The sequence below is a fragment of the Flavobacterium bizetiae genome (assembly GCF_902804475.1).
GTDB classification, from domain to species: Bacteria; Bacteroidota; Bacteroidia; order Flavobacteriales; family Flavobacteriaceae; genus Flavobacterium; species Flavobacterium bizetiae.
Genome location: NZ_CADCSU010000174.1, coordinates 1 through 54,655 on the forward strand (window position 1 = coordinate 1; position 54,655 = coordinate 54,655).

Genomic DNA, 54,655 nt, shown 5'->3' on the forward strand with positions numbered 1-54,655 from the left:
ATAAGATGATCTCAATTAGAATTAAAAAAAACAAATAGTATCTACGTATGAAACAATTAGCCCTGGTTGTAATTGCATTTATAACATTTTCATGCTCGCAAGCTCAGAAAACAAGTTTTTCTAAAGAAGCTTTGTCTGAAAAATTATTAGCAACTGATGAAAGTCAAGTTACTTTCAAAAACATTTTAAAAAAATACAAAGGTAAAACTTTGGTTATCGAGGTTTGGGCTTCATGGTGTGGTGATTGTGTAAAAGCTATGCCACAATTAAAAGAACTTCAGGCAAATAATCCTGATGTCTCGTACTTATTTATCTCTGCTGATAAAACAGCTGATAAATGGAAAGCAGGAATTGAAAAACACGAACTTAAAGGTGATCATTTTATGATGAATGATGGTATGAAAGGCCTTTTTGGAAAAGCAATTGATTTAGACTGGATTCCGAGATATATCATCGTTGACAAAACAGGAAAAATTGTATTGTATCGTGCGATTGAAAAGGATTTTGATAAAATCAATGAAACTTTAAAAAGCCTGAAATAAAATTCAGCAATGGCAAATGACAATGACAAATTCAAGATCAATGTCAAATTAAACAAGAACAAAAAACAAAAAAAAGAATAAAATAAAACACTACCAAAATGAGAAAAAAGATTGTTGCAGGAAACTGGAAAATGCATAAAAACGCAGCGCAAACTGAAGAATTATTAAGCGAATTAATTACTAAAATACCAGCTCAAACTACTGCTCAGGTAATTGTAGCTCCAACATTTGTAAACTTACAAGCGGCTGTTGCTAAAGTTAAAAACACCACTATTGGTGTTGCTGCTCAAAACGTTCACCAAGCTGAAGGCGGAGCTTTTACAGGAGAAATTTCTGCTGATATGTTAACTAGTATTGGTGTAAACACCGTAATTCTTGGTCACTCTGAGCGTAGAGCCATTTTTCACGAAACTGACGCTTTAATCGCTAATAAAGTGGATACTGCTTTAAAACATGACCTTACAGTAATTTTCTGTTTTGGAGAAGAATTAAAAGACCGTCAATCAGGAAATCACTTTAATATTGTAGAGAACCAATTGCGTGACGGATTATTTCAAATTGCAAAAGAATCATGGTCTAAAGTTGTTTTAGCTTACGAACCTGTTTGGGCTATCGGAACTGGAGAAACTGCTTCACCAGAACAAGCTCAGGAAATGCACGAATTTATCAGAGAAGTTGTTCGTAAAGCTTACGGAGCTGAAATCGCTGACGAAGTTTCTATTTTATACGGTGGTTCTGTAAAACCAGACAACGCTAAAGAAATCTTCTCTAAACCAGACGTAGACGGTGGTTTAATTGGAGGTGCAGCTTTAAAAGCTGATGACTTTTTAGCTATTGTAACTGCTATCTAATTTTAGATTTTAGATTTACTATAAAAAAACGTTCGCTATCGCGAACGTTTTTTATGCTTTAATTTTGCGCAAAGTCAAGCTTAAATTTTCTTATATAACTTATATGGTGAAAAAAGAAAAGTCTAGTTTATAAATGATTCCAATAAAGGGCAATTGTATTTTTTAAACGTTGGTGTCGTTTTATAAATTGAATAGAAATTCACCAACTCCTTCCCTACTTTAAACGGATTTTTTGCTTCTTCTTCGGCAGAAATTATATTCGCGTAATGGCCGTAATAATTACATTCAAAAATCATTAAACTGGCCATCGCTTTCTCATTATTGTTTTTAGACATTTTCAGGGCTTTTTCGTAATACATTTTAGCCATGGTTAAGCCATAATAATTCCCTTTTTGATATGTTTTCTCGAGTTCAGAATTATCTCCGTAAACATAGTCTATATAAGATTCTCCGGACGTCCAGTCGTATGCGACCATCATCCAGGAATTACCCAGATACGAAACATTAAAATAAGCATGTGCCAATTGCAGATTACTTGCCGCTGTATTTTGTTTTTTTAACTGAATTAGCTTGGCAATAAAATCAGCTTTGTTGAAGCGATAATCGAATTTTCGTTCTTTGTCTTTTTGAATGATTTTAGGTGTAAAAGGGTTTTCGTTTAGATAATCTTTATACTCATAATTCTTGTCCCAAAAATCTTTTGGCATAGACGAAAAGGTTTCATAAGCCAATTCTAAATTATTGTTTCTAAAAGCAATCGTCCCCTTCAGGTCTTTGTAATAATTAATATCTGGAGCAATTGTTCCGGAACAAATGTATTTTTCAAAAGGTGTTTTGTTTTCTTTTTGCTGTAAAGCAATCAATTTATCAATATCTTGTGTAGTCGCAGTTCTGTCAAAATAACCTATATAACTGTACAAATAGGCATTATCATAAGATGAATATACGCCTTCGCTTTTGCTGTCTGATTTCATCATTAATAATCCTGCTGTAACACGATCGTCTTTTTTAGCAAAATCTGCACTGGCAATGCGGTATAAACTATAAAGATTTTTAAATAAGCCATAATCTGTTTCTACTAAATTTTCTACGGAATCAAAATAGTTGAAAAGCTGGTTTTGAACTTTCTCACTTTTCAAATCGTCTTGTTTTAAAGAAACTAAAGCCAATTGAATATTCTTCTGCATTTGTATAGATGCATTGGCTTTGTCTGAGATCATATTGGTATATTTTTTACCCAAATCAATATCATCATCAATAAAACAAAGTTGTGCAATAGCCGCTGTGATATAATCTTTTTGCTCGCCTGTAGTTTGCTCGCGAATAGAAATTAAGAAATATTCTAAAGCTCGCAAATGCATGATGTCTTTAGTATAGTTTTCTTCTTTTGCTTTAGCGTAATTTCCATACCAGTCCGTTCCTTCAAATACCACCGAAGGGCTTCCGTCATTGGTATATTGTGGCGTAAAAATCCAGTCTTCGAGTTTGTTGATTTCTCTTCCAATCAAAAAACTAAAATTAATACTGTTCGGGCTAAGTTTATAAACCTCTTCAATCGTTTTTAAATCCGGCGCAGGATTACGAAAACTTTCAATAGAAAGTATTACACTTCGTTCTTCGTCGTTTTGAGCCAGAGCAAGGGTTTCCTGAGTTAATTTCCAGTTATAATGTTGTAAAACCGCGAATGATTTTTCTTCGCAAGTGGCAAAAACTTTACTCAACAAATAATTTTGTAAAGGAAAATTGTCGATGCACAAAGCTTTATAATACAAAGCCCAAGGTTCTAAAATGGTGTTTTTATTCTCAGCAAAATAAGTGTCGTACAAGCGAATCACTTCATTTTTATCCTGAGCGTAAAAACTATATCTTAAAATTAAAAAAGCATAACGCTGTTTTAAAAAAGCATCTTTGGCTGATTTTATTTTCTTTTCAAAATCTCCTGTTTCTGCTAATTTATGATCTTTGCTGTTATAACCTATCTGATTCCAGGATTCCCATTTTACATCAGTATTACTATTGTATTCTAACTTTTTGGCAAACAGAATATAGCTTAAGAATGCTTTGTTTTTTGATAATAATAAGGCTTCGATAAAAGTTTTTTTTTCGAATGCTTTTTTTAAGGTTTTGTTTTCATAAGCTGTTTCAAATACTTCTCCGTCGGTCTCGTACAAAATGGTATGAACATCTTTCGGATCAACTGTATTTCCCAACTTTTTCTTCCATTCTAAACAATTCAATTCCTGATCGACACCAGAAACAGTATTGGTAGAATAGTAATAATCTGCCGAATAATAGAACGGCGTAAGTTTAAAGAATCCTTCTCTTTGTGCTTTAAACAAAGCCAATCGACTCGTTTCCGGCGAAACACTCCAACCACAGGCAAAAGAAGCCTGAAAGCTTAAAACTAAAAGTAAACTACTAAAAACGCGCATAATAACCGGATATATTTTGGGTTCCATAATCATTAATATATTTTTTATCGAAAGAGAAAAACGTCACTTTGGTCTGATTATCAATTTTGATTTTGCTCGTAACAATCGAAATCATTTTTTCGAGTTCGGCTTCAGAAATTTTTTCAATCCTGATTTCATCTCCGTTTCGTAAATACGTTTGCCCTATTAAAACATCATCTTGTAGTATATATTTGCTATCTGATGTTTTCTTAAGTTTAACACTATCATTTTTTAACTGATCGTAATCTGATAAAATTCCTTTAAACTGATTCCCTCTAAAAACCACTGCCCAACTGTAAAGCGGCAAAGCAATATCTAATTTTAATTTATACTTGTCGTGCGTAATATACTGCGCCAATTCTTCGCTGGTTCCTATTGAGTTTTTGGTATTAAAATCATCTGGTTTTGCCAAATTATAACACATCAATAAACCTTTATCAACGGGTGGAGTTCCTGCTTTTTCGGCATATTTATATTGCCAGAGTCTGATGGTTGAAGCTATTTGTGATGTTGGAAATCCTTTCTTGATTTGTTTTAGCAAATAAAAATAGTTCTCTTTTGATTTTTCTGTCCAATCGCAATCGATTAGAATTTCTTTAAAATCAACTTTTAACTTCGCCAGTTCAATCGATTTTATCGAATCATAATTCAGGCGTTTAAAGTTTTCCTGTTTGTAATAATCCTTTGGATATACAATTCCGTTAACGATTTTATCTGCTTTTGTTTCATTTAGCCTAACACCAATTTGCTGTACGCGTTTCGCAATTCTCGACGCCAGACTATCCAATTGTTTTGTATCTGATTGCAGAACCACTTCATTGGTAATAAAAATACTTGGTGTGATTTCGGGATTGCTTTCATTTAAACTAAAATCGTTAATCGTCGCAACCGGCAAAGGTTCTTTGGCATACGGATTCCAGTCGATGTCAAAAAAGCGAATATACATATGCTGCACTTTTAAATCCCTGATCAAAGAATCCTCTTCTTTCTGAAAATACAAGCTGGTTTTCCAATAGCAAAACGATCTTACTACGTCATGTTCTTTTTCACAAGTTGCTCCGTTAAGTACCACAAAGAGCAAAATAAAAATGATATTCTTCATATTCAAAAAATCCTTACAAATTCTAATCAAAATTAACATTAATAATTATTAGAATATGATTTATTTATGAACAACTTTTGCTTTGTATTCTTACCTTTGCAAAAAATTTATTTATGTCGAACATATATTTAGGATACCATTTTACAATTGAACCAAAAGAACCGGGTTCAGAAATTTTAATTGCTGAATTAGGCGAAAAAGCGTTTGAGACTTTTACTGAAACTGAAACTGGAATTTCGGCTTATGTAAAGAAAGATTTATGGGATGAGAATATTCTGGACGACATTTATATTTTAGAATCTGAAGAATTTAAAATCGAATATACGGTTGAAGAAATCGATCAGGTAAACTGGAACGAAGAGTGGGAAAAGAATTTTGAAGCGATTGATGTTGACGGAAAATGCCATGTTCGTGCTCCTTTTCATGAAAAAACCAATGCCGAATTTGATATCGTAATCGAGCCAAAAATGAGTTTTGGTACAGGTCATCACGAAACAACTCACATGATGATTCAGCATTTATTAGAAATGGATGTTAAGGGTCTTAAAACTCTTGATATGGGTTGCGGAACTGCGATTTTGGCAATTTTAGCTGAAATGAAAGGCGCAGAACCAATTGATGCGATCGATATTGATAATTGGTGTTATTTGAATTCTATCGAAAATGCTGAACGCAATAATTGTAAACATATTACCGTTTACGAAGGCGATGCAGCTTTATTAGCAGGAAAAAGTTACGACCTGATTATTGCAAACATCAACAGAAATATTTTGTTGAACGATATGCAAAGTTATGTGGATTGCTTAAACAAAGACGGTATTATATTGTTTAGTGGTTTCTATGAAGAAGACATCCCGTTTATTGATGCTTCATGCACAGAAAAAGGATTAACATATGTTAAAAAGTTTCAAAGAAATAACTGGGTTTCATTAAAATACGTAAATTAGATAGTTGATTATCTAAAATTTAAGTCGCCCACAGATTAAACTGATCAAAACGATTTACACCGATTTAGCTTTCTTTAAAAGCTGTTGAATTGTAAATCTTTGGCAAATAAAATTAGTAATTACAAAAAGTACAAAAACCTAAAAACATGAGTACTAAAGAAAAAGTAAGAGAAAGAGTTCGCGAAAAGGAAGCGACGGTTTTCAATAACGAAATCATTGTTTATAACGACGATGTAAACACTTTTGATCACGTAATTGATACTTTAATGCGTGTTTGCAGTCACACGCCTGAACAAGCAGAACAATGTTCCTTAATTGTACATTACAACGGAAAATGCACTGTAAAAACAGGGCCACTGGATAAATTAAAACCTCAATGTACTCAACTTCTGGAAGCTGGACTAAGCGCCGAAATTGTTTAATTTACCAATAATTTAAAAACGCATTCTATTTTGTTTTACACTAAAACTGAATAGAATGCGTTTTTATTTTAGCCTAACTCAGCTCATTTTTAACCTAATTTACCAAAATTAAAATCATGAAATACTTCAAGTTTCTTCTGTTTTTATTGCCCTTGGTTTCTTTAAGCCAGAAAAAATTCGATAATCTGCGCGAGCAATTGGTAAAAAGTAAAACATTGGGTTATGAATATGTATATGCCTACGAAAATAATTATGCCGTATTCAGAACCTTTAAAGGAAAAATGGGACTTATTGATACAACAGGAAATGTAGTTATCAAACCAACTTATGAATATATTTATAATAAGGAAGAACTTAAAAATTTGTATGAAGTTGGAAATACAGTCAATAAAAAATTCAAACGTGGCTATATTGACAGGAAAGGAAATATTAGAATTCCGCTAGAATATGACGACATTTTTCACCTTGACAAAAACCTCATCAGGGTTTCAAAAAATAACAAAACAGGTGTTGTAGACACTTTAAACAAAATAATTTTACCTTTAAAGTTCGATTTTATAATGGATCACGGTGCTATTATTTACGCGCAAAGCAATAACATTGTTGACATATTTGACTTCTCAGGAAAGCAATTGACCAATTACAAAGCAAAAGACATTGACTATTTTACAGATGACAGAAGCATTGTAACTCTGCAGAACAATGATACTTTTATAATCAACAATGAAGGGAAGTCCATTTTAGATCCTATTAAAAATCATCGCTTTGAAAAAGTTATCGACTCAGATTCTTATATTATTCTAAATACAATTTCTAATAAAAAAGGACTGATTAATTCTAAAGGTGAGTATACAATAGAATGTAAATATGATGATATTACAAATCATAAATCATTTTTTATTGTTAAGGACAAAAACAAGTTTGGGTTAGTAACAAAAAATGATGCTATACTAAAAACTGTGATCTATGACGGAATTTATCCTGTAAATTATAAAGAAGACAATCTCTTTCAAAATCAATTATTGGCAAAGAAAGACAATCTTGAAGGTATTATAAATCCTTTTTTAGAAAACGACATTATTCCTATTCGATACAAAGATGTTGATGATTTTTCAGATTACTATATCGTAACTACTGTAGAAAACAAAAACGGGTTATTTTCTGAAAATGGCGATCGTATTATCAGTGAAGATTATGAGTTTTACAACGTAGCTCCAGACAAAATTTTTGCTACAAAAAACAATAAAAAATATCTGTTGACCATTACCGGAAAAACTTATTCTGAGATTGAAATTCCTGTAGATGAATTTGCAAAAAATGGTCCTTTCTCTAAGGGATTTGCTAAAAGCAATTTTCAGATTTTTAAAAACGGAAATAAGTATGGCGTAATTAGCAATAAAAATGAGATCGTGGTTGCCTGTGAATACGATGCAATTAAAAATATTTATTCGACCTCAGAATTTATTGTAAAAAAAGACAACAAATATGGTGTCGTAAAAGCCAAAAACGAGATTAAGCTTGAAATTAAATACGATTCTTATCAAATCATAAAGGAATATATCAGGTTTGACATTAAAAATCCGAAAACTAAAAAAGCGTATATGATAAACTATTCTTCAGATTATTAAATAAGAACATTCTGACTTGTTTTGAAAATCGTAATTCGATACGTTTTTTTTCTAATTGTTTAATTTACCAATAATTTAAAAACGATCCTATTTTATTCTATATTTGAACAAAATAGAATGTTTTTATATGGAAGAATATGGAAAGATATTGATTATCGCTACGCCTATTTTTTTAGTATTAATTATAATCGAAAAAATATACGGCATTTATAAGAAGGACGACACCGCTCCTTTGATCGATAGCGTATCAAGTATTAGTTCCGGAATTACCAATTCTGTAAAAGATGTTCTGGGATTAAGCCTGACTTTTATCTCTTATGAATGGATGGTTTCTAAAATTGCCATTTACCATCTTGAAGCCAATGTTCTCTCTTATTGTATTGCCTTTTTTGTGATCGATTTTTACGGTTACTGGAGTCATCGATGGGCACATCAAATTAATCTTTTCTGGAACAAACATGCGATTCATCATAGCAGCGAAGAATTTAACCTCGCCTGCGCTTTGCGTCAGCCTATTGCGAGTTTAGTTAATTTATTTACTTTTTTATTGATTCCTGCCGCCCTATTAGGCGTTCCCGCTTCGGTAATTGCGATTACTTTGCCCTTGCATTTGTTTTTGCAATTCTGGTATCATACCAAGCATATTAAAAAAATGGGGGTTCTGGAATACATTCTGGTTACTCCTTCGCATCATCGTGTACATCATGCTATAAACCCCGAATATTTAGATAAAAACCATTCACAAATTTTTATTTTTTGGGATAAGCTTTTTGGTACTTTTCAGGCTGAATTAGAAGATGTTCCGCCTGTATTTGGCATTACAAGACCGGCCAATACCTGGAATCCGATACGTATTAATTTTCAACATTTGAGTTTGCTGATTAAAGATGCCTGGCGAGCCGAAAACTGGAAAGACAAACTTACGATATGGTTTAAACCAACAGGCTGGCGTCCTGAAAATTTTGACACTAAATATCCTGTAAATAAAATTGATAACGTATTTAACTTTGATAAGTACGGCACACAAAACTCGCAAAAATTAATTTACTGGTCTGTTGCACAGGTTTTAATTACACTTTTGTTTGTAACGTATTTGTTTGATAACATCGCTAAAATTGGTTTGCCCAATATTTTTATCTACGGTTTTTTTATTTTGATAACGATATATAGCTACACAGAGTTAATGGACAAAAGCAAGTATGCCATTTTTTGGGAGGGTTTACGCTTGGTAACTGCAATTGCAATTATTGCGTATTATGGAGATTGGTTTGGCTTAAATCATGCTTTTTCTATGAGTAATTACATTATCATAAGTTATTTAAGTCTATCGTTTTTAATTACGGTTTACTTTGTTACAATCGATTTCAAGACCCCCACCAACCAAATAATAAATTCATAAACCGCTTATGAGAAATGCTACCTTTTTTAAGATCTATATAGCTTTTAGTATTCTATATCTCATTGTTTTGTTTACAGGACATGAAAACCTCGACCTTTATCTAAAACCTGCTTTGATACCTTTGTTAGGTTTTGGAGTTTATTTTCATCGAAAATTTCCATCCAAAAATATTCTTTTAAGTGCTTTGCTTTTTTCCTGGATTGGAGATGTTATTTTACTTTTTGCCGACATTGCCGAAATCTATTTTATACTAGGATTGCTCTCTTTTTTAATTGCACATTTATCTTATTGTGTTCTTTTTAATAAGCAGATCATTGGAGAAATTCAGATTAATAAAATTCTTTTTGCAGTGGGAAGCCTTGTCATTGCTTTTTACTTGACAGCAATGATTTTGGTTTTGATACCAAGGCTGGGCGAATTAAAAATACCTGTTATTATCTATGCTGCAGTAATTTCGACGATGCTATTATTTGCTTTTAATGGTTACTTAATCTGGAAAAAACCGGGCGCTTTGTACATCTTTTTGGGAGCTGTAGCTTTTGTTGCTTCAGATAGTATTCTGGCATTTGATAAATTTTATGCACCAATCCAGAAAAGTTCGTTTTTTATTATGCTCACGTATCTTGTGGCACAATATCTGATTGTAGTGGGTATTATAAAACTAAATACCAAAAAAGCAGATTAATAGTAGCCCGTGGATTTAGCTGGTAAAACTGATTTACGCTGATTTTTTTTAATCTTTAATTATTATAATCTGTGGCAAAAATGCCTGACAGGTTAAATGATTTTTTTTCTCGCAGATTTGGCAGATTTTTTGAATCTTTTTAATCCTGTAATCTGTAGCAAAAATTTAAAATTAGTAAAAATTCGTGATATTGGTGACAGGAAGAATCAAAAACACTTTTACATTTGTAGTACCAAAACTTTTAAAACCATGAAAAAAATAGCTTTTTATATCCTTTTAATAATTAGTGCAACTTCTTGTGTGAGTACGAGATCTACGTTGAAGAATGTTGATGACAATGCTCCTGATCTGGTTTTAAAGAGAAACAATACGTTTGAAATTAAACTTTTTAGTACAGATAAAAAATACGGTTTTGATCCTGATTATCCGGTTAATATTTTCTTTAGAAATACAAAAGACGAAGCTTTAAATGAAACTCGTTTTTTAAACGCTTTAGCGGGACCAAACGGAGAAAAAATAACTTATATCCGTTTAGAAACCTGTTGCCCTTTCCCTACCAAAAGAAGTGATATGGGTGCAGGATTTTTGAATGTTTACGAATTGAAATGGGAAGGACAAAAGAAACCTGTCAAACTATATTTGAACATTTATGAAAAAGGAATTTTGATGGTTCCGATGGGATTGAGTTTGGCTAAGGAATAGTTTTATATCTAAGAAATTAATAAATAACAATACAGAAATGTTAGGAACAACCCCATTAATTTTAATTATTCTTCCTTTATTATTTCAAATTATAATTGGTAGAAAAGCAATTGGCGAAAGCATATCCCTAAAATTTGGTACTGTGTGCTTAATTAGCTTTTCAGCTCAAATAGTATTATCTATAATAGCTTTTTATGTTGCCTCTTATAATTCTAATCTATATTTTGAACAGCATCCAGGTTCTGTAAGATGTGGCATGGGGTTTCTTGGTCTTATAATGCTGTCACTTTTGTTAACGATTATTTTGATAGTTGTTATAACAATTCAATACTTCATCAAGAGATCTTATGAAAAGTAATTAAGCCCGATTAAAACTACAAAACGGCTTTTACAATTTTGTTTCTTTTTACATGGCAAGGTTTTATTTGAATTTTCGTATGCAAAATTTAAAAGAGTTTGGTTTTTCCTGAAATAAAATAATAAAGTCCGTATTTATATTGTAACAAAAAAGTACGTCTTACAGAAAAACGAGACAAAGCAATAACATGATAATTATCATTTAAAGGTATATTGCAATGTTTTAATATTGTTTTTTTTTATAAGCCAATATGATTACGTATAAATTATCCTTCAGAACCCATAACCTCACTACATTTTTTAGCCGTGATAGCAGCGGAAATCATTTTTTGAGAAAACCTGTTTTTTCTGGTTTTGGCAGAGCGACCGGAGGAAGCTCCTGCAAAGACCAAGAAAAAAAGGGTTTAGAGAAAAATATTGCAGCGGATAGCGCGATTAGCTTCTTAAAAAAAACTTAAATCTTCATCTCGTATTCATAAATCATAACTACCTTTGCACTGTCAAAAAATCATATTATGAACATACAACATATTCCACAAATTAAGCATACTGAAAGCGGAAATTTCTTTTTATTGGCGGGCCCTTGCGCTATTGAAGGAGAAGAAATGGCTTTAAGAATTGCTGAAAAATTAGTTGGTATTACCGACAAACTTCAGATTCCTTATGTATTTAAAGGGTCATTTAAAAAAGCCAATCGTTCGAGAATTGATAGTTTTTCGGGAATTGGTGACGAAAAAGCATTAAAAATTTTAAGAAAAGTTTCTGAAACTTTTCACGTTCCTACTGTAACAGATATTCATACTAATGAAGATGCTGATATGGCGGCGCAATATGTTGATGTTTTGCAAATTCCTGCATTTCTTGTTCGCCAGACTGATCTTGTTGTAGCTGCGGCTAATACAGGAAAAGTGGTCAACCTGAAAAAAGGACAATTTATGAGCCCTGAAAGCATGAAACATGCTGTACAGAAGGTATTAGATTGCCAAAACGAAAATGTAATGGTTACAGATCGTGGTACTATGTTTGGTTACCAGGACATGATTGTTGATTTTAGAGGGATTCCTACTATGCAACAATATGCATCTACGGTTCTTGATGTTACACACTCGTTGCAACAGCCTAACCAAACTGCCGGTGTTACGGGAGGAAGACCTGATATGATCGAAACTGTTGCCAAAGCGGGTATTGCTGTAGGTGTTGATGGTATTTTTATCGAAACTCACTTTGACCCTGCTAATGCAAAAAGCGATGGTGCTAACATGTTGCATTTGGACTATTTTGAAGGTTTAATGACGAAGTTGGTTGCCATTAGAAAAACAGTTAACTCATTTTAATTTTATAATACAATTGCATTGAAAACAAATATTTTATTTTTCTTTCTGGTGTGTTTTTCACTAAACACGTTTGCTCAGGAAGAAATCGCAGTAGAAAGATACACAGCTCATAATAAAGGAAAATTCTTTGTATCGTGGGGAGGAAACAGAGAAAGTTATACTAAATCTGACGTGAATTTTAGAGGTAAGGATTATAATTTTACCGTTGCTAACATGAAAGCGCATGATAAACCAAAAGGATACCATATTGATTATGTAAATCCGGCGAACATGACGATTCCGCAAACGAACTTTAGAATGGGATACTTCTTTAGCGATCATTACAGTGTTTCGATTGGTTGGGATCACATGAAGTATGTGATGACTCAAAATCAAACCGCTAATGTTACTGGTAATATTAATTTACCTGCTGATCAGGCTGGATCTTTTTACAACGGAGATTATAATAATACACCTGTAAATATGTTTTTATATGGTGCTCAGGAAGGTGGTATTCCGGGTGGTACTCAGGGAAATCCTCCTGCATTTTTAATGTACGAGCATACTGATGGTTTGAACTACATTAATACTGAGGTTTCAAGACATGATGATATTTCTAAATTGTTTGGTATTACTAATACTGATAAGGTTCAGATTAATTTAACTGAGGGTTTAGGTGCAGGACTTTTATATCCTAAAACCAATACAACTCTTTTAGGAAAAGAACGTCATGATGATTTTCACATTTCCGGATATGGTTTATCTGCAAAAGCGGGAATTAACTTTACTTTCTTCAAGTATTTCTACTTGCAAGGTGAGCTAAAAGGTGGTTACATCAACATGCAGGACATTAAAACTACAAGAAGTAATGATGATAGTGCTTCTCAGGACTTTTTCTTTTTACAAAGAATTATTGCTGTTGGAGGAATCTTTAGAATCTAATATTTCTTAAAATTATATTTAAAAATAGTTATCATTTTGGTAGCTATTTTTTTTTGCCTTTTATTTGTTGAGCTTAATAAAAAAATCACGCAAAGTCGCAGAGCCGCAAAGTTTTTTTGTCTCACGCAGATTCAGAAGATTATAGCAGATCTAATTTAAGAAATTACTATTTATAATGATCTGCACGCATCTGCCTGAATCTTTTTAAAATCTGCGTGAAATATAATTTTGAGATAAAATACCTTAAAACCAAAACATGAAAAAATCAAAATATTTATTTGTTGGCATTACATTTTTGTTGAGTTTTGGATGCGCTTTGTTTGTGGCAATGAAGGTTTTCCCGAACAATCCGTTTTCTAAAACAAAAAACAATACAGAAGTTTCGTTGCAGGATAAAATCCAGGATGGGGATCTTATTTTTCAAACTTCAGAATCAAGTCAATGCGAAGCGGTTCGTATTGCTACTAATTCAAAATTTTCGCATTGCGGAATTATTTATAGTGTAAATGGAAATTTATTTGTTTTTGAAGCCGTTCAGCCTGTAAAACTAACGCGTCTCGAAGATTGGATTGCGCATGGAAAAGATCATAAATATCTCGTAAAAAGACTAAAAAATGCTGACCAAGTATTGACTCCTGCAACATTACAAAAAATGAAAGATTACAGTCAAGTATTTATGGGCAAAGAATATGATGCTTATTTTGATTGGTCGGATACCCGAATTTATTGTTCTGAGCTAATCTGGAAAATTTACAAAAATGGTGCTGGTATCGAATTATCAAAATTGAAACAATTAAAAGACTTTAATTTAAGTGATCCAAGAGTTCAAAAAATAGTAAAAGAGCGATACGGAAATAATGTTCCTCTTGATGAAAAAGTGGTTGCACCATCAGATTTAGTGGATTCTGATTTATTGAAAACGGTAATCGATACGTATTAATCTTTCTTTATTAATTGGTACAGAAAAACATTTATAAGATTTTACTTCTGCATTATTTTAGTCAAAATTGTTATTCAACGAATTAAAGTGGTTTTAAACGAAAAACTCCTCATAATGTTAAAAATATAACATTAATGTAAAATTTTAATATTATTTTAGTAATGTAATTTCAAAATTAGGTTTAATCTATGAACAATAGCGCACCTAACCTTACTAAAAAAACTGTTGATTTTTTCAATCAGTTTGAGGAATTTTTCGATTCTTCTCCAGATTTATTATGCGTAGCAGGATTTGATGGATACTTTAAAAAAGTAAATCCGTCTGTATCGAAATTACTTGAGTTTACCGAAGAAGAATTGTTCTCGAAACCTATAAACGATTTTGTTTTTGAAGATGACAGAATAAGTACATCAAATGCCCGAAAAAATCTAACAAAGAAAATTGGACTGTATAATTTTGAAAATCGTTATGTAACCAAAAGCGGTAATATCGTTTGGTTATTATGGACATCGTTCCCGATACAAAAAGACAAGCTTGTTTTTGCTATTGCTAAAAATATTACGTTTAAAAAAGAGCTGGAACAAGAGCGCAATGCGCACTTAACTGAGCTTACTAAAATAAATAATGAACTTAAACAGCTTACTTATACGACGGCTCATGATTTGAGATCTCCGGTAAATAATTTATTGGCCGTTTTTGATCTTCTGGATACTTCTACGATTACAGATCCTGAAACGCTTGAACTGATTTCGATTATTGAAATTGCAACGCACAGCTTAAAAAAAACGTTAATTGATCATGTTGCTACTCTAGACAAAAAGAATGAGGAAGATAATCAACTGGAATTATTGAATTTTGATTCGGTTTTAAAAGAAGTTTTGTTTTCGATCAATTCTTTAATTCATAACTCAAAAGCAAAAGTTACTATTGATTTTTCTGAGGCAGAAACAGTTTTGTTTAATAAAACTTCTTTAAAAAGTATTTTTCTGAATTTGATCACAAACTCCATTAAATATTCTAAGCCTGGTTCTTTGCCTATTATTAATTTTAATTCGCATCGTTTTAACGGAAGTACACAACTTACCATTACAGACAACGGAATTGGTTTTGATATGGAAAAAGTAAAGGATAAAATTTTTGGATTACATCAGAAATTTAATTCGCGCAAAGACAGCAACGGTATTGGTTTGTATTTGGTTTACAATCATGTCACTAATCTTGGCGGGCATATTTGTCTGGAAAGTAAACTTAATGAAGGCGCAAAATTCACCATTACTTTTAAGGATTGAGTTTTAATTTAAACAAAAAAAGCTATGAGCAAAACCCATAGCTTTCTGTATATTTTATTCTATAATTTAATTTGCGGTTGGAAGAATGATTCCGGTTTGGTCAATTAAATACACTAATGAAGTCATTGTTGCGGCTCCCAGTTCAAGTTCTCTTTTGTTAATGGCATCAAATTTATCATTTGCTGCGTGGTGATAATCAAAGTAACGTTGTGAATCTGGCATTAAACCTGCTTTAACGATCGTTTTAGACGTTATGTGGTCGATATCTGAACCACTATGCCCTTTTACAAAAGTATTAACGAAATAAGGTTCAAAAAGAGGCGCGAATCCCTGAATCTTTTTCAGGTTGGCATCATCGGCTTCAAGAGAAAAACCTCTTGGTGTAAATCCGCCTGAATCGCTTTCGAGAGCAAAAATATGATTCTCGTTCTTTTGCTTTGCCACTTCTTCGTATTTGGCTCCGCCTTTTCCGCCGTTTTCTTCATTCATAAACAAAACAACACGAATTGTATTTTTAGGTTTATAGTTTAAGTTTTTTAATATTCGAACTACTTCCATACTTTGCACTACTCCTGCTCCATCGTCATGAGATCCGTCGGCTAGATCCCACGAATCTAAATGTCCGCCCACTACCATAATATTTTCGGGAGTTACAGTTCCTGTTAGTTCCCCAATTACGTTATGCGACAATACATCCGGCAATGTCTCACAAGATTGTTTGAAATAAAATTTTAAAGTTGGATTCGCTTTTAATGATTTGCTTAACAATTCGGCTCCGTTTGTGCTAATTGCAGCGCCTGGAACATATTTATCTTTTGATAAGTCACCATAACTTTGATTTCCTGCATGAGGAAAATCGTCTAAACGTAAATTTAGCGAACGAACAATTGCTCCAACAGCTCCTAATTGTCCTGCTTCTTTCGCTCCTATTCTTCTTTGATCTCCAGCTTCTGAATAAGAATCGAAAGTTCCGACATTTTCAGGGTTCATTGGTCTGTTGAAAAATACAATTTTACCTTTTACTTTATCGCCTAAAGATCTTAATTCGTCGATGCTTTTTACCTCAACAACTTCTGCTGTAATCCCTCCTTTTGGAGTTGCAACTGAAGCTCCTAATGCACAAATTGGCACCACTGTTTTTGTTTTTCCGTCTAAAATATAAGCGGTTTCTTTTTCGCCACGCACCCAATGCGGCACCATAACTTCCTGCAAATATACTTTATCAAGTCCTAAGGTTTCAAGTTGTCTTTTGGTATATTCTACAGCTTGTTCGGCACCTTTAGATCCTGATAAACGGCTTCCTATATCGTTAGACAAATATTCTAACCAGGTATAACATTTGGCTTCTGTTAAAGCTTTTTTATAGAATAATTTAATATTCTTTTCATCATTTGACTGTGCAAACAAGGTCAATCCGTTTAAAACTAAAGCAGTTAAAAGAATCGTTTTTTTCATAAATCTGTGGCGTTTTTGGGTTGTCTGACAAAGGAACAAAATTCTTTAGAACTGCCGGAATTTCTTTTGAACTATTCGCATAAAAAAAACTCTAATTACAAACCTTGTAGTTTATAATTAGAGTTTTTATGTTTTTAATAAAATAAAACTATTTTACTTCAATAATCTTATTCTTTGTCCCAATTCCATTTTCATTAAAAGCTTCAATAGTAAAGTAATATTTTGAGCCTTTATCTAAGCCTCTAAAATCATAAGAACTATCTCCGTACACCATTATACTATTGTATAATTTATCAGGTGAAATTCCGTAATAGATATTATAACCAATAGCATCAGCTTGCTTTTTCCAGGAAATCATAGCATTTCTTGAGTCGGTTTTATTTCGGTCAACTTTAAAAGAATTAACTGCTTTTGGTTTTTCTAATAATCCGTTTCCGAATACTCTGAAATCTGAAATGGCAAACAATCCTGATGCATTGTGAATGTTTTCCATTTTGATGTATCGTGCTTTAATCGATTTTGTCAACTCTACGTAATCATGAGGAACATCTTTATCATTTTTAGATTTATCTACTACTAAAGTCCAATTTTGAGCATCATCTGACATGAAGATTTTATATTGATAATAAATATCCATCGCCTTGTTGTATTGTGTCGCTTTATGATCGGCATAATTAATCTGCAATGCTTTAATTTCCATTTGTCGGCCTAAATCCATTTGAAGCCATTCTCCCGGATCACCCGTTTTAGCAGACCAATACGTTTGAATATCTTCGTCTGTCAAATTATTCGGCCCGTAACAAAATTTCTCATATACTTTTTTACCGCCTGTATCAACTCTGTGCGTCTGCACTTCCATACATTCTTCTGAAGAAGATACGGTTACCGGTTTTTTATATGAAAGTAACATCCATCCTGATGAAGCGCCTTTTGTTTGGTCGCGTTCAGCTGTTGGAAGCGTTATCGGAAAATCACCGTAAGAAGTGATAGAATACATTACATCATCTTTGTCAAAACCAGCAGGGAACATATCAATGCGTCGCTCAAAACGATCTTTAATCGAAATTTTACAAGTTCCGGTATTCCAGTAATTACCATAATTATCTCCAAAAGTATTTCCGTGTCCGGCTCCAATTACAAATCCTCCTGGTTTATAAGACATTGGATTGTGTTTTTGATAAACAAAAGGTCCTAACGGATTATCCCCAACATGAACACCATTTGCGTAACCTTTAAATTCAGTAGCCGGAGCTCCGTATTGCATATAATATTTTCCGTTGTGTTTTGTCATCCACGCACCTTCTATAAAATCTCCCCAAGGCGCTGGTTCCATATCATTATTAGGTCCAAAACGTTCCCAACCATGATTTTTAGGATCTAACCCAACCACTTCTTTAATTTGTCCGTACGGACGTTGAATATCTTCTACCTCAGTTGCTGCGTATAGTTGTGCATAATCTGCCTGATTTCCTACTGGCAGCCAGGTTTTATAATCTACTTCAGTTCCTACAAGAGGTAATTTTCCGCTTGAACCATAGTACATATAGACTTTTTTGTCATCATCCTGAAATATAGCAGGATCCCAGGTTGGCAACATTGCTTTGTCTACATGACGTAACCATCTTCCTGATTTTGGATCGGCAGTTTTCCAAACCGGATGATCTTTTTTCCAGGTTGAACCTACATAAAATAAAGTATCATTTATAACCCATGCAGCAGGCGCACATTGATCATCATCGCCTGGCTGTCTTTGAAAACTTCCATAAACAAAATTCCAATCCGACATATCTTTGCTCCAAAAGAATCCAGCCTGATTGGTCGCAAATAAATAATACTCGCCTTTATAGGTAATAATAACCGGATCTGCGCTTGAACGGCGAGATTCAGGAATTCCGTTATGATTATGAGTGGTATAATTGTAACCAATATTAATAGGATTACAATAGGTCGTTGCAGGTTTATTAGGATCAAACCATTCCGTTTTGCCAGGAGTATTGGATTTTTGTGCTGAGATATTGACATTAAATCCTATCACAAGCAACAAAAGCGATATAGACGATAGTTTATACATTTCTTTTATTTTTTGTTTTTAAATGAGCTTATCAGCATTTACAAGCTATTTATTATTCTTTATTCTTTCTCCCAATAATTCAGGTTCATTGGTGGTGATATAATCAAATTTATTCTTGATAATCCAATCCATATCTGCAGCTTCATTCACTGTCCAGGCATTTAGAATGATATTATTCTCTTTTGCTTCTTTAATCCATTCCGGATGTTTTTTAAAGAATGAATAATGATAATCAACGCCATTAATATGATCTGCTTTTACTTCTACCGGAGATTTATTTCCTTCTAAATATTGCAAAATTGCTTTTTGGTCAACTTGTCTGATTTGTTTTAGAATTTCATAATCAAAACTAATATAGCAGGTGTTTTTTTCTGCCTTTAGTTTTTTGATGGTTTCAACCGTCATCAATGCAGTCTTTTTTCCTCTTTCTTTACTTATTTCAGAAGGCTTTATTTCGCAGACTAAAAGTGTATGCTTATTGTTCTTTTTTCCTTCAGTAATATACTCGTGTAAAGTAGGCAGTTGCTCTCCGTTCGAAAGTTTAAACTTTATAAGGTCAGCATAATTTGTTTCTTCTATAAGCAGTTTGTTATAATGTGCATCGTGATTAATTATCAGCGAGTCATCGGCTGTTCTCCAAACGTCAAATTCTGAACCTGCCAATTTTAGATCAATAGCATGCCTTAAAGAAGCAATTGAGTTCTCTGGTAAATTATTTTTTTTCCATGCTCCACGATGTGCTACAATAGCATTCTTTTTTGTGCTGCAAGAAGAAAAAACAGCTACAGCAATCATGAAGAGAAATGCGTAAAATATTTTAGTTGTATTCATTGTATAGAAATTAAGATTTGTATTTTTAATTAGTGAGATCGAATTTACTTACAAAACAGAGATATCAAAGCTAAAAAAAAGCCCTCCGAACTAACAACGAAGGGCCAATCAATAATAAATAAACCAACTATTTAGTTAACTCAAAACTAACTTTCTTATCGGCATTTGAATTTCCTCCAACGAAAACATCAAACTGCCCAGGTTCTGCTACAAATTGTAAATCAGAATTATAAAATTTTAAATCTTCAACTGTGATATCAAAAGTCACGGTTTGTTTCTCCCCTTTTTTAAGTGTAATTTTTTGGAAGTTTTTCAGTTCTCTAACTGGTCTTGTTACTGAACCAACTAGATCTCTAATGTATAACTGAACTGTTTCTTTTCCGTCATAATTTCCTGTATTCGCAACATCAACTGTTACTTTTAATTTTCCGGCAGGATTCATTTTATCAGATGAAATTTTAAGGTTTGAATACTCAAAAGAAGTATAACTTAATCCGAAACCAAATGGGAATAATGGCTCATTTCTTTCGTCGATATAGTTCGATCTGAATTTTTCGAATTTACCTTCTGTGTTAGAAAGTGGTCTTCCTGTATTTTTGTGTGCGTAGTAAATTGGCAATTGACCAACACTTCTAGGGAAAGTTGAAGTTAATTTTCCAGAAGGGTTTACATCTCCAAATAAAACATCAGCAATAGCATAACCTGCTTCACTACCAGCAAACCAAACATTTAAAATTGCAGGAACAGTTTCGTTTTCTGCTTTAATTACTAACGGACGTCCGTCGAATAAAACTAATACAACTGGTTTTCCTGTTTTTAATAATGCATTTAATAAATCTTTTTGAGCTTGAGGAATTTCTAAATTCGTACGGCTGCTTGATTCTCCACTTAATTCAGCAGATTCTCCTAAAGCTGCTACAATAACATCTGATTGATTCGCAACTTTTAAAGCTTCAGCTAATAATTCTTCTTTTGAACGACCGTCACGGTGTAATGTTTTACCAAACATTGTAGCATTAGTTTCAAAAGTTTCATCGTAATCTAAATTACTTCCTTTTGCGTATAATACTTTTGTAGAAGGTCCTGCTACTTCTTTGATTCCTGCTAATAATGAAATAGCATTCTCCATTTTTGTAGCAACACTCCAGGTTCCCGGCATATTTTCTTTTGCATCTCCCAATGGCCCGATCAAAGCAATAGTTCCTGATTTTTTAAGTGGTAATACCTGACCTTGATTTTTTAATAAAACCAATGATTGTGCAGCAATTGATCTTGCTTCTTTTCTGCTGCCTGATGTGAAAATTTCTGTTTTAGCTCTTTTTTCATCACAATATTTATAAGGATCGCTAAACAATCCTAAATCGTATTTAGCTTCAAGAATAAGTTTTACAGCATTATCGATTGTTTCGATAGTTACTTTTTTCTCATCCAATGATTTTTTCAAAGTAGTTAAGAAACCTTCTCCAACCATGTCCATTTCAACACCTGCGTTTAGAGACAAAGCAGAAACTGCTTGTAAATCTCCCATTCCGTGCTCGATCATTTCAGGAATTCCTGTAAAATCAGTTACTACGAAACCTTTAAAACCCCATTGTTTTCTTAAAATATCGGTCATTAACCATTTGTTTCCAGTTGCAGGGATTCCGTCGATTTCATTAAAAGAAGCCATAACAGATCCTACACCAGCATCAACAGCTGCTTTGTAAGGAGGGAAATAATCATTAAACATTCTGATATGACTCATATCAACTGTATTATAATCACGACCACCTTCAGGAGCACCATATAAAGCGAAGTGTTTTACACAAGCCATAATCGAATTATTTTTCGAAAGATCGTGTTGTTGATATCCGTTTACCATTGCAGTTGCAATTCGGCTTCCTAAGTACGGATCTTCACCTGAACCTTCAGAAACTCTTCCCCAACGAGGATCGCGAGAAACATCTACCATTGGAGAGAATGTCCAGTTGATACCATCTGCACTTGCTTCCTGAGCGGCAATCTGAGCACTTCTTTCGATTAACCCCATATCCCAGGTACAAGATAATCCTAACGGAATTGGAAATGTTGTTTCGTAACCGTGAATAACATCCATACCAAAAATCAATGGAATTTTTAAACGGCTTTTTTCAACAGCGATTTTTTGTACTTCTTTAATTTTTTGAACAGATTTTATATTGAATAAACCTCCAACTTTACCTTCAGCAATTTTTGTAGCCACGTCAGAACTATTTGCCTGTCCTGTAGTAATATCTCCAGAAGTTGGTAAATTAAGTTGACCTAATTTTTCATCTAATGTCATTTTCGACATTAACTCAGCTACAAACTCTGACCTTGGTTTAATTTTTACTGTATTTTTAGTATTCTTTTTCTGAGCATAACCCAAAACAGCACATCCTAAAAAAAGTAAGACTAATTTGTTTTTCATTCTATTATATTTATTTGTTCGTATTCGTTTTCATTTGTTTAAACATCCAGTCATAAATTTCAGGATTGTCATAAACTCTCGACCAGCTATCGTGGCCAGCATCATCAAAAATGGTTAATTGTACATCTTTGGCATTGCACTTTTTTAATTCTTTGTAAATGGTGATCGCATAATCAACCTTTACTACATCATCCAATAATCCATGAAAGATTCGGATTGGAATATTGGCAATTTTACAAGCACTTTCTAATTCGATCAAATCAACAAAACCTGAAATAGGTACAATTGCTGCAAATTTATCGGGATATGATAATGCTAAATTCCATGCTGCCCAACCTCCGGAACTTAAACCGGTAACATATATTCTGTCAGGATCTATTTTGTTTTCCTTTTGAATTTTTAATATCAATTCATAAATCGATTCAATATTCCAATTTTCGTCTTCTTTGCATTGAGGAGCTAAAACATACGCATCTAACTGATTTGTTTTGAGATATTTTAAAGGGCCATTGATTTTTACTTTTTCAATGTCTGTTCCTTTTTCTCCATCGCCTGAAATAAAAACTATTAATGGCTTTTTATCTTTTGTATTGGCCGGTTTATGTAATGCATAAGCCAATTCATAATTGGTTACTATTACTGTTTTTATTTTTCCGGTTGTTTCGCTTTGAGCAAAACTCATTACAGAAAAAAACAGGACGATTAATGCTATTTTATACTTCATTCGAAATATTATTGAATTCCGTATTTTCCTGATTTAAAACCAAGTTTAACTAAACCTTGTTTTACTTCTGGCGCATTCATAAATAATTTCCATAATAAACCAGTGCGGTAATTTTCGATCATAACCACTTCCGGCCCCTGATCAATTGCTAAATAACGTTTTGCAACCCAGTTATTATTACCCAGACTCAAGGCATCATAAAAACCTGCTTCTCCCCAAGTTAGATCTTTATGGTTGTCATAAAGATTTCTGATTACAGCCATAGATTCTTTTGGAGTGTATACAATTGAACTTATTGCTGCTGTTGGAGAAATTACTTGCTGATCATTACTTGGCATATGAGCATTGTAACCAATAGAACCATCAGGATTTCTCGAATAAGATGCTGTTAGTCCCCAATAATCAGGTCCGTAACCTTTAACTTTTCCAGGATTTTCTACACAGTATTCGTAATTTATTTTTGTTTGATTAACATTCAAATCCCAATAATTTGCATACTTGTCTGTTAATTGGTTTGGATCAAGTCCTACATAAGAATAATGCGCCCAGAATAAAGGTCCGCCATATTCTTCTGCTCCATTATGTTTTAGGACTAACGGAATATTATATTTTGTTTTTGAAGAAACAATTCCGCCACTTCTCGCCCAACCTTCGTGATACGCTTTTGCATCAATTGAATGTGTTGGCGAAGATGCTGCTAATACATAAGTGATTAAACACTCGTTATATCCCTCAAGTGGGAAATTCATTTGCCAGGCATAAGAAGGCGACCAGTGCCAGTACAATACATTTTTATTATTAGTGTACCATTGCCAGTCAACACCTTTCCAAAGTGCATCATATTTTTGAGCAACTGCTTTTTCGCTCTCAGAACCATCTTTAAGATATTCACGAACTGTAATCATTCCCGCAACCAAAAATGAAGTTTCGACTAAGTCTCCACCATTATCCTTGGTTCCAAAAGGCTTTACTTTTCCTGTATTTCCGTCAATCCAGTGTGACCACGCTCCATGAAAACGGTCTGCTTTGCCTAAAAAATCAGCAATTTTGTTAAGTCTCTCTACTCCTTGCTCTTTTGTAATGTAACCTTGAGACATACCTGAAACCAATGCCATTAAACCAAAACCTGATCCACCTGTTGTTACGATGTTAGCATCATTTTCAGGATAAACTCCATCAGGATGGTATCTTTCTCTAGCTAACCCGGAATTTGGTTCAGCATAATCCCAAAAATATTTAAATGTTTGTTTTTGAACAGTTGCTAAAAGTTCTTCATCTGTTAATTTTACAGTTGTAACATTTTCTCCTTCATTTTCTTTTGATTTATCAGAATTAGATCCGCAACCAAAAAGACTAAAAACTAATAATAAAACTGAAATTCTAACCATTATAAAAAAATTTAAAAACAATTAATAAAAATCACTCCCTTCCTGAGAAGGGAGTGATTTTGAAAATCTTAATTAATAACCAGGGTTTTGCTTTGACATACCTTCAGATATTCTAATAAATGAATCTGGGATAGGGAATAATTCATTTTTATTTTCTGTAAAAACTCTACCGTTTGGAAAAACATCATTTTTATCAGCAGCAAAAGCTGCTTTTGCTTGTCCCGTTCTAACTAAATCAAAGAATCTATCAAATTCAAATGCCAATTCAACTCTTCTTTCTTTCCAGATTGCAGTTCTTACAGCATCTTGAGTAGTTGCAGGAGTATCACCTAATCCAGCTCTATGTCTAATTTGGTTTAACAAAGGAATAGCATCCGAAGTTTGTCCTAATTCATTAAGTGCCTCTGCTTTCATTAACAATACTTCTCCATATCTCAAGTATTTAATGTTTGCATCAGTTTCCCAAGCACCTGTATATGCAGAAGAATAAGCCTTAAAATTATATCTAGGATTAATTGTTGTATCTACATTACCATCTTTATCATATACTTGAGGAATTACTCTTCCATCATACAATGTTGTTCCTCTAAAAATAATAGTAGCATTTTTTCTAACGTCACCAGATTCATAAGCATTTAATAAGCTTTCAGATGGCTGATTGAATCCCCAACCAAACTCATCACGTACACCTTGAACATTAGAATATCCTGAAATTCCTCTTGCGGGTACAGAACCAACACCATTTATTTCAAAAATAGATTCTGCATCATTCTCTCCTTCAAGTCTAAACATTTTAGCATAATCTGGAACAATAATATAACCCGTAACCAGATTGCAATTGTCTACAACTTTTTGCCAATTTTTCTGATATAAATTCACCTTAGCTAATAACGCGTAAGCTGCACCTTTTGATGCTCTGCTTTTTTCAGCGTCAGCGTATGAAGCTTTTGCAGGCAATACTGCAATTGCATCATTTAAATCTTTTTCTATAAAAGCATATACTTCTGCAGCACTTTTACGAGTTAGCTGCATTGCTTTATCTTCTGCAGATAAAGGTATACTTGATAAATGATCAACAATAGGAACTCCTCCATAACATTTAACCAAGGTAAAATACATAAAAGCTCTTAAAAATTTAGCCTCCCCCATCAATCTTTGTCTTAAAGCAGCGTCTGCTTTATCTAATTTAGGAAGAATAGCTAAAGCTTGATTACACCTGTTGATTCCATCATAATTAGCATTAAAAGTACTTTCTGCAGATGGATTTGATGAATTATAAGTTAAAGCATCTAAAACATCTTTATCATCTCCAAGATCACTAGGTATAGAACCTTTATCTGCATCATCAGAAGTTATACTCGCTAACCCAATCCATCCAAAAGAACTCATATCCCAGTCTAAAAACTTACTATAAATTGCAGTTACAAATGTTTTTGCACCATTGTCGTTGTTAAACAACTCTAAATCCTCTGTAGAAACAGTTTCTGTTTGCTTAACATCCAGATAGTCATCTGCACAACTCACAAGAAAGATAGCTGAGAAAGCAGCCATCAATAAATATATCTTTTTCATAATATTAAAATTTTAAATTAGCACCAATAACAATTGATCGTAATGTAGGATAAGCATCAAGTTCTACTCCTTGATTTCCGTAAGGATTACCATCTCCGTTTAGTTCTGGAGAAAAACCGGAGAATTTTTGAGTGATAAATGGATTAATTGCATTTAGATACAATCTACAAGAACTAATAAATTGGTCTTCTTTAAGAGGAAGTTTATAACCTAAAGTTATATTATTGATTCTAAAGAAATCACCAGATTCCATATAATATGTTGAAGCTACTGGAATTGTATTAGAAGGTGCAGGGTTAGTAGATGTTTTATTAGCCACAGTCCAATAATTATTTGTTGCTGAAGCTTCTATATTTTCACCTCCAAAACGCTGTGCCTTTTTACCATTGTAAACTTTTGCTCCTCCAGTACCATATCCGTCAACTGAAAAGTCAAAGTTTTTATAAACAATTCCTAATGAAACCCCATAATTAGATGTTGGCAAAATAGAACCTAGATATTTTTTATCTCTTGTAGCAGATAAAGCATCTTGGGTAACTTTTTGTCCAGATGCAGTGTAATAGATGATATTTCGATTTGCTTGATCTACACCTGCATATTCATAAAGATAAAAACTACCTAATGGCTGACCTACTGAATTGTTATACAACAACTTGGTATCTATACCATTACCTAAATTACCACCTATAACCTGAGATAGTGACACATCTTTTAAACCTGTAAGTTCATTTTTATTATGAGAATAATTACCTCCAACCCAATAGCTAAAATCTTCAGTAATTTTATCATCCCAGCGTAAAGCGATTTCGTAACCTTTGTTTGAAACTTCACCAACATGAGAAGGTGATGCGACAGTGATACCAGAAGTTGCAAACGGTTTAACATTTAAAATAACATTATCGGTATTTTTATCATAAACATCAAATGATCCTTTTAATCTGCTGTCTAAAAATTCAAAATCAATACCTGCAGATGCTTCTTCTGTAATTTCCCACGTTAAAGTTGGATCTATCTGTGAGGTAATACTTGTACCTTCATTTAAAATTGATCCACCTAAATAACTATTTAAGCCAGAAGCATACCCTTGATTATTCAATGGTACATTTTGATTACCTAATTTACCCCAAGAACCTCTTAGTTTTATTAAGTCAACTCCTTTTACATCTTTTAAGAAACTTTCTTTCGTCACAATCCATCCTACACCAAAAGACGGGAAAGTTCCCCAACGATAATCTTTTGCGAAATTTGAAGATCCATCACGTCTAACAGTACCAGTAAACAAATATTTATCCATTAATTTATATTGAAATCTTCCAAAATAAGAAGCCAGTTTACTTTCGTTATAAACTACATCATATAAACTAGTAATCGAAGCTACGTAATCAACACCATGATTTAAATTAGCATCATTTAAAGACCAATAATTAGAATCCGAACTAACATTTTTTCTAACAATTGATAGTTTTTCTCTTGGTCCTTTTACAGATGTTTCAATACCTGCAGTTAATTCTACATCATGAATTTGTGCAAATACTTTATTATAAGTCAAATAATTAGATAAATTCCAATTAAAATATTGCTCTCTACCTCTTGTTAAAAGATTTATAGGATCGGTACTTAAATAATTTGAAGCAACTCGATTTGGATTTGCAACTAGCCATAAGTTTTTAGTATCCTCGAAGTTGTATTGCTTCCATGAATAATACTCTCCATTAAATTGAGACGTGAATTTTAGTCCTTTTATGATTTCATAGTCTAATTTTAGACCTCCTTGTAAAGTAATACTTTTTTGTTGTTCGTCGTAGTAATCTAATTGAGCAACAGGATTACCAACATTATTAATTGAATTTCCTCTTGGACTTGCAACTCCATTACCATCAACATAAGGAGCACCATATTGGCCATTAGAAAAGTATACCGGAATAAGTGGTGATTGCTTGTATGCATTTGTAAAAGCACTTAACGGTTTAGGAGTTGAATTAGCAGAAGTAAAACTAAAATTCTGATTTAATGTTACTTTTTTAGAAATCTTGTATTCATTATTATTCCTAAAGCTTGTACGACTATAATTTAAACCGTTTAATACCGCTTTTTCTTCATAGTTTCCTGCACTAAAAAAATACTTAATATTCTCTGAAGCTCCAGAGATAGATATATTATTTTGAGTATAAGATCCTGTTCTTGTAATTTCATCAAACCAGTCTGTATTTACAGGTTGATCTGTTGTGAATTTATTAGTACCCAAAGCAGCATTAGAATATGCTACATATTGAGCGCTATTAGCCATTTTTACCTTTTTAAGAGGTTCTCTAAAACCAGCAAAACTTTCAACTTCAACAGACACTTTTTCACCTTTACCTTTTTTAGTAGTAATGATAATAACTCCATTAGCCGCTCTAGTACCGTAGATTGCTAAAGACGACGCATCTTTTAAAATTTCATATGAAGTAATGTCATTGGTATTAATGTTGTTAATGTTTTCTGTAGGCATCCCGTCTACAATATACAAAGGAGATCTTCCTCCTAATGCTGTCCCCAAACCTCTAATAACAACTGAAGGAGTACTTCCTGGTAAATCAGAAGAAATTACCTGAACACCGGCAGCTTTACCCTGAATTGCCTGTGATGCATTTAGCACTTTAGTTTTTGTAATATCTTCAGCTTTTAAAGATGTAATAGCTGACGTATTATCAATTTTTTTTCTGGTTCCATAACCAATAACAACTACTTCTTTTAATGCCGTATCTCCGGCTTCTTTTAATGTAATTGACATTAGTGCGGCAGTTGCCGGGACAGAAACAGAATCAAAACCTAACATTGAGACCTTTAATATGTCTCCAGGTTTTGCATTGATTGTAAAGTTTCCGTCAAAATCTGCATCAGTAGTTGCTCTGGCATCAGAGGAAGCGATAACTGCTCCAGGAATTCCCATTCCGCTACTGTCTACTACTTTTCCTTTAATTGCTTGACCAGACATATACGCCGGTAGTAGCAAAAGTGCTAAAAAGCTAAAAATAAAATTTTTCATACAGTTTGTAATCATTTAAGTTAGTGAAGCCAAATTACGCAATTACAACGTTGTAGTACATCATAAACCACTACAGCATAGCTACATCATTGTGTTAAATTTTATTCATATCAACATGATTATCAGAACAATAAATGTTAATATTTTTTCTTTAACACTACATTATGATGTAGTAATGATGCATTGCGATTATGTAAAAATTGGTATAGAAAAATATAAGATCCTTAAAATTTAAATACGAATCTTACAGACTTAATAAAAATTTTGACAGGTTTTCTTCCTGAGAGAGGTTTAATTTTTTTCTTAAGCGATATCGGTGTAGTTCAACCCCTCTAAAAGAGATATTCATCATAGGTGCAATCTCTTTAGATGAAAGATTCATTTTTAAATAAACACACAGTTTTATATCTTTTGGAGTAAGGTTTGGAAATTTTTTAGAAAGATTTATGATAAACTCATTATGAATTTGATTCAGATTTGTTTCGAAAATCACCCATTCGTGTTTATTTACTTCGTTTATTTTGATTGCTTTTCTAATTTCACTTTTAAGTTTATTAAAATCTTTTTCTGAATCGAGAATACCCTGGATATTTTCGATCATTTCACTTTGTTTTGCAATTGACAAAGATTTTCCGGCAACTTCTGATGATTTTGTTTGTAATTCTAATTCCAAAATATGTTTTTCATATTCCTGAACGTTCAATTCATTTTCGGCTTTCAATTCCATTTCAAGAATTTCTCTCTGGTGCTTTAATTCTTCTGCCTGCAACTTTAATTTCTGGATATATCGCAACTTATTCCATTTATAATAGAAAAAGAGTATTGCTCCTATCACAAGTATATATAAAATCACCATCCATATTGAAAAATACCATGGTTTCGCTACATTAAATTCAAACTCCGAAACTTTTTCATAACTGGCACCATTATGTTTGTAGATTATCATAGAGTGACTACCACTGCTTAAATTATTCAGTACAATCAATCCGTCAGAGATTTGAATAAAATCTTTATTATTGTTGAGCTTATAAAATAGATTTGGTTTACTTGCGCCGTAGATACCTGAGATTACATTTACCCTCAATTCTGTATTATATTTAATCGTAGATTCATCAGAAACCAGATTATCATCATTAAATGCTTCAACTTTTACATCAGAATTTTGCTTGTTTTCATATTTCAACTGAAGGGAAATAAATCCGTCATCAAGATTCAGCAAATAATGATTATTGGTTTTAAAAATTCTTAAATTATCATTGATTAATTTTCCTTTATAATATTTCTCCTGAATAATATTCCATACAAATTTATTTCCTAAAGCCTGAATATGGTATAAAATTCCGTTTTGAAGCACCATAAAATGATCGTCGTCAATAGCAACAACATCGGTTATATCCTTGAAGTTTAGATTAAACAACTCATTCTCTTCTAATTTATTAGTTATAGAATTATAAGTGTACCATGAATTATTAATTAGAAAAAGAATCTCATTTCTAAATTCAAAAATCTTTACTCCAAAATCATTATTGATTTTACTTTGTTGTGTAATATTTTCAACTTTTTTAGTCTTAAAATTGTCATCGTATAAAACACGATACAATCCCCTGTAATTATCTGCTGCCCAAATTTCATTATTTTTATTTTGTGCAACATATTTTATTGGCTTCGAAAGATCTTCAATTTTTTTAGTCTGAGTAAGTTTCGAAATATCATCATAAACTAAAACTCCACTATAAGTAGATTGAAAATAGGTGTTGCTAATAATACTTTTAGACAAATTCCAGCCACCACTAACATTATTGGTTTTTACTAATGCACCATTATCATAACAAAATGTACCGTCATTGTGGCCAATAATATATTTATCATTAATTTTAGTAATATTCCAGGCTTGCCCTTGTGTGTTAGGCATCATATGAAACTTACCGGAATCAAATTCAAAAACTCCATGATTAGAAGCGATTAAATATCCTTTGTTAGTAGTTGCGACAGAATAAACAGAACCAAGTAATCCTGAGTTATCATAAAAAAATGAAATAGGAGAATTTACTTCTACATGAGCAATTCCGTTATCCAAACCAAGCCATAAATCATTTTCTTTATCAAAACCAATGCTCAAAATAGAGTTATTCATTAGAACATTATTTCGATCGATATTTTTATAGGTATTTGTTGGAAAATCATAAATAAAAAGTCCCCTATTTCCCGTTCCTATAACCAATTTATTTCCTTTAATAAATTTAGCGACATTTATGGTTGCTGCTTTTAAAGTTTCGTTTAAAGGATTATTCCACGGTTTTAAACCGCCTTTTTCTACTATAAAAATTCCTTTTTTCTGTGTAAATATATACGTCTTGTTTTGAAACTTTTCGATGGCGTGTACAACTGTCTTTTTTAAGACATTCCAACCTTTAGGATTTGAAATTTCTGAACCATTCATTTTAAAAAGCCCTTTTTCTACTGAGGCTACATACAGATCATTATCGACAACGAAACAATAAGATATTAAAAATGGAAATTTAATTTTCTCAATGTGTTTTCCATCATAAATAAAAACATCATTAAATGACTGAAAATAAATTGATCCGTTGAATTTGAAAATTTTCCAGATTTCCTCATTATCTTTTTCATCAAACAAACGCAAGTTTTTGGTAATTGAAACATAATGCATCTTACCATCTTTTCGATACCAATAACCAAATTCTTTATAAGAACCGGAATATATTTTATCTCCTTCGATCATAATCGAACGAATAATGGTTTTATTAGGTAAAGTATACTTTTCCCAAATCACACCATCATATCGTAATAGATAGTGATTATTAGCAAAGTACATGGCATCATCTTTTCCCTGAGCGACATTCCAGATTTGATTGTCTCCCTGATAATCTGATTTATTATAGTTTTCTACGAAAGGAAGTAATTCTTGTGCTTGTATTTGTGAAGCAATGAAAAAGAAGAAAAGAAGTTTTAAAAGTATCGATTTCAAAATATTCGGTTTTATAGCCAAAGATACTCACAAAATTTTTAATCTTAAAGCATAAAAAAAGCTCCCGTAAAGGAGCTCTTTTATATTATTTAATTTAAATCTTTTACTTCTTTAATTCTAGTAGTAAAGTTAGTACAGTTATTACCAGACATAATGGTGTATAATATTTTGCATCATTCAGGGCAAATTTAGAGCTTTTATGTTTCTTAAATAAACCAACATAGTTAAAGTCACCAATAGCTCTTATTATAAATATAGAAGCTATGATCCAAAATCCAGATTCATCTAACCATTTTGATAAGTTTACCCCTATGAAATCATATTTTATCAAATAAAACAGACCAAAACATAACAAACCAATAGCGACAACAAAAGTTGAAACTTTTCTGGGTATAAAAACCGCAACTCCATTCTCTTTGGTTGGTACAACGGCATGACTTCCCCATTTACCTCCAAAACCCCAATAAAAATGAATCGCTGAAAGAACTGTAAAAATTAAAAACAATACTAATGAAATAATCATTTCAGGTAATTTAAAATTCTAAAACAATTAATTGTTTAGCAATTGGTATACCTGATTTGCAATTTCATATTCTTCATCTGTTGGTATAACCAAAACTTTTGCTTTTGAATTTGGTGTATTAATTTCTCGGATTTCTTTAGAACGAATTTGATTCTTTTCATAATCTAATTCAATTCCAAAATAATCCATATCTGTACACACTAATTGACGCATATAAGAAGAATTCTCACCTATTCCGGCTGTAAAAATAATAGCATCCAAACCATTTAAAGCCGCTGTATAAGAACCAATATATTTTCTAATACGATATGCATTCATAAATAAAGCAAGCTGACAATCTTTATTTCCTTTAGCTGCTTCTGACTCAATATCACGTAAATCGCTATACCCCGTAAGACCAAGCATTCCGCTTTGTTTTAATAAAATTGAATTGACGTCATCTGCAGAATATCCCAGATTTTTAATCATATAAAAAACTATCGACTGGTCTATATCACCGCTTCTTGTTCCCATTATTAAGCCATTAGATGGCGAAAATCCCATTGTGGTATCAATACACTTTCCGTCTTTAATTGCTGCCATACTACAACCATTACCAATATGAATTGTGATAATTTTTGAGTTTTCTTTTAAAAAATCAATGGCTTTTTCAGACACATATTTATGACTCGTTCCATGAAAACCATAAACTCTAACCTTATTCTCTGTTAAAAGATAATTTGGAATGGCATACTTGTATGCTACTTCAGGCATTGTTTGATGGAAAGCGGTATCAAAAACAGCAATTTGCTGTGCTGAACTAAATATTTCTTCGGCTACATTAATTCCTTCTAAATTTGCAGGATTATGCAATGGTGCCAATTCAAAAAGCTGTTTAATTTTAGCTTTTACGTTGTCATCAATTCTAACAGTATCACTAAAATCACTTCCTCCGTGCACTACTCTATGTCCCACTGCACTAATTTCTGAAGTGGATTTTATAACTCCTTTTTCCGGATCTAAAAGCATATTAGCCACTTTTTGTAACCCCACTTTATGATTAGGGATTGGAAGTAATTCTTCTAAGGAATGTAAAGAAGTTTTAAACGTTATATTTGAAGTTTCCAGTCCAATTCTATCAATCATACCCGTACAAATTACTTCGTTTGTTGGCATAACCGTTAATTGGTATTTAATTGATGAACTTCCTGAATTGATAATTAATATTTTCATTTTTTTTATAAAGTTTCTAAGGTCCTAAGTGACTAAGATGCTAAGTTTTTTACTCAGGATTTTTAATTTTTAATTTCAGATTTTTAATTATAGTCCTTGCGCCTGAATTGCTGTAATAACTACTGTATTGATAATATCATCTACTGTACAACCACGGCTTAAATCGTTTACAGGCTTATTTAAACCTTGCAACATTGGACCAATAGCTAATGCTCCGGTTTCTCGCTGTACGGCTTTATAAGTATTGTTTCCTGTATTTAAATCAGGAAAAATAAGTACACTCGCCTGCCCTGCTACTTCAGAGTCCGGCATTTTGCTTTTACCAACTGCACGATCTACCGCGGCATCGTATTGAATTGGTCCTTCAATTTTTAGATCCGGACGTCTTTGTTTTACAATTTCGGTGGCGGTTCTTACTTTATCTACTTCATCTCCTTTTCCTGAAGCTCCTGAAGAATAAGAAAGCATTGCAATTTTTGGCTCGATTCCGAAAGCGGCACTTGATTCTGCAGATGAAATTGCAATTTCTGCCAATTGCTCTGCTGTTGGGTTTGGATTAATAGCACAATCCCCAAACACAGAAACCCTGTCTTCTAGGCACATGAAAAATACCGATGAAACTACAGATGAATTTGGTTTTGTTTTAATGAATTGAAGTGCCGGTAAAATGGTGTGTTGCGTAGTATGTGCAGCACCAGAAACCATTCCGTCAGCATGACCTTTATACACCATCATGGTGCCAAAGTAAGATACATCTTCCATTAAATCTCTTGCCATTGTAATACTTACATTCTTTGCTTTTCTAAGCTCATAATATGTATTGGCATAGTCCTCATAGAATTCAGATTCTATTGGGTTTATAATATTTACTTTTGAAAAATCAAGCGTAATACCTAGTTCTGTTACTTTATTTTCTATTTGCTTTTTATCACCAATAATCGAAATATCAACAACATTCATGTCCATCAATCTTGATGCTGCAACAATGATTCTCTCATCGTTTCCTTCAGGCAGAACAATATGTTTGCGATGCTGTTTAGCTCTTTTAACCATGTTGTATTGAAACATTTTTGGTGTCATACCTTCGGCTTCAAAAGTGATTAATCTTTCAGATAAAGCATCGTTATCAACGTATTTTTCAAAAGTACTAATCGAGGTTTCTATTTTATGCGTATTGTTGGCATAAATCTCTGATTTTATCTTCCCAATTTTATTTGTAATATGATACGTTCCGCCATCAACAGCAATAATTGGTACGATGGCAGAAAGTCCTTCTATAAGTTTTAAAATACTCTCTTCCGGAACAATATTTCCTGTTAGAATAATTCCTGAAATTGTTGGATAATTAGCTGATTCATTTGCCTGCAAAGCACCTAAAATAATATCTGATCTATCGCCCGGAGTAATTACTAAGGCATTATCATGTAGATGCACTAAATAGTTATGCAATTGCATCGCTCCAACACTAAAATGCCCAATTTCGTTATTCAGATAATTACCTCCAAATAATACTTTTGCATCAAGTTCATTAACAATTTCCTGCATTGTTGGATTGTTTAAACTTGATATCAGCGGAATTGTATTTACTAAAACATTTGCAGGTAAACTTTTTTGCAGACTTTTAGTAACCAGTTCAATATTCTCGGGCTGTACTTTATTGGCAAAAACAGATAAAACCTCAACATCTTTTACTTTAAAAGAATCATAAACCAAATATAAATTATCAACTAATTCTTCTAAAGTTTTTCCAACTCCGGATGCCAGTATTATAGTAGGAATTCCGAGGTTTTTTGCAATTAAAACATTCAAATCCAATTCAATCGAAGTTCCTTCACCTGTAAAGCTTGTTCCTTCTACCAAAACAAAATCAAAGCGTTCTTCAAGCTTTTTGTATTTTTCGATAATAAGATCCAGGACCTCTCCTATTTTTCCTTTATTTTTCTTCTTGATCAGTTTGCTTTTCGTTATTGCATACGCATCTTCAAACTTAATATCCAGATTAAAATACGACAAAACCGTTTCAATATGATTGTCTAATTCTCCATCAATAAAATCCTCTACAATGGGTCTAAAATAACCTACTTTAGCTGTCTTACCAATCAAAATACTCATCAAACCGAGTGTAATAATTGATTTCCCACTATTATGGTCGCTTGTGGCTATATATACTGCTTTACTCATAATTTTATATTTTGAAACTTAACAAATTTTTGAATTATATAATAAACGCTAAAACCAGCGTCTTTTTTTAAAATAAATAATCAGGGCAATTACAAGAAAAAACATTGCAATCATCACGCTGTGATACCCATATTTATAGCGAAGCTCCGGCATATTTTCGAAGTTCATTCCGTAGACCCCAACAATAAATGTAAGCGGAATAAATATGGCCGAAATAATGGTAAGCGTCTTCATTATTTCATTCATTTTTCGGCTTTGTTCAGAAAAATAAAAGTTTGAAGCACTTTCTAGTGAACTCATATCAGACTCAATTTGCTCTAAAAGTTCTAAACTTTTTTGATGCAAACGAATGAAAAAACTAAACGTTTCTTTTTCAATTCCGTTATAAGTATCATCATCTTTAATTGTTTTTAAATAATACAACGAATCCCTTAACGGAACTATTGAACGTTTTAAAAAATTAAAATTATCACGGTGATTTTCAATTTTTTCCAGAATAACGGGATCGGCTCCTTTTTTAGTCAGATTGATTAATTCTTCGATCTTATCTTCTTCGTCTTGAATTGTAATGTAAAAATTCTCCATTACCGCATCTAACAATAAATACAGTAAATAATCGACTTTTTTGGTTCTTACAATTCCGGCATGAGTACGAAGACGCTCGCGAATATGAGTAAAAAAATCGCTTCTTTTTTCCTGAAACGAAATCAAAATTCCGTCTTTCAAAATAAAGCTAATTTGCTCAACGCTAATATTATCTGAATATTCAGAAGGCAAAAGCGATTTTATATTAAAAAACAAAATATCTTTTTGTTCTTCAAGTTTTGTTCTTTTGCTGGTATTTAAAATATCGGCTAATAAAAAATCATCCAGCTTAAAATGAGCACCAACTGTTTTAAGTAAGTTAATGTCATTTAATCCGTGAATGTTGAGCCAATTATTTTTAGTATAATCAATACAAGTATTTAATGCTAAGACACTGAATTTTTCATATTCAATAACATCTGCATCATCATATACAAAAAGTTGCATCTCGGTTTTATGCTCTTTTTGTGTGCCAGTATACTCTAAAGTAATGTGTTGCAGCTTACGTCCTTTCTTGTATTTGATCTTTCTCATGCAAAAATATTTACATAGTAATATTACGAAAAAGAATTCGAACAGTAAATGACATTTATCATTTTGTAGTAATCAAGCCCCAAATAACAGCAGTAGATACAACAAGACATAAAAAAAGCCGAATCATTTCTGATTCGGCTTTTCATTATCATTAAAGAAGAATTATTTTACTTCTTCGAATTCAACGTCTTCAACATTGTCTCCAGATTGCTCTTGTTGTGGAGCAGCTTGTTGACCTTGTTCACCTTGAGCATACATAGCTTCTGTAGCTGTTTTCCAAGCTGCATTGATGTTGTCAAGAGCAGTTTGAATAGCTGGAATGTCTTGAGATTGGTGAGCCATTCTCAATTCAGTTAAAGCGTACTCAACAGCAACTTTGTGATCGTCAGCTAATTTGCTTCCTAACTCTTTCAATTGACTTTCTGTTTGGAAAATCATGCTGTCAGCTTCGTTTAATTTCTCAGCTCTTTCTTTAGCTATTTTGTCAGCATCAGCATTAGCTTCAGCATCTTTTTTCATTTTTTCGATTTCTTCAGCTGTTAAACCAGAAGAAGCTTCGATACGGATATCGTGAGATTTTCCAGTTCCTTTATCAGTTGCAGAAACTTTGATGATACCATTCGCATCGATATCAAAAGTAACCTCGATTTGAGGAACTCCTCTTGGTGCTGGTGGAATACCATCTAAGTGGAAACGACCGATAGTTTTGTTATCAGCAGCCATTGCTCTTTCTCCTTGTAATACGTGAATTTCAACAGATGGTTGAGAATCAGCAGCAGTAGAGAATACTTGAGATTTTTTAGTTGGGATAGTTGTGTTAGACTCGATTAATTTAGTCAATACACCACCCATAGTTTCGATACCTAAAGAAAGAGGCGTTACGTCAAGTAACAATACATCTTTTACATCTCCAGATAAAACTCCACCTTGAATAGCAGCTCCAATAGCAACAACCTCATCAGGGTTAACACCTTTAGACGCTTTTTTACCAAAGAATTTTTCAACTTCGTCAGCAATTCTTGGCATACGAGTAGAACCTCCAACAAGAATAACTTCGTCGATATCAGATGTAGATAAACCTGCATCTTTTAATGCTTTAGCAACTGGCTCCATAGAACGTTTTACTAAAGTATCAGATAATTTTTCGAACTGTGCTCTAGATAATTTTTTCACTAAGTGTTTTGGTCCAGAAGCAGTAGCAGTTACGTAAGGCAAGTTGATTTCAGTTTCAGCAGAAGATGATAATTCAATCTTAGCTTTCTCTGCAGCCTCTTTCAAACGTTGCAATGACATTGGATCTAAACGTAAATCAATACCTTCTTCAGATTTGAAATCGTCAGCTAACCAGTCAATAATAACTTGGTCAAAATCATCACCACCTAAGTGAGTATCACCATTTGTAGACAATACTTCGAATACACCGTCTCCTAATTCAAGAACAGAGATATCAAAAGTACCTCCACCTAAATCGTAAACAGCAATTTTTTGATCAGTTCCTTTTTTATCTAATCCGTAAGCTAAAGCTGCTGCTGTAGGCTCATTGATGATACGCATAACTTTAAGACCAGCAATTTCACCAGCTTCTTTAGTAGCTTGACGTTGTGCATCGTTAAAGTAAGCAGGAACAGTAATAACCGCCTCAGTTACAGTTTGACCTAAATAGTCTTCAGCAGTTTTTTTCATTTTTTGAAGTGTCATTGCTGACAATTCTTGAGCAGTGTATAAACGACCGTCAATATCCACACGTGGAGTATTGTTGTCACCTTTTACAACACTGTAAGGAACTCTTTTTGCCTCTTCTTGAGTTTCAGCAAAAGTGTGTCCCATAAAACGTTTAATAGAAGCAATCGTTTTTGTAGGATTCGTTACCGCTTGTCTTTTTGCAGGATCACCCACTTTAATTTCTCCACCTTCAACAAAAGCGATGATAGATGGCGTTGTTCTTTTTCCTTCTGCGTTAGGAATAACAACTGCTTCGTTACCTTCCATTACAGAAACACAAGAGTTCGTCGTACCTAAGTCAATTCCGATTATTTTACCCATTTTTTATATATTTAATTTTGATATACTAATTTATAACTCAGGTGGCATAAGTCAATCTTTGTGCCAATATAAAAAACCAAAGTAAATTGTCAGTTTTCCTGTCGGCACAATAAAAACAATCTGACAACATGACATTTTTAAAACCTGACATTCGTGGCATATCAGTACTTTACGTGTCATTATCAGGAGCTAATCCCGCTCTCCGCTATATCTTTTATGCCGAACGCCGGCACAAAAGGATGCCGCTGCTATCGGGGCTAGGACATCTGTTTTCAAAATAACATTAATACAATAACCAATAAATAAAAAACGCCCACACCTCGCTTCTACTATTGTTCTACATCAGAATTGTAAAGTTAGGAATTTTACGCCTCTCAAAATATTTATAAGAAAAAGTTTATATTTGAAAAATATTAAAATGATATTTTACTTATCATAAATTTCAGCCATAAAATAAGAACACTTACCCAATGAAAGCATACATTCAAACAGACAAATCCGGAAACTATTATAATGTAAACGCTTATGTTGCCAACGAGGGCTTTCAAACTTTAGGCTGGGAAACCGAAAAATATTTTTCAGTAGAGGATATTGAAGACAACGATCCGGAAAGTTTAATTGTTGGCGGAATTGGCAATGTGAGAAAACGACTGGAAAAATTTGGAATCGAGCGACCTTCAAACGAAATAGACTATCCTAAAGAATTAGAAAAATACTTAGGCAGAAAAGTTTGGGTTGCTACAATTGAAGAAATATTTGCAGACGAAAGAAATTGGAATATTTTTATAAAACCAAAAAAAGAAACCAAAAAATTTACCGGAAAAGTCGTTAAAAACTATAAAGACTTTATTGGAATAGTTGACAATGACAACCCTACTCAAATTTGGTGCTCTGAAATAGTCAATTTTAAAACCGAATGGAGATGTTTTATAAGATATGGAGAAATTCTAGACATAAGACAGTACAAAGGTGCCTGGGATTCTAAACTCGACTTGTCTGTAATTAAAAATGCCATTAAAGATTTTAAAAGTGCTCCGGCTTCATACGCTTTAGATTTTGGAATAGACGACAATGATACTATGAAATTAGTAGAAATAAATGACGGTCATTCGTTAGGAACTTACGGAATAAGCCCTACAAATTATGCTAAGTTTTTATCTGCGAGATGGTCAGAACTCACAAAAACAAAAGATTATGCTCACTTTTAAAATTACTGTTTTAAATGGAGATTCTGATTGCTAATTTATTTTCTGCTAAATTAAAATTTCAGCAATTGATTTGGAAATTGAAACGAAAATCAGAAAGCATCAAATAATAAAAAGCACAACAAATGAAATGAATTTACACAACCTCTATGTTTTAATCATAATACTGTTTGTAAACCTATCTTTTGCACAGACATTAAAAATAACTGACTTTAGAAAAATAATTAATTATTCTAATGCTAGCGAGCATAAACAATTATCATCAAAAGGTTTTAGATTGCTAAATGATTCAATATCGACCTATCACAAGAAGTTTAAATTCAACAATCCAGAAACAAAAGAAATAGTGGAGTTAACATTGATAACAGACAAAGAAGGTGGAAAATTCTCAAGTGTAATCTATTTTTTGCCAACTGAATTTACTTATAAAAATTTCATCTCAACATTGCCAATATATAAATTCAAGTATAGTAAAAGAAATGTATGTTATCAACTGCCAACAAGCTCATATTCTGGCGAGAATATTTATCTTAACGGTTTAATACAACTTGATGAAAAAAAATACTACTCTTTAAAATACGATCATTACGTAGACAAAGCTTTATCTGTACCAACAATTGAAAGCATAACGAAACCAAATTAAATTCCAGCGTTTCTATTTTAAACAAAAACTACCAAATCTCAGTAAAACGCAAAAATTAGATCTAATGAAAAAGATATTCTCACTACTTTTTATTCTCTTCCAAATTACCATTTACGTGCAAGCACAAGAATTAAAAGATGATTTTAATGTCATTATTAGAACCGAAGAAGGCGATTTAAACAATGATGGCTTAGTAGATAAAGTATTTATCAAAATGGATACAATAGATAATACACAGCCTTTAAAATTAGAGATCTATTTTTTACAAAAAAACGGAAAATATAAATTAAACGTAGCCACAAAAAAATTAATGGAAGCCCAATATCCAAACGGAAAATATGGTGGGAATCAAATTCCTGATGTAATGATTGAAGATGGCAATTTGATTTTATATTCTGAAATTGGCAAAAACCACTTTTCGCATCTCTTTAAATTTAAAAATGGCTATTTTGAATTACAAAAAATATCAAATGTGGTTTGGGATGGCCAAAACTTAACCACCGAAACGGATTTTAACCTATTATCAGGACAAAGAACCGAAATAACAAAAGCACTAGGTTCTGAAAAAATAGTCAAAAAAACATCAAAAAAAATCACGGTAAAACCGTTACCAAAAATTGACAATTTTAGATCTTTTAATAGTAAATTGAATTAAAACAGCCAAAAACTTATACAATATCCGAACTAAATTTTAAACAAAAAACATAAACTCAAAACAATCTAATTTATTAACTGAAAGTCTTCAAAACAAATAAATATTATATTTGAAATATTCAAACCTCTTTCAAAACTAAACCAATGAACCTCTTTCGATCTCTTGTAATTTTACTGCTTCCCTTATGCTTAATGGGCCAGACGAAAAAAGATAATATAAAAATTATCGGGAAAATTGATGGCAAAATTCCTGATATCATAGAATATACGTTACCCATAAACGGGATAGATTTCTTTGGATTTACAGATTCTGTTCAGCCGGATGCTGCGGGTAATTTTCAAATAAATCTTCCTTTAAATAAAACTGCTTTCATCGATTTATCAAACAAATACAAATCATTCGGAACTTTAATCGCAGAACCCGGAATGACTTATAAAGTTTATATCAATACCGAAGCCCCCGAAAACAAATTTCGCATAGAATCTCAAAACCAAAAAGGACAATCATTATACAATCAGATTCCTAACCGAAGCATGATTGTTGGAGGACATTTTGAACTTGAAACAAAAAGTTATATCAAAGACAGTATTCCGTCTGAAATAAAACACAAATTAGAAAAAAGTAAACAAACAGAATTAGAAGGTTTTAAACAATTATTAAAAGATAAAATCATTTCTAAAAACTTTTACAATCTTGTACAGACAGATCGTGATTACTTTTATAAAGGCGCACAAGGAAGTCTTGCATTTATAAATTACTTAAATTCAGCTTACAAAGAAAACAAACTAAGTCCTGCACAATACAAAGAACTCTGGGCAGACATTTTTCAGTCAAATCCCGTTACCAATCCTGAACTTTTAAGCTCTCCATGGTTTTATTTTTACGTCGAAAATTATTTACGTTATAAAGAATTAATTATTGAGGGAATAGATATTGCATCACTACAAGAATTTAATAAGCAAGGACTAATTCATACTCATAATATTGCTAATGCAAAAAAATATTTATCCGGACCTCAACTCGAATATTATTTTGCAGCTTATCTCTATTATGAAGCAATCAATAAAAACTACGAAAAAGAACTGATTGCGCTTTTTGAGCAATTTAAAAAAGAATATCCTGCAAGCACTTACACTCATTTTCTGGAGCCTGTGATCATCCCCATTTTGGCATTTCACAAAAAACAGGAAGAACCTTTAAACGAGAAAATTAAATTCATAGATAATGCTGCAAACATCAACTCCGTAAAAGAAACCATAAAAGGATTAAACGGAAAACTATTTTATGTCGATATCTGGGCAACGTGGTGCGGACCGTGCAAGGCAGAGTTTAAAGACAATGCCAAATTATACCAATTACTAAAATCAAAAAACATTACCATGGTTTACATTTCTATAGACAAAGAAAATCGTGAAGCGCAATGGCGAGAAATGAGTCATTTTTATAATCTTGAAGGAAATCATATTCGCGCAAACGAAAAACTAGACGCTGATCTACGAAATTTATACGGCAATCCGTCTCTTGCAATTCCGTGGCATTTTTTAACGGACGAAAACGGAAACATTATTAAAAAAAATCTAAGTGGTCCATCTGACATCGAAAACTTAGCAAAACAACTCAATGAAAATTAATCCATAATGGAAAACTACAGCATTATTATATTTATACTCGCCATTGTTATAGGACTATCTGCCTTTGCTGATAAAGCTAAACTTCCTTATCATATTCTATTGGTTATCGTAGGAATCGCCATTGGTTTTATTCCCACCATGAGCGAAATCGAAATCAATCCTGAAATCATATTCCTGATATTTCTTCCGCCATTATTATACGATGCCTCTTTTAATATTTCTCCAAAAGATTTTAAAACCAACATCAATACCATTGGAACCTTAGCCGTTTCATTAGTTTTTCTTACCGCGGCAGGAATTGCGGTTGTAGCCTACTATATAATTCCCGGAATGACGTGGCCACTAGCATTTGTACTAGGAGCAATACTTTCGGCTACTGACGCCGTTGCTGCAATCAGCGTAACAAAAGGATTAAAATTATCACATAAAACCTTAACCATTTTAGAAGGCGAAAGTCTTATAAATGATGCCTCTGCACTTGTTGCCTATCGTTTTGCCGTTGCCGCGGTAATGGGATCATCCTTTATCATCTGGAAAGCTACTTTAGAATTCATCTTGTTATTAGGCGGTGGTTTTTTAGTGGGTTTCACTTTGGCAAAAATTCTGGCTTTCATTTTAAACCGCGTGCAAAAAAATATAAACGTAACAATAAGTTTTATGCTTTTAATGCCATTTGTAGCCTATTTGGTTGCAGAAAACTTACATGTATCAGGAGTTATTGCCGTTGTTGTTTTAGGACTTACCATAGCCCGTTTTAGCAAAAAAATATTTCCGGAAAGTTTAAAGAACCAATCCAGAAGTCTTTGGGACATTATTATTTTCTTGCTTAACGGATTAATCTTCATCTTAATTGGACTTAACTTTCGTTATGTATTAAAACATATTGATAACGGGATGGTATTGCCTTATATTGGCTATGCTGTTATTATCACAATTGTAGCTTTATTAATAAGAATGGCAAGGATATTTCTTCAAAAAATAAATCTTCAAAAAGCCTTTCAAAATACCAAACGAAAAAGAAGAGTCAGCGAACATGCTCTTCTTGACACCAACAACAGTATTATATTAAGTTGGTCAGGAATGCGGGGTATTGTTTCTCTGGCCATTGCAATTGGTATTCCAAAACAACTTGAAGACGGAACTCCTTTTCCGGAACGCGATGCGATCATTTTTATTTCTGTTGCCGTTGTATTGCTAACGCTTATTGGGCAGGGGCTCACTTTGCCATGGATCGTAAAAAAATTAAATCTTAAACAAGAAGAATCGCAATCATAATTTTCTAAAAATCCATATTGAATTACAGACTTCAAAACATTTAATGGTTTGTAATGTTTTTTCTATATTTTTACTCAGATAAAACATTAACTAAACCAAAACCAATTTAATGAATGACAATTTAAAGTATACTGCCAAATTATTTAGCAGTGCAACATTTAGCTTTTTCAAAATAAACATTATCGGACAATTTTTATATGCTCTTATAGGAGTTTTTACACTTTGTACCATAGTCTATCAATCAGGAACCGGCATGGGACACGTTACCGGAGGAGCTGCTATAATGCTGTTATTTGCACTTAGACCTATTGGTTTTGGCTTAACAGTAATCTCTATATTTGCCGGCCCGTTTTTATTATTTACTTTGGGTAATAAATATATAATGTCAAAAATCATTAATAAATTAATATTAGACAAAGGCGAAGTTTTACTTTTTCCTATAATTGATAAAGTGATCGACAAATTCAAATCAAAACAACCTGAGTTATTAAAAACAGGAGCAGACAAAGCTATGCTTCAATTAAAATTAATACAAGCGTTTAAAGATTCTGATGAGAACAAATGGGTTAAAAAAATATTGATTTACGGACTTAAAAAAATAAGCCTTGACGAAGTAGATTTTAAAGATGAAAATGTAAGCTTTTCAGATATTATCAAAAATAAAATCATAACAGGCTTAAAAAATGTTTCGCAACCCAGCAGAAACTTTTTCTGGATCATTCTTGGAGTACAAATTATTCTCCTGATTTTGATTCTTACTCAAGTTATCTAATCCAAAAACATACAGAATAATACCATGAATCACGAATTAGAAAGTCATTTTGACGAATTTGACAAAGCACCTGTAATTAGGCGAAAACTATTACCGTGGTGGATTAAAACCTTTTGCTGGATTTTTATGATTTTAAGTGTTTGCGCCATTGCATCTGTTATTACGAACTTTTTTATTCCAAATGTAAATCTTTCTCTTTATGGCTTTTCAAGCAATACTGCCTTTTCAGGAATAGGAGTTTTTATTATTGCAGTTATGATTTTTAAAGGTTTTGCTGCATATTCAATTTGGTTCGAAAAGCCCAATGCAATTTCAATAGGCAAAATAGATGCCATTTGCGGAATCGTAATTTGCATTGTTTCTATGTTTGCGCTGCCTCTTGTAGATAATAACATCCATTTTTCTATAAGATTAGAAATACTTTTACTTATTCCCTATTACAGAAAACTGAATAAAATTGAGTACGAATGGGATAATCTGGAAAGCCTATAAAATATGCTTATTGCATACTTTAAGATTTTCTAAGAAACAGTTTATTATTTTATTTGTAATTTCGATTTTCATTAAAATACAAACAAAAAATGGCTTCATTTATTAAAGAAATATCTTTTCGCTGGTCAGATCTTGACCCTAATTTTCATGTTCGTCACAGTGCTTATTACGATTTTGGTGCGCAACATCGTATCGAAATTCTTGAAGAACTCGGGCTTACTTTAAGAGTAATGCAAACACAAGGTTTTGGACCCGTTTTATTTAGAGAAGAATGTGTTTTTAGAAAAGAATTAAAACTTTCTGATAAGATATTCCTTCACACCAAAACATCAAAAATGAAAGCCGATGCATCGCGTTGGTCGATCATTCACGAATTTAGAAGAGAAGACGATACACTTTGTGCTGTTATTACTGTTGATGGTGCCTGGATGGATACTAAGCTTCGTAAATTAGCCTCTCCTACACCCGAAATTGCAATTCAGGCCTTGAGTATTTTCCCAAAAAGTGATGATTTTGTAGACTTATAAAATAAAATTCATTTTCTTAACTTTATAAAATCCAAAAAGCTATAATTTAAATATATGTTTTTTGGATTTTTTCTTTTCAGTATTAAACCATTCTTTTTAAAATTGTCATTTAGATATCTCTTAATTATATTTAATAACAATAACTTTGTTAAACTAGAAATTTAAAAATATTAAAAGCTTATGTTCGACTTTGCAAAAGACTTTAGAATAGGCATAATTATTTCTATAATTGCACTTACCACAATTATTTTAGGAGCAGTTACAGATAAAGTATTACGCTATTTTTTGTACAGAAAACTAAGTAATAAAGAATATGACGCAACAGGTTTCAAGTTCTTAAAACATTTAATAATAACTGTAATTTATATTCTTGGATTTGCTTTTGCCTTGATTCAAATTCCTGAATTTAGAATTATTGGTCATTCTTTTTTGGCAGGTGCAGGTGTTATATCAATCGTAGCAGGTTTGGCTTCGCAACAAGCATTAAGTAATATCGTAAGCGGAATTTTTTTGGTAATTTTTAAACCCTTCCGAATCAATGATAAAATCACAATCAATAATTTTGTTGGTACAGTTGAAGATATCAATTTAAGACAAGTCGTTTTAAAAGATGCGGAAAACAATCGAATCATAATTCCAAACTCCGTAATAAGCGCTCAGATTATTGTAAACACCAATATGCATGATACCAAATGCTGTAAAATAATCGAAATAGGAATTGGTTACGAATCTAATGTCGAAGAAGCATTAGAAATTATGAAAGAAGAGGTTGCCAAACATCCCCTATTTATAGATACCAGAACAGCCGAAGATAAAAAACAAAAAAAGCAATTGGTTACAGCCCGTGTTGTGGCATTGGCAGATTCAAGTGTAACGCTAAAGGTCTGGGCATGGTCAAAAAATTCAACAGATGGCTTTGTTATGTATTGTGATTTACTGCAAAGCATCAAAAAACGCTTCGACGAAGCAGCAATAGACATTCCGTATCCGCAAAGGGTAATTACCATAAAGAAATAATTTAAAATGAAAACCGCAGCAATTGTACCTATTGAGACCTTACACCTTTTCCCTATTCTCGATACACTATTAATTGATCTTTTAAAATCATTAACCGAAGAAGAATGGCACGCCCAAACCATAGCAAAAAAGTGGCTGGTAAAAGATGTTGCCTCTCATTTACTTGATGGCAATTTAAGAGCATTATCGATGTCCAGAGACCGGTATTTTGGAGAAAAACCGGAAAATATCAATTCTTACAGTGATTTAGTTGATTATCTAAATCAGCTTAATATGACCTGGACAAATGCTACAAAAAGACTCAGTCCGAATGTAATAACCCATTTGCTGGAAAGCAGCGGAAAAGAATATTATGCCCATTTACAAACTTTAGAGCCATTTGAAAATGCATTGTTTTCAGTTGCGTGGGCAGGCGAAGAAACCTCTTTTAACTGGTTTCATATTGCAAGGGAATATACCGAAAAGTTTCTGCACCAACAGCAAATTAGAGATGCTGTAGGCAAAGAAGCACTTTTAACAAAAGAGTTCTTCTATCCTTTTATGCACATTTTTATGCAGGCTTTGCCTAACGCATATAAAAATACAAAAGCAGAAAAAGGTACAGTTGTAACCCTAATTGTCGATACAGAAATTGGAGGTCAATGGAGCATTATCAAAGAAGATGAAAACTGGAAATTTATTAATGCCGCTGATCTTAAATCAAATGCAGTTTTAAAAATTCAGCCCCATGATGCATGGTTATTATTTTCTAAAGGAATCAAACCGCAAGATGCAAAAGAAAAAGTTGAAATTACCGGAGATACAGAACTTGCCGAAATTGCGTTAAATATTGTGGCAGTAATGGCATAATTGTAACAGTTTTCATTTATTTTCTGATAATTTTAAGACTTTAAACTTTGCTTTTCAAAATGCATAGCGGTAAATTTATAATCCTTAATAAAAATCAGCAGCTACATGAAAACTATAAAACTCCTTATATTATTGCTCCCTCTTTTTTGCTTTTCGCAGCAGGAAAAAATAAAGCAATTAGACATTAATTTAACCAATTACGAATATTCCTTTCCTGTACAGTTTTTAGAATTGAGCAATCAGCGCCAATATTTGAAAATGGCTTATATGGATATTAAACCTGATAATTACAACAATAAAAACATTGTATTACTTCACGGAAAAAACTTTAACGGTGCTTATTGGGAAACGACTATAAAAGCCCTGACCAAAGAAGGCTTTAGAGTAATTGTTCCCGACCAGATAGGCTTTGGAAAATCATCAAAACCGGATAATTTTCAATATACTTTTCAACAGTTGACAGAGAATACAAAAAAACTCTTAGATCATTTAGGAATCGAAAAAACAACCATATTAGGACATTCTATGGGTGGAATGTTAGCCACAAGATTTGCTCTGATGTATCCTGAAACAACTGAAAAATTAGTTCTCGAAAACCCAATTGGTTTAGAAGACTGGAAACTTGTTGTTCCGTATAAACCTGTAGATTGGTGGTACGAATCTGAATTGAAACAAAATTATCAGAATATTAAAAGCTACCAAATGGCCAATTATTATGATGGAAAATGGAATGCCGATTTCCAGAAATGGGCTGAACTTGGTGCAGGCTGGACAACAGCTCCCGATTATGCAAGAGTCGCCTGGAACTCAGCTTTGATGTATGATATGATTTTTACACAACCCGTTTTATACGAATTTAAAAACATCAAAAGTCCAACGCTTTTAATCATCGGAACAAGAGATAAAACCGCAATAGGAAAACCTTTGGTTGCTGAAGAAGTCAGAAAAACAATGGGTAACTATCTCGAATTGGGTAAAAAAACGCAAAAAGCCATCCCAAATGCAAAATTAGTCGAAGTTGCAAATACCGGACATTTACCGCATATTGAATCTTTCGATCAATTTATAAAACCATTAATCGTATTTTTGAAATCATAATTTATTTTATTCGCCACGAATTTCACGAATTAACACAAATTAATATTTAAAAGTATTACTAAGAAAAATTAGTGCTAATTCGTGAAATTTGTGGCAAACCCTTAACTTTAAAACTAAAACACATGTTTACAATCGAACAAATAAAAGAAGCACATGCCAAAGTACAAAACGGTGCAGATTTTCCAAATTATATACAAGACCTGATTATTTTGGGCGTAAAAGGATACGACACCTTTGTAAATAACGGAAATGTAGAATATTACGGCGTAAACAATTACACCGTATCAGCAGATGAAAAATATCCTGAAATTCAGGTCGCTCCTGTTGCCAATAAAGAGCGTTTTATAGAATTTCTGGTAATGCACCAGGACGGTCAGACTGATTATTTAACTTTCTGCAACCATGCCGCACAATCCGGAATTGCCAAATGGCGCGTTGATATTATCGAAATGACTTGTACGTATTTCGACAAATCCGGTAATGAAATATTAATCGAAAAAATTCCTGACTAACCTCAAAAAACTAATTAACTAAACCAAACCACATGTTATTTTTAGATAAAAAAAAGAAAACCATTTCTGGAAAAATCATTCTAATTGCATTATTATCCATTTGCTTCTTCGGTTTTGCCCAGCATAAAAAAACAAGTTCTAAATTTAAAGTAATTGCTTTTTATACGGCAAAAAATGATCAGGCACACATAAGTTTTGTACACGAAGCCAATAAATGGTTTCCAAAAGTCGCCGAACAAAATCATTTCGAATACGATTCAACCAGCAATTGGGATAATTTAAACGCAAAATTTTTATCAAAATATCAAGTGGTTTTGTTTTTAGATACAAGACCTGAAACACCATCTCAGCGAGAAGCCTTTCAGAAATACATGGAAAATGGCGGTGGTTTTATAGGATTTCATTTTTCGGCATTTGCGTTAAACGATTCTGCTTATCCGCAAAACTGGAACTGGTATCATAATACCTTTTTAGGTTCTGGCGAATATGGCAGTAATACTTGGCGACCAACATCGGCAGTTTTACGAATAGAAAATCAGCATCCCTCTACTAAAAACATTCCTAAAACATTCAAATCTGCGCCAAACGAATGGTACAGATGGAGCAATGATTTGAGAAAAAATTCCGATATCAAAATTCTTGTCGCGATCGACGAAAGCAGCTTTCCGTTAGGAACAGGTCCTAAACAAAACGAAATTTGGCATAGCGGCTATTATCCTGTAGTATGGACCAATAAAAACTATAAAATGCTTTATGTAAATATGGGACATAATGATATCGATTACGAACACGGAACCAATAAAACACTTTCATATACATTCGAAAACGAACCACAACGTCAGTTAATTCTAAACGGATTACTTTGGTTAGGTAATTCTAAAAAGCAAGCAAAATAGAGCAATCAAATAAAACTAATACCAGGAAATTATCATTTAATGAAAACTAAAATTGCCTTCGTTTTTTTTACACTTTTAGCATTCTCCTGCAACTCAAAACAAGAAGAGAATAAAACAAATACTGTAAATAACTCTAAAAAAGAAATTGTAAACGATACTACTTCAACAACTAAAACAGCAGATGCAGTTCATTATCAAACATCAGTTTTTGATGATCCAAAATTTGCAGATAGAATAAAAGGAGATAAAGAAAAATTAAAAAAACTTTCAGAAGAACAACTTTTTTCTGAAATGAGTAGTAAATCAACAGCAAAGTTAAACGAAAAACAACAGCTTTTTTTCAACACAAATTCTAATTATGAATTACTCTGTTTTGCAAAAGGCAATCTGTTTCAGGAAAGTAATAACGATTATGTTTTTATTGTTTATGACAAAGAAAACATAAAAACTAAAATTTTACTTTATAATGATAAAACCAGCCAATACGCTGAACTTTTTAAAGATATAAAAGTAGAAAACAGATTAGAAAATGCAGATTGCGGAAGTTATTCTTTTGGAACCCTTGATTATCAATTTGCAATCGAACATTTGATTATGAACGAAGATGCCCTTAAAATAACCCCTCAATATTATTTAGAAGATGTTCCGGTAAAAATTACTGACATATCAAAAGATGACAATTTTGTACTAAAGGAAGGATGTTTTGCAAAAAATGCTTCACGAAAAAATTTAGCCAACACGCTTTGCATTTCTACAAGCCCGGTATATAGTAATTGGGAATGTTTGCAATACAACAAAACAAACAATACTTTTTTTATTTTCTATAGTCAGGCTTTCGCCGATTAATATCAGATTAAAAATAATTATTACAAGAACAAAAAGTAAAATAAACCAAGATGTCAGCTAAACTTTCTCCCATTATAAATCCGGACGAACTTTTAAACATAAAAGATTCATCTGAACTTATTTTAATCGATGCCAGAGCCGGAATCAATGCTCAGGAAAATTATCAAAAAGAACATCTTAAAGGCGCTCGTTTTGTAGATTTAAATAAGGATTTAGCCACTATCGAAAATCCCGAAAATGGCGGAAGACATCCTTTGCCTTCGTTAGAAAAATTTTCTCAGGTACTTTCTAAACTTGGTATTTCGCCTTTAAGTCGCATTATAATTTATGACGATAAAAACGGATCCAATGCCGCAGCAAGATTTTGGTGGATGTTACGCGCCATTGGTCATGAAAAAGTCCAGGTTTTAAACGGAGGTTTACAAGCTACAATACAAATTGGTTTTCCTGTAAATTCAGAATTAGAAACTTTTGAGCCCACAGAAAAATATCCAGTTACAGAATGGAAATTAGCGCAAGCCGATATTGATGAAGTCGAAAAAGCGCGAAAAAACGACGAAAGTATCGTAATCGATGTAAGAGACAAAAATCGTTTTGATGGCTTAACAGAACCGCTTGATTTAATCGCAGGACATATTCCCGGCGCCGTTAACGTTCCCTTTAGCGAAAACTTAGACGAAGATGGTTTTTACAAATCTGCTGAAGTTTTAGCAGAGAAATACTCAAAAATTACAGGAAATAAAAATCCAGAAAATATAATTGTGCATTGTGGTTCAGGCGTTACAGCTTGCCATACTTTGCTGGCGATGGATTATGCAGGACTTGCAATTCCGAAACTATACGTAGGATCGTGGAGCGAATGGTCAAGAAACGATCGCGAATTGGCAACAAAAAAATAAATTAAAAAACATTTAAGGAATAGGTAATGCCACAGATTAAAAAGATTAAAAAGATTAAAAGGATTAATCACTCTAATCTTTTAATCTGTGGCAAAAAAAATAATCTTTCTCTACATAAATACTTTAAAATGCAACATTGGGACATACTTTTATCAAATCAGGTAAATAAAAAGGCTTTTATAGAAACGCTGCTTTCTGGCGAAGCCAAAGGAGAATTAGCCGTTTTTAAGAACCAAAAAGGTATTCTGTTTTCAGATATTGCCATAGAGAAATTCATCGAAAAAGAATACCAATACGATACCGTAGAAGCTTCTCCGGAATCGCACAGGCAATTGAGAACCTTTTCGTCAGGCGAACGTAAAAAAGAATTTCTAAAATACTGCATCAACCAAAAACCGGATTTCATTATTTTCGATAATCCCTTTGATCATTTAGATCAGGCTTCGCGCGTAGTTTTGGCAGAATCGTTGAAAGATTTAACGCAGGATATTGCGATCATTCAAATCGTAAATCGTGTGGTTGATGTATTATCTTTTGTTCCCAATAAAGCCCAAATCAAAGACAATACGTTTGAATTACATCCACTTTCGCAAACCGTAAATCATTTTAAAACCCTAAATACAGCCGCAATTCCAAAAGCGATTGAGCCGCATTCCTTTCACGAAAGTGTATTAATAAAAATGGAAAATGTTTCTGTAAGTTACGACGAGCGCAAAATTGTAGACAATATTTCATGGACAATTAAGCAAGGTGAATTCTGGCAATTAATTGGCCCGAATGGTTCCGGAAAAAGTACCATTTTATCTTTGATAACAGGAGACAATCCAAAAGGTTTCGGACAGAATTTACATTTATTCGGAAGAAAAAAAGGCACCGGAGAAAGCGTTTGGGACATCAAAAAACAAATCGGAATTTTCACGACTTCGATGACCGATTTATTTCAAAAAAGCCATACTTTAGAAGAAATGATCCTTTCCGGCTTTTTCGATTCTATAGGTTTATATATCGAACCTACGACTTTGCAAAAACAAACCGTAACACAATGGCTTGAAGTTATTGAAATGAGCGGTTTACGAAAAAAACGTTTTATCGATCTTTCTATCGGTCAGCAAAGAGTCGCGTTAATTGTTCGTGCCGTTTTAAAACATCCGCCATTATTAATTTTAGACGAACCAGTAGAAGGTTTAGACGACGAAAATGTCGATTTGGTAATTCAGCTTATCAATACAATAAAACAAGAAACAAACGTTAGTATTTTATACGTTTCACATCGTATCGAAACCGGCCTTGCTCCTACTTCGGTTTTTGAGCTTTTACCATCGTCAACAGGATCAATTGGTAAAATAAAATACCATTCGGAGCTTAATTAAAAATACAAAAATGAAAATCAAATATATCGCATTATTAATTTTTCCGTTAATAATCACTTCGTGCTGCGGAACAATTTCTAATGCAAAAAAAGAATACAATATAAGCAAAGCCACAACATTAAAATCAGAATGGAAATCAAATCCCAAAGAATGGTTTCTGGAAAAAGACACTTTAAGAGGAACTGGCGGTCCCATGCATTGGGCCGTAATACAATCTAAAAAGAAACTTCCGAAAAACTATGAAATCGATTTTAAAGTAAATATGACCCGCGAATCTCTTTTCGAAGTAATGCTCAACATCGACAAAGAAAATTACATCAGAACCTACCTTTATCAAATCGATCAGAATATCGTGATAGGCAGAGGCGTTTACAATAAAAACAGCGACGAATATGGCAAACGTGGCGGCCCAACTTTGTTCAAGAAAACAATGAAATTAGAAAATAATAAATGGTATTCGGTAAAAATAAAAGTGTCAAACAATCAGTTATTCTTCTCAGTAGATAATGAAACCTTCTTAGAATGTTCATTAGAAAAAAGCAACCTAAGCCAACAAGGCAAGCTAGGTTTCTTAACCAACGGCGAAGCCAAAATCATAGACCTTACCATTAAAAACATCGAATAAAAAGGTTTTTAAAACTATTAAGATATTTAAGAAAATGAAGCAAAATATCTTAATGGTAAAAAAAATAAGCCCGCCCTAAAGGCAAAAACAAAAAAAGCTCCTATAAAGGTAAGAGTGGTCGGAAGAAATTCCGGCCACTTTATGTTTTAAATACTTTTGAAGGATCTCCGCCTGCGAAGACTATCATTATTGCAGTAATAAGTTCCC

At 32.8% G+C, this 54,655-nt stretch carries 46 protein-coding genes; 30 read left to right on the top strand and 16 right to left on the bottom strand.

Annotated features, from left to right (window positions below; genetic code table 11):
- Nucleotides 1-47 precede the first annotated feature (47 nt).
- Both FLACOL7796_RS21860 and tpiA read left to right on the top strand, forming a co-directional pair.
- Nucleotides 48-542, top strand: a complete 495-nt coding sequence (locus tag FLACOL7796_RS21860; protein ID WP_173972903.1) for a TlpA family protein disulfide reductase — start codon at nt 48-50, stop codon at nt 540-542.
- Nucleotides 543-640: 98 nt separating this feature from the next.
- Nucleotides 641-1,393 (top strand): triose-phosphate isomerase, encoded by a 753-nt coding sequence (gene tpiA, locus FLACOL7796_RS21865; protein ID WP_173972904.1) that lies wholly within the window; start codon nt 641-643, stop codon nt 1,391-1,393.
- 122 nt (nt 1,394-1,515) lie between these two features.
- Here tpiA and FLACOL7796_RS21870 read toward each other — a convergent pair whose 3' ends face one another.
- Nucleotides 1,516-3,852 (bottom strand): hypothetical protein, encoded by a 2,337-nt coding sequence (locus FLACOL7796_RS21870; RefSeq protein WP_173972905.1) that lies wholly within the window; start codon nt 3,850-3,852, stop codon nt 1,516-1,518.
- On the bottom strand, nt 3,812-4,948 hold the full coding sequence (locus FLACOL7796_RS21875; RefSeq protein WP_173972906.1) for a hypothetical protein: 1,137 nt from the start codon (nt 4,946-4,948) through the stop codon (nt 3,812-3,814). Before FLACOL7796_RS21875 ends, FLACOL7796_RS21870 begins: the two co-directional genes overlap by 41 nt.
- A 113-nt stretch (nt 4,949-5,061) precedes the next feature.
- On the opposite strand from FLACOL7796_RS21875, the gene prmA reads away from it, so the two are divergent.
- The 11 genes from prmA (at nt 5,062) to FLACOL7796_RS21930 (ending at nt 15,572) form a co-directional block, all read left to right on the top strand.
- Nucleotides 5,062-5,895, top strand: a complete 834-nt coding sequence (gene prmA / locus FLACOL7796_RS21880) for a 50S ribosomal protein L11 methyltransferase (RefSeq protein WP_173972907.1) — start codon at nt 5,062-5,064, stop codon at nt 5,893-5,895.
- A gap of 146 nt (nt 5,896-6,041) precedes the next feature.
- Nucleotides 6,042-6,317, top strand: a complete 276-nt coding sequence (locus tag FLACOL7796_RS21885) for an ATP-dependent Clp protease adaptor ClpS (RefSeq protein ID WP_173972908.1) — start codon at nt 6,042-6,044, stop codon at nt 6,315-6,317.
- A gap of 116 nt (nt 6,318-6,433) precedes the next feature.
- Nucleotides 6,434-7,945: a WG repeat-containing protein gene (locus FLACOL7796_RS21890; protein ID WP_173972909.1), complete on the top strand. Its 1,512-nt coding sequence runs from the start codon at nt 6,434-6,436 to the stop codon at nt 7,943-7,945.
- Nucleotides 7,946-8,072: 127 nt separating this feature from the next.
- The gene (locus tag FLACOL7796_RS21895; protein WP_173972910.1) at nt 8,073-9,344 is read left to right on the top strand and encodes a sterol desaturase family protein; all 1,272 of its coding nucleotides are present in this window, start codon (nt 8,073-8,075) and stop codon (nt 9,342-9,344) included.
- A 7-nt stretch (nt 9,345-9,351) separates the two neighbouring features.
- Nucleotides 9,352-10,029 (top strand): lysoplasmalogenase, encoded by a 678-nt coding sequence (locus tag FLACOL7796_RS21900; RefSeq protein WP_173972911.1) that lies wholly within the window; start codon nt 9,352-9,354, stop codon nt 10,027-10,029.
- A gap of 249 nt (nt 10,030-10,278) precedes the next feature.
- Entirely contained in the window at nt 10,279-10,731 is a 453-nt protein-coding gene (locus tag FLACOL7796_RS21905; protein ID WP_173972912.1) for a 2-dehydro-3-deoxyphosphooctonate aldolase, read from the top strand.
- 37 nt (nt 10,732-10,768) lie between these two features.
- Nucleotides 10,769-11,089, top strand: a complete 321-nt coding sequence (locus tag FLACOL7796_RS21910; RefSeq protein WP_173972913.1) for a hypothetical protein — start codon at nt 10,769-10,771, stop codon at nt 11,087-11,089.
- Nucleotides 11,090-11,603: 514 nt separating this feature from the next.
- Nucleotides 11,604-12,422, top strand: coding sequence for a 3-deoxy-8-phosphooctulonate synthase (gene kdsA, locus FLACOL7796_RS21915; RefSeq protein WP_055097995.1), 819 nt, complete (start codon nt 11,604-11,606; stop codon nt 12,420-12,422).
- 18 nt (nt 12,423-12,440) lie between these two features.
- Nucleotides 12,441-13,343 carry a hypothetical protein gene (locus FLACOL7796_RS21920; RefSeq protein WP_173972914.1) on the top strand — a complete coding sequence of 301 codons (903 nt, stop codon included), beginning with the start codon at nt 12,441-12,443 and terminating at the stop codon, nt 13,341-13,343.
- Between the two features lie 256 nt (nt 13,344-13,599).
- Entirely contained in the window at nt 13,600-14,283 is a 684-nt protein-coding gene (locus FLACOL7796_RS21925; RefSeq protein WP_173972915.1) for a YiiX family permuted papain-like enzyme, read from the top strand.
- A gap of 188 nt (nt 14,284-14,471) precedes the next feature.
- Nucleotides 14,472-15,572, top strand: a complete 1,101-nt coding sequence (locus FLACOL7796_RS21930) for a PAS domain-containing sensor histidine kinase (RefSeq protein ID WP_173972916.1) — start codon at nt 14,472-14,474, stop codon at nt 15,570-15,572.
- 66 nt (nt 15,573-15,638) lie between these two features.
- Here the strand turns inward: FLACOL7796_RS21930 and FLACOL7796_RS21935 are convergent, their stop codons facing one another.
- The 14 genes from FLACOL7796_RS21935 to dnaK form a co-directional block, all read right to left on the bottom strand.
- Nucleotides 15,639-17,027: a M20/M25/M40 family metallo-hydrolase gene (locus tag FLACOL7796_RS21935; RefSeq protein ID WP_173972917.1), complete on the bottom strand. Its 1,389-nt coding sequence runs from the start codon at nt 17,025-17,027 to the stop codon at nt 15,639-15,641.
- A gap of 148 nt (nt 17,028-17,175) precedes the next feature.
- Nucleotides 17,176-19,098 carry a discoidin domain-containing protein gene (locus FLACOL7796_RS21940; protein WP_173972918.1) on the bottom strand — a complete coding sequence of 641 codons (1,923 nt, stop codon included), beginning with the start codon at nt 19,096-19,098 and terminating at the stop codon, nt 17,176-17,178.
- Between the two features lie 45 nt (nt 19,099-19,143).
- Complete coding sequence (locus tag FLACOL7796_RS21945) at nt 19,144-19,929, bottom strand: glycerophosphodiester phosphodiesterase family protein (protein ID WP_173972919.1); 786 nt, start codon at nt 19,927-19,929, stop codon at nt 19,144-19,146.
- A 127-nt stretch (nt 19,930-20,056) separates the two neighbouring features.
- Complete coding sequence (gene bglX, locus FLACOL7796_RS21950) at nt 20,057-22,357, bottom strand: beta-glucosidase BglX (RefSeq protein WP_173972920.1); 2,301 nt, start codon at nt 22,355-22,357, stop codon at nt 20,057-20,059.
- A 10-nt stretch (nt 22,358-22,367) separates the two neighbouring features.
- Complete coding sequence (locus FLACOL7796_RS21955) at nt 22,368-23,081, bottom strand: carboxylesterase family protein (RefSeq protein WP_173972921.1); 714 nt, start codon at nt 23,079-23,081, stop codon at nt 22,368-22,370.
- Nucleotides 23,082-23,089: 8 nt separating this feature from the next.
- A complete protein-coding gene (locus tag FLACOL7796_RS21960) occupies nt 23,090-24,469 on the bottom strand; it encodes a glucoamylase family protein (protein WP_173972922.1) in 1,380 nt (459 codons plus the stop codon).
- Between the two features lie 72 nt (nt 24,470-24,541).
- On the bottom strand, nt 24,542-26,041 hold the full coding sequence (locus FLACOL7796_RS21965; protein WP_173972923.1) for a RagB/SusD family nutrient uptake outer membrane protein: 1,500 nt from the start codon (nt 26,039-26,041) through the stop codon (nt 24,542-24,544).
- A 4-nt stretch (nt 26,042-26,045) separates the two neighbouring features.
- Nucleotides 26,046-29,069 carry a SusC/RagA family TonB-linked outer membrane protein gene (locus tag FLACOL7796_RS21970; RefSeq protein WP_173972924.1) on the bottom strand — a complete coding sequence of 1,008 codons (3,024 nt, stop codon included), beginning with the start codon at nt 29,067-29,069 and terminating at the stop codon, nt 26,046-26,048.
- A gap of 244 nt (nt 29,070-29,313) precedes the next feature.
- The gene (locus FLACOL7796_RS21975) at nt 29,314-32,058 is read right to left on the bottom strand and encodes a helix-turn-helix and ligand-binding sensor domain-containing protein (protein ID WP_173972925.1); all 2,745 of its coding nucleotides are present in this window, start codon (nt 32,056-32,058) and stop codon (nt 29,314-29,316) included.
- A 103-nt stretch (nt 32,059-32,161) separates the two neighbouring features.
- Nucleotides 32,162-32,581 carry a DUF3995 domain-containing protein gene (locus FLACOL7796_RS21980; RefSeq protein ID WP_173972926.1) on the bottom strand — a complete coding sequence of 140 codons (420 nt, stop codon included), beginning with the start codon at nt 32,579-32,581 and terminating at the stop codon, nt 32,162-32,164.
- 27 nt (nt 32,582-32,608) lie between these two features.
- A complete protein-coding gene (locus tag FLACOL7796_RS21985; protein ID WP_173972927.1) occupies nt 32,609-33,793 on the bottom strand; it encodes an acetate/propionate family kinase in 1,185 nt (394 codons plus the stop codon).
- 87 nt (nt 33,794-33,880) lie between these two features.
- Nucleotides 33,881-35,974, bottom strand: coding sequence for a phosphate acetyltransferase (pta, locus tag FLACOL7796_RS21990; protein ID WP_173972928.1), 2,094 nt, complete (start codon nt 35,972-35,974; stop codon nt 33,881-33,883).
- 48 nt (nt 35,975-36,022) lie between these two features.
- Complete coding sequence (gene corA / locus FLACOL7796_RS21995; RefSeq protein WP_173972929.1) at nt 36,023-37,093, bottom strand: magnesium/cobalt transporter CorA; 1,071 nt, start codon at nt 37,091-37,093, stop codon at nt 36,023-36,025.
- Nucleotides 37,094-37,255: 162 nt separating this feature from the next.
- Entirely contained in the window at nt 37,256-39,136 is a 1,881-nt protein-coding gene (gene dnaK, locus FLACOL7796_RS22000) for a molecular chaperone DnaK (protein WP_173972930.1), read from the bottom strand.
- 470 nt (nt 39,137-39,606) lie between these two features.
- Here dnaK and FLACOL7796_RS22005 point away from each other — a divergent pair, with 470 nt between their 5' ends.
- From FLACOL7796_RS22005 to FLACOL7796_RS22085, 17 genes are all read left to right on the top strand, one after another.
- Nucleotides 39,607-40,344, top strand: coding sequence for an ATP-grasp domain-containing protein (locus tag FLACOL7796_RS22005; RefSeq protein ID WP_173972931.1), 738 nt, complete (start codon nt 39,607-39,609; stop codon nt 40,342-40,344).
- Nucleotides 40,345-40,414: 70 nt separating this feature from the next.
- Complete coding sequence (locus FLACOL7796_RS22010) at nt 40,415-40,984, top strand: hypothetical protein (RefSeq protein WP_173972932.1); 570 nt, start codon at nt 40,415-40,417, stop codon at nt 40,982-40,984.
- 64 nt (nt 40,985-41,048) lie between these two features.
- Nucleotides 41,049-41,639 carry a hypothetical protein gene (locus FLACOL7796_RS22015; protein WP_173972933.1) on the top strand — a complete coding sequence of 197 codons (591 nt, stop codon included), beginning with the start codon at nt 41,049-41,051 and terminating at the stop codon, nt 41,637-41,639.
- 143 nt (nt 41,640-41,782) lie between these two features.
- Entirely contained in the window at nt 41,783-43,270 is a 1,488-nt protein-coding gene (locus FLACOL7796_RS22020; protein ID WP_173972934.1) for a TlpA family protein disulfide reductase, read from the top strand.
- Nucleotides 43,271-43,276: 6 nt separating this feature from the next.
- The gene (locus FLACOL7796_RS22025; RefSeq protein WP_173972935.1) at nt 43,277-44,545 is read left to right on the top strand and encodes a Na+/H+ antiporter; all 1,269 of its coding nucleotides are present in this window, start codon (nt 43,277-43,279) and stop codon (nt 44,543-44,545) included.
- A gap of 109 nt (nt 44,546-44,654) precedes the next feature.
- Entirely contained in the window at nt 44,655-45,317 is a 663-nt protein-coding gene (locus FLACOL7796_RS22030) for a hypothetical protein (protein WP_173972936.1), read from the top strand.
- Nucleotides 45,318-45,341: 24 nt separating this feature from the next.
- Nucleotides 45,342-45,809, top strand: a complete 468-nt coding sequence (locus FLACOL7796_RS22035) for a hypothetical protein (protein ID WP_173972937.1) — start codon at nt 45,342-45,344, stop codon at nt 45,807-45,809.
- A gap of 89 nt (nt 45,810-45,898) precedes the next feature.
- Nucleotides 45,899-46,336: an acyl-CoA thioesterase gene (locus FLACOL7796_RS22040; RefSeq protein WP_173972938.1), complete on the top strand. Its 438-nt coding sequence runs from the start codon at nt 45,899-45,901 to the stop codon at nt 46,334-46,336.
- Nucleotides 46,337-46,516: 180 nt separating this feature from the next.
- Nucleotides 46,517-47,353, top strand: coding sequence for a mechanosensitive ion channel family protein (locus FLACOL7796_RS22045; protein WP_173972939.1), 837 nt, complete (start codon nt 46,517-46,519; stop codon nt 47,351-47,353).
- Between the two features lie 6 nt (nt 47,354-47,359).
- Nucleotides 47,360-48,202: a maleylpyruvate isomerase N-terminal domain-containing protein gene (locus tag FLACOL7796_RS22050; protein WP_173972940.1), complete on the top strand. Its 843-nt coding sequence runs from the start codon at nt 47,360-47,362 to the stop codon at nt 48,200-48,202.
- Between the two features lie 105 nt (nt 48,203-48,307).
- On the top strand, nt 48,308-49,300 hold the full coding sequence (locus FLACOL7796_RS22055; protein ID WP_173972941.1) for an alpha/beta fold hydrolase: 993 nt from the start codon (nt 48,308-48,310) through the stop codon (nt 49,298-49,300).
- A gap of 122 nt (nt 49,301-49,422) precedes the next feature.
- Nucleotides 49,423-49,812, top strand: coding sequence for a DUF1398 domain-containing protein (locus tag FLACOL7796_RS22060; RefSeq protein WP_173972942.1), 390 nt, complete (start codon nt 49,423-49,425; stop codon nt 49,810-49,812).
- A gap of 32 nt (nt 49,813-49,844) precedes the next feature.
- Nucleotides 49,845-50,708 (top strand): ThuA domain-containing protein, encoded by an 864-nt coding sequence (locus tag FLACOL7796_RS22065; RefSeq protein WP_173972943.1) that lies wholly within the window; start codon nt 49,845-49,847, stop codon nt 50,706-50,708.
- Between the two features lie 39 nt (nt 50,709-50,747).
- Nucleotides 50,748-51,554 carry a hypothetical protein gene (locus FLACOL7796_RS22070; RefSeq protein ID WP_173972944.1) on the top strand — a complete coding sequence of 269 codons (807 nt, stop codon included), beginning with the start codon at nt 50,748-50,750 and terminating at the stop codon, nt 51,552-51,554.
- Nucleotides 51,555-51,604: 50 nt separating this feature from the next.
- Nucleotides 51,605-52,453 (top strand): sulfurtransferase, encoded by an 849-nt coding sequence (locus tag FLACOL7796_RS22075; protein WP_173972945.1) that lies wholly within the window; start codon nt 51,605-51,607, stop codon nt 52,451-52,453.
- Between the two features lie 128 nt (nt 52,454-52,581).
- A complete protein-coding gene (locus FLACOL7796_RS22080; protein WP_173972946.1) occupies nt 52,582-53,823 on the top strand; it encodes an ATP-binding cassette domain-containing protein in 1,242 nt (413 codons plus the stop codon).
- A 10-nt stretch (nt 53,824-53,833) separates the two neighbouring features.
- The gene (locus tag FLACOL7796_RS22085; RefSeq protein ID WP_173972947.1) at nt 53,834-54,448 is read left to right on the top strand and encodes a hypothetical protein; all 615 of its coding nucleotides are present in this window, start codon (nt 53,834-53,836) and stop codon (nt 54,446-54,448) included.
- Nucleotides 54,449-54,655: the final 207 nt, after the last annotated feature.

Excerpts from the sequence above, each read along its gene's own strand:
- FLACOL7796_RS21860 (WP_173972903.1), top strand. The coding sequence starts at position 48 with ATGAAACAATTAGCCCTGGTTGTAATTGCATTTATAACATTTTCATGC.
- tpiA (WP_173972904.1), top strand. The coding sequence starts at position 641 with ATGAGAAAAAAGATTGTTGCAGGAAACTGGAAAATGCATAAAAACGCA.
- FLACOL7796_RS21870 (WP_173972905.1), bottom strand. The coding sequence starts at position 3,852 with ATGGAACCCAAAATATATCCGGTTATTATGCGCGTTTTTAGTAGTTTA.
- FLACOL7796_RS21875 (WP_173972906.1), bottom strand. The coding sequence starts at position 4,948 with ATGAAGAATATCATTTTTATTTTGCTCTTTGTGGTACTTAACGGAGCA.
- prmA (WP_173972907.1), top strand. The coding sequence starts at position 5,062 with ATGTCGAACATATATTTAGGATACCATTTTACAATTGAACCAAAAGAA.
- FLACOL7796_RS21885 (WP_173972908.1), top strand. The coding sequence starts at position 6,042 with ATGAGTACTAAAGAAAAAGTAAGAGAAAGAGTTCGCGAAAAGGAAGCG.
- FLACOL7796_RS21890 (WP_173972909.1), top strand. The coding sequence starts at position 6,434 with ATGAAATACTTCAAGTTTCTTCTGTTTTTATTGCCCTTGGTTTCTTTA.
- FLACOL7796_RS21895 (WP_173972910.1), top strand. The coding sequence starts at position 8,073 with ATGGAAGAATATGGAAAGATATTGATTATCGCTACGCCTATTTTTTTA.
- FLACOL7796_RS21900 (WP_173972911.1), top strand. The coding sequence starts at position 9,352 with ATGAGAAATGCTACCTTTTTTAAGATCTATATAGCTTTTAGTATTCTA.
- FLACOL7796_RS21905 (WP_173972912.1), top strand. The coding sequence starts at position 10,279 with ATGAAAAAAATAGCTTTTTATATCCTTTTAATAATTAGTGCAACTTCT.
- FLACOL7796_RS21910 (WP_173972913.1), top strand. The coding sequence starts at position 10,769 with ATGTTAGGAACAACCCCATTAATTTTAATTATTCTTCCTTTATTATTT.
- kdsA (WP_055097995.1), top strand. The coding sequence starts at position 11,604 with ATGAACATACAACATATTCCACAAATTAAGCATACTGAAAGCGGAAAT.
- FLACOL7796_RS21925 (WP_173972915.1), top strand. The coding sequence starts at position 13,600 with ATGAAAAAATCAAAATATTTATTTGTTGGCATTACATTTTTGTTGAGT.
- FLACOL7796_RS21930 (WP_173972916.1), top strand. The coding sequence starts at position 14,472 with ATGAACAATAGCGCACCTAACCTTACTAAAAAAACTGTTGATTTTTTC.
- FLACOL7796_RS21935 (WP_173972917.1), bottom strand. The coding sequence starts at position 17,027 with ATGAAAAAAACGATTCTTTTAACTGCTTTAGTTTTAAACGGATTGACC.
- FLACOL7796_RS21940 (WP_173972918.1), bottom strand. The coding sequence starts at position 19,098 with ATGTATAAACTATCGTCTATATCGCTTTTGTTGCTTGTGATAGGATTT.
- FLACOL7796_RS21945 (WP_173972919.1), bottom strand. The coding sequence starts at position 19,929 with ATGAATACAACTAAAATATTTTACGCATTTCTCTTCATGATTGCTGTA.
- bglX (WP_173972920.1), bottom strand. The coding sequence starts at position 22,357 with ATGAAAAACAAATTAGTCTTACTTTTTTTAGGATGTGCTGTTTTGGGT.
- FLACOL7796_RS21955 (WP_173972921.1), bottom strand. The coding sequence starts at position 23,081 with ATGAAGTATAAAATAGCATTAATCGTCCTGTTTTTTTCTGTAATGAGT.
- FLACOL7796_RS21960 (WP_173972922.1), bottom strand. The coding sequence starts at position 24,469 with ATGGTTAGAATTTCAGTTTTATTATTAGTTTTTAGTCTTTTTGGTTGC.
- FLACOL7796_RS21965 (WP_173972923.1), bottom strand. The coding sequence starts at position 26,041 with ATGAAAAAGATATATTTATTGATGGCTGCTTTCTCAGCTATCTTTCTT.
- FLACOL7796_RS21970 (WP_173972924.1), bottom strand. The coding sequence starts at position 29,069 with ATGAAAAATTTTATTTTTAGCTTTTTAGCACTTTTGCTACTACCGGCG.
- FLACOL7796_RS21980 (WP_173972926.1), bottom strand. The coding sequence starts at position 32,581 with ATGATTATTTCATTAGTATTGTTTTTAATTTTTACAGTTCTTTCAGCG.
- FLACOL7796_RS21985 (WP_173972927.1), bottom strand. The coding sequence starts at position 33,793 with ATGAAAATATTAATTATCAATTCAGGAAGTTCATCAATTAAATACCAA.
- pta (WP_173972928.1), bottom strand. The coding sequence starts at position 35,974 with ATGAGTAAAGCAGTATATATAGCCACAAGCGACCATAATAGTGGGAAA.
- corA (WP_173972929.1), bottom strand. The coding sequence starts at position 37,093 with ATGAGAAAGATCAAATACAAGAAAGGACGTAAGCTGCAACACATTACT.
- dnaK (WP_173972930.1), bottom strand. The coding sequence starts at position 39,136 with ATGGGTAAAATAATCGGAATTGACTTAGGTACGACGAACTCTTGTGTT.
- FLACOL7796_RS22005 (WP_173972931.1), top strand. The coding sequence starts at position 39,607 with ATGAAAGCATACATTCAAACAGACAAATCCGGAAACTATTATAATGTA.
- FLACOL7796_RS22015 (WP_173972933.1), top strand. The coding sequence starts at position 41,049 with ATGAAAAAGATATTCTCACTACTTTTTATTCTCTTCCAAATTACCATT.
- FLACOL7796_RS22020 (WP_173972934.1), top strand. The coding sequence starts at position 41,783 with ATGAACCTCTTTCGATCTCTTGTAATTTTACTGCTTCCCTTATGCTTA.
- FLACOL7796_RS22025 (WP_173972935.1), top strand. The coding sequence starts at position 43,277 with ATGGAAAACTACAGCATTATTATATTTATACTCGCCATTGTTATAGGA.
- FLACOL7796_RS22030 (WP_173972936.1), top strand. The coding sequence starts at position 44,655 with ATGAATGACAATTTAAAGTATACTGCCAAATTATTTAGCAGTGCAACA.
- FLACOL7796_RS22035 (WP_173972937.1), top strand. The coding sequence starts at position 45,342 with ATGAATCACGAATTAGAAAGTCATTTTGACGAATTTGACAAAGCACCT.
- FLACOL7796_RS22040 (WP_173972938.1), top strand. The coding sequence starts at position 45,899 with ATGGCTTCATTTATTAAAGAAATATCTTTTCGCTGGTCAGATCTTGAC.
- FLACOL7796_RS22045 (WP_173972939.1), top strand. The coding sequence starts at position 46,517 with ATGTTCGACTTTGCAAAAGACTTTAGAATAGGCATAATTATTTCTATA.
- FLACOL7796_RS22050 (WP_173972940.1), top strand. The coding sequence starts at position 47,360 with ATGAAAACCGCAGCAATTGTACCTATTGAGACCTTACACCTTTTCCCT.
- FLACOL7796_RS22055 (WP_173972941.1), top strand. The coding sequence starts at position 48,308 with ATGAAAACTATAAAACTCCTTATATTATTGCTCCCTCTTTTTTGCTTT.
- FLACOL7796_RS22060 (WP_173972942.1), top strand. The coding sequence starts at position 49,423 with ATGTTTACAATCGAACAAATAAAAGAAGCACATGCCAAAGTACAAAAC.
- FLACOL7796_RS22065 (WP_173972943.1), top strand. The coding sequence starts at position 49,845 with ATGTTATTTTTAGATAAAAAAAAGAAAACCATTTCTGGAAAAATCATT.
- FLACOL7796_RS22070 (WP_173972944.1), top strand. The coding sequence starts at position 50,748 with ATGAAAACTAAAATTGCCTTCGTTTTTTTTACACTTTTAGCATTCTCC.
- FLACOL7796_RS22075 (WP_173972945.1), top strand. The coding sequence starts at position 51,605 with ATGTCAGCTAAACTTTCTCCCATTATAAATCCGGACGAACTTTTAAAC.
- FLACOL7796_RS22080 (WP_173972946.1), top strand. The coding sequence starts at position 52,582 with ATGCAACATTGGGACATACTTTTATCAAATCAGGTAAATAAAAAGGCT.
- FLACOL7796_RS22085 (WP_173972947.1), top strand. The coding sequence starts at position 53,834 with ATGAAAATCAAATATATCGCATTATTAATTTTTCCGTTAATAATCACT.